This window comes from Sorangiineae bacterium MSr11954 (assembly GCA_037157815.1).
GTDB lineage: Bacteria > Myxococcota_A > Polyangia > Polyangiales > Polyangiaceae > Pendulispora > Pendulispora albinea.
Genome location: CP089984.1, coordinates 10597233 through 10654778 on the forward strand (window position 1 = coordinate 10597233; position 57546 = coordinate 10654778).

Annotated in this window: 50 protein-coding genes (2 of these 50 running past the window's edge); 28 read left to right on the forward strand and 22 right to left on the reverse strand. The window is 67.5% G+C overall.

From position 1 onward, the window contains the following. Positions 1–595 carry the 3' portion of a DUF72 domain-containing protein gene (locus LZC94_41475; GenBank protein ID WXB14284.1) on the forward strand. It extends 398 nt beyond the left edge of the window, so 595 of the gene's 993 nt are visible here — the last part of the coding sequence; the start codon falls outside the window, past its left edge; it ends in the stop codon at positions 593–595. Here LZC94_41475 and LZC94_41480 read toward each other — a convergent pair. Beyond that, positions 575–1264: a glutathione S-transferase family protein gene (locus LZC94_41480; GenBank protein WXB14285.1), complete on the reverse strand. Its 690-nt coding sequence runs from the start codon at positions 1262–1264 to the stop codon at positions 575–577. The genes LZC94_41475 and LZC94_41480 overlap by 21 nt on opposite strands. A gap of 121 nt (positions 1265–1385) precedes the next feature. On the opposite strand from LZC94_41480, the gene LZC94_41485 reads away from it, so the two are divergent. Further along, positions 1386–2159, forward strand: a complete 774-nt coding sequence (locus LZC94_41485; GenBank protein ID WXB14286.1) for a hypothetical protein — start codon at positions 1386–1388, stop codon at positions 2157–2159. Between the two features lie 10 nt (positions 2160–2169). Here LZC94_41485 and LZC94_41490 read toward each other — a convergent pair whose 3' ends face one another. Then, the gene (locus LZC94_41490; protein ID WXB14287.1) at positions 2170–2649 is read right to left on the reverse strand and encodes a VOC family protein; all 480 of its coding nucleotides are present in this window, start codon (positions 2647–2649) and stop codon (positions 2170–2172) included. 208 nt (positions 2650–2857) lie between these two features. Here LZC94_41490 and LZC94_41495 point away from each other — a divergent pair, with 208 nt between their 5' ends. The 3 genes from LZC94_41495 (at position 2858) to LZC94_41505 (ending at position 8180) form a co-directional block, all read left to right on the forward strand. Next, a complete protein-coding gene (locus LZC94_41495; protein ID WXB14288.1) occupies positions 2858–4438 on the forward strand; it encodes a DUF255 domain-containing protein in 1581 nt (526 codons plus the stop codon). Between the two features lie 14 nt (positions 4439–4452). Further along, positions 4453–6765, forward strand: coding sequence for a hypothetical protein (locus LZC94_41500; GenBank protein ID WXB14289.1), 2313 nt, complete (start codon positions 4453–4455; stop codon positions 6763–6765). 353 nt (positions 6766–7118) lie between these two features. Next, positions 7119–8180, forward strand: coding sequence for a Gfo/Idh/MocA family oxidoreductase (locus LZC94_41505; protein WXB14290.1), 1062 nt, complete (start codon positions 7119–7121; stop codon positions 8178–8180). Here the strand turns inward: LZC94_41505 and kduD are convergent. Together kduD and kduI are read right to left on the reverse strand one after the other, a co-directional pair. Continuing rightward, on the reverse strand, positions 8129–8887 hold the full coding sequence (gene kduD / locus LZC94_41510; protein WXB14291.1) for a 2-dehydro-3-deoxy-D-gluconate 5-dehydrogenase KduD: 759 nt from the start codon (positions 8885–8887) through the stop codon (positions 8129–8131). The two genes, LZC94_41505 and kduD, sit on opposite strands and share 52 nt — an antisense overlap. 60 nt (positions 8888–8947) lie before the next feature. Then, complete coding sequence (gene kduI, locus LZC94_41515; protein ID WXB14292.1) at positions 8948–9760, reverse strand: 5-dehydro-4-deoxy-D-glucuronate isomerase; 813 nt, start codon at positions 9758–9760, stop codon at positions 8948–8950. Between the two features lie 61 nt (positions 9761–9821). Here kduI and LZC94_41520 point away from each other — a divergent pair, with 61 nt between their 5' ends. Continuing rightward, the gene (locus tag LZC94_41520) at positions 9822–11447 is read left to right on the forward strand and encodes an L-lactate permease (protein ID WXB14293.1); all 1626 of its coding nucleotides are present in this window, start codon (positions 9822–9824) and stop codon (positions 11445–11447) included. A 198-nt stretch (positions 11448–11645) separates the two neighbouring features. Then, positions 11646–12413, forward strand: coding sequence for an ATP-binding protein (locus LZC94_41525; protein WXB14294.1), 768 nt, complete (start codon positions 11646–11648; stop codon positions 12411–12413). On the opposite strand, the gene LZC94_41530 is transcribed toward LZC94_41525, so the two are convergent. Beyond that, positions 12373–12555 (reverse strand): DUF2188 domain-containing protein, encoded by a 183-nt coding sequence (locus LZC94_41530; protein ID WXB14295.1) that lies wholly within the window; start codon positions 12553–12555, stop codon positions 12373–12375. The genes LZC94_41525 and LZC94_41530 overlap by 41 nt on opposite strands. Positions 12556–12809: 254 nt before the next feature. Between LZC94_41530 and LZC94_41535 the strand changes: the two genes are divergently transcribed. Beyond that, positions 12810–13319: a hypothetical protein gene (locus LZC94_41535; GenBank protein ID WXB14296.1), complete on the forward strand. Its 510-nt coding sequence runs from the start codon at positions 12810–12812 to the stop codon at positions 13317–13319. Positions 13320–13430: 111 nt separating this feature from the next. Here the strand turns inward: LZC94_41535 and LZC94_41540 are convergent, their stop codons facing one another. The 5 genes from LZC94_41540 to LZC94_41560 form a co-directional block, all read right to left on the reverse strand. After that, on the reverse strand, positions 13431–14975 hold the full coding sequence (locus tag LZC94_41540) for an ABC transporter ATP-binding protein (GenBank protein WXB14297.1): 1545 nt from the start codon (positions 14973–14975) through the stop codon (positions 13431–13433). Next, positions 14972–16054 (reverse strand): ABC transporter permease, encoded by a 1083-nt coding sequence (locus tag LZC94_41545; GenBank protein WXB14298.1) that lies wholly within the window; start codon positions 16052–16054, stop codon positions 14972–14974. Before LZC94_41545 ends, LZC94_41540 begins: the two co-directional genes overlap by 4 nt. Positions 16055–16057: 3 nt before the next feature. Beyond that, entirely contained in the window at positions 16058–17182 is a 1125-nt protein-coding gene (locus LZC94_41550) for an ABC transporter permease (protein WXB14299.1), read from the reverse strand. A gap of 7 nt (positions 17183–17189) precedes the next feature. Further along, positions 17190–18227: a BMP family ABC transporter substrate-binding protein gene (locus LZC94_41555; protein WXB14300.1), complete on the reverse strand. Its 1038-nt coding sequence runs from the start codon at positions 18225–18227 to the stop codon at positions 17190–17192. A gap of 235 nt (positions 18228–18462) precedes the next feature. Beyond that, complete coding sequence (locus tag LZC94_41560; protein WXB14301.1) at positions 18463–19326, reverse strand: NmrA/HSCARG family protein; 864 nt, start codon at positions 19324–19326, stop codon at positions 18463–18465. Between the two features lie 88 nt (positions 19327–19414). Here LZC94_41560 and LZC94_41565 point away from each other — a divergent pair, with 88 nt between their 5' ends. The 3 genes from LZC94_41565 to LZC94_41575 all read left to right on the forward strand — a co-directional run bounded on the left by LZC94_41565 (position 19415) and on the right by LZC94_41575 (position 23036). Beyond that, positions 19415–19951: a MarR family transcriptional regulator gene (locus tag LZC94_41565; protein ID WXB14302.1), complete on the forward strand. Its 537-nt coding sequence runs from the start codon at positions 19415–19417 to the stop codon at positions 19949–19951. A 106-nt stretch (positions 19952–20057) separates the two neighbouring features. Further along, a complete protein-coding gene (locus tag LZC94_41570; GenBank protein WXB14303.1) occupies positions 20058–21326 on the forward strand; it encodes a class A beta-lactamase-related serine hydrolase in 1269 nt (422 codons plus the stop codon). A gap of 81 nt (positions 21327–21407) precedes the next feature. Continuing rightward, positions 21408–23036, forward strand: a complete 1629-nt coding sequence (locus tag LZC94_41575) for a hypothetical protein (GenBank protein WXB14304.1) — start codon at positions 21408–21410, stop codon at positions 23034–23036. 37 nt (positions 23037–23073) lie between these two features. Here LZC94_41575 and LZC94_41580 read toward each other — a convergent pair whose 3' ends face one another. Both LZC94_41580 and LZC94_41585 read right to left on the reverse strand, forming a co-directional pair. Further along, positions 23074–24108: an AraC family transcriptional regulator ligand-binding domain-containing protein gene (locus LZC94_41580; protein WXB14305.1), complete on the reverse strand. Its 1035-nt coding sequence runs from the start codon at positions 24106–24108 to the stop codon at positions 23074–23076. A gap of 35 nt (positions 24109–24143) precedes the next feature. Then, entirely contained in the window at positions 24144–26261 is a 2118-nt protein-coding gene (locus LZC94_41585; protein WXB14306.1) for an acyclic terpene utilization AtuA family protein, read from the reverse strand. 64 nt (positions 26262–26325) lie between these two features. On the opposite strand from LZC94_41585, the gene LZC94_41590 reads away from it, so the two are divergent. From LZC94_41590 to LZC94_41615, 6 genes are all read left to right on the forward strand, one after another. Beyond that, positions 26326–27042 carry a TetR/AcrR family transcriptional regulator gene (locus tag LZC94_41590; GenBank protein WXB14307.1) on the forward strand — a complete coding sequence of 239 codons (717 nt, stop codon included), beginning with the start codon at positions 26326–26328 and terminating at the stop codon, positions 27040–27042. Beyond that, complete coding sequence (locus LZC94_41595) at positions 27039–28664, forward strand: acyl-CoA carboxylase subunit beta (GenBank protein ID WXB14308.1); 1626 nt, start codon at positions 27039–27041, stop codon at positions 28662–28664. The genes LZC94_41590 and LZC94_41595 overlap by 4 nt, the downstream gene beginning before the upstream one ends. Positions 28665–28681: 17 nt before the next feature. Continuing rightward, complete coding sequence (locus tag LZC94_41600; GenBank protein WXB14309.1) at positions 28682–30712, forward strand: biotin/lipoyl-binding protein; 2031 nt, start codon at positions 28682–28684, stop codon at positions 30710–30712. Between the two features lie 51 nt (positions 30713–30763). Further along, positions 30764–32194: a hypothetical protein gene (locus LZC94_41605; protein ID WXB14310.1), complete on the forward strand. Its 1431-nt coding sequence runs from the start codon at positions 30764–30766 to the stop codon at positions 32192–32194. Positions 32195–32262: 68 nt separating this feature from the next. Further along, positions 32263–32877 carry an RNA polymerase sigma factor gene (locus tag LZC94_41610; protein ID WXB14311.1) on the forward strand — a complete coding sequence of 205 codons (615 nt, stop codon included), beginning with the start codon at positions 32263–32265 and terminating at the stop codon, positions 32875–32877. Continuing rightward, the gene (locus tag LZC94_41615) at positions 32874–33935 is read left to right on the forward strand and encodes a hypothetical protein (protein WXB14312.1); all 1062 of its coding nucleotides are present in this window, start codon (positions 32874–32876) and stop codon (positions 33933–33935) included. Before LZC94_41610 ends, LZC94_41615 begins: the two co-directional genes overlap by 4 nt. On the opposite strand, the gene LZC94_41620 is transcribed toward LZC94_41615, so the two are convergent. Beyond that, positions 33881–35605: an ATP-binding protein gene (locus LZC94_41620; GenBank protein WXB14313.1), complete on the reverse strand. Its 1725-nt coding sequence runs from the start codon at positions 35603–35605 to the stop codon at positions 33881–33883. The two genes, LZC94_41615 and LZC94_41620, sit on opposite strands and share 55 nt — an antisense overlap. Positions 35606–35939: 334 nt before the next feature. Here LZC94_41620 and LZC94_41625 point away from each other — a divergent pair, with 334 nt between their 5' ends. Genes LZC94_41625 through LZC94_41635 form a run of 3 tightly spaced genes read left to right on the forward strand, consistent with a single transcriptional unit; the run spans position 35940 to position 39303 of the window. Next, on the forward strand, positions 35940–37139 hold the full coding sequence (locus LZC94_41625; protein ID WXB14314.1) for a hypothetical protein: 1200 nt from the start codon (positions 35940–35942) through the stop codon (positions 37137–37139). A gap of 17 nt (positions 37140–37156) precedes the next feature. Then, entirely contained in the window at positions 37157–38521 is a 1365-nt protein-coding gene (locus LZC94_41630) for an MHS family MFS transporter (protein ID WXB14315.1), read from the forward strand. After that, the gene (locus LZC94_41635) at positions 38521–39303 is read left to right on the forward strand and encodes a 3-hydroxybutyrate dehydrogenase (GenBank protein WXB20316.1); all 783 of its coding nucleotides are present in this window, start codon (positions 38521–38523) and stop codon (positions 39301–39303) included. Before LZC94_41630 ends, LZC94_41635 begins: the two co-directional genes overlap by 1 nt. Before the next feature lie 12 nt (positions 39304–39315). On the opposite strand, the gene LZC94_41640 is transcribed toward LZC94_41635, so the two are convergent. After that, positions 39316–42144, reverse strand: a complete 2829-nt coding sequence (locus tag LZC94_41640; GenBank protein WXB14316.1) for a protein kinase — start codon at positions 42142–42144, stop codon at positions 39316–39318. Between the two features lie 289 nt (positions 42145–42433). Here LZC94_41640 and LZC94_41645 point away from each other — a divergent pair, with 289 nt between their 5' ends. Beyond that, a complete protein-coding gene (locus LZC94_41645; GenBank protein WXB14317.1) occupies positions 42434–43078 on the forward strand; it encodes a helix-turn-helix transcriptional regulator in 645 nt (214 codons plus the stop codon). A gap of 17 nt (positions 43079–43095) precedes the next feature. Here LZC94_41645 and LZC94_41650 read toward each other — a convergent pair whose 3' ends face one another. After that, positions 43096–43449 carry a DUF2325 domain-containing protein gene (locus LZC94_41650; protein WXB14318.1) on the reverse strand — a complete coding sequence of 118 codons (354 nt, stop codon included), beginning with the start codon at positions 43447–43449 and terminating at the stop codon, positions 43096–43098. A 356-nt stretch (positions 43450–43805) separates the two neighbouring features. Between LZC94_41650 and LZC94_41655 the strand changes: the two genes are divergently transcribed. Then, complete coding sequence (locus LZC94_41655) at positions 43806–44756, forward strand: hypothetical protein (GenBank protein WXB14319.1); 951 nt, start codon at positions 43806–43808, stop codon at positions 44754–44756. Positions 44757–44780: 24 nt separating this feature from the next. On the opposite strand, the gene LZC94_41660 is transcribed toward LZC94_41655, so the two are convergent. Then, positions 44781–46481, reverse strand: a complete 1701-nt coding sequence (locus LZC94_41660) for a protein kinase (GenBank protein WXB14320.1) — start codon at positions 46479–46481, stop codon at positions 44781–44783. Between the two features lie 76 nt (positions 46482–46557). Here LZC94_41660 and LZC94_41665 point away from each other — a divergent pair, with 76 nt between their 5' ends. Both LZC94_41665 and LZC94_41670 read left to right on the forward strand, forming a co-directional pair. Next, positions 46558–47385: a sigma-70 family RNA polymerase sigma factor gene (locus tag LZC94_41665; protein WXB14321.1), complete on the forward strand. Its 828-nt coding sequence runs from the start codon at positions 46558–46560 to the stop codon at positions 47383–47385. Positions 47386–47472: 87 nt separating this feature from the next. Next, positions 47473–47664, forward strand: coding sequence for a hypothetical protein (locus LZC94_41670; protein WXB14322.1), 192 nt, complete (start codon positions 47473–47475; stop codon positions 47662–47664). Here the strand turns inward: LZC94_41670 and LZC94_41675 are convergent. After that, positions 47651–49741 carry a metallophosphoesterase gene (locus tag LZC94_41675; GenBank protein ID WXB14323.1) on the reverse strand — a complete coding sequence of 697 codons (2091 nt, stop codon included), beginning with the start codon at positions 49739–49741 and terminating at the stop codon, positions 47651–47653. The genes LZC94_41670 and LZC94_41675 overlap by 14 nt on opposite strands. Before the next feature lie 175 nt (positions 49742–49916). Between LZC94_41675 and LZC94_41680 the strand changes: the two genes are divergently transcribed. From LZC94_41680 to LZC94_41695, 4 genes are all read left to right on the forward strand, one after another. Further along, positions 49917–50285, forward strand: coding sequence for a hypothetical protein (locus tag LZC94_41680; protein ID WXB14324.1), 369 nt, complete (start codon positions 49917–49919; stop codon positions 50283–50285). Positions 50286–50579: 294 nt separating this feature from the next. Then, positions 50580–51209 (forward strand): hypothetical protein, encoded by a 630-nt coding sequence (locus tag LZC94_41685; GenBank protein ID WXB14325.1) that lies wholly within the window; start codon positions 50580–50582, stop codon positions 51207–51209. After that, positions 51196–52140: an NAD(P)/FAD-dependent oxidoreductase gene (locus LZC94_41690; GenBank protein WXB14326.1), complete on the forward strand. Its 945-nt coding sequence runs from the start codon at positions 51196–51198 to the stop codon at positions 52138–52140. Before LZC94_41685 ends, LZC94_41690 begins: the two co-directional genes overlap by 14 nt. 9 nt (positions 52141–52149) lie before the next feature. Beyond that, positions 52150–52950, forward strand: coding sequence for an AraC family transcriptional regulator (locus LZC94_41695; GenBank protein WXB14327.1), 801 nt, complete (start codon positions 52150–52152; stop codon positions 52948–52950). Between the two features lie 139 nt (positions 52951–53089). On the opposite strand, the gene LZC94_41700 is transcribed toward LZC94_41695, so the two are convergent. The 5 genes from LZC94_41700 to LZC94_41720 all read right to left on the reverse strand — a co-directional run. Continuing rightward, positions 53090–53755 (reverse strand): hypothetical protein, encoded by a 666-nt coding sequence (locus tag LZC94_41700; protein ID WXB14328.1) that lies wholly within the window; start codon positions 53753–53755, stop codon positions 53090–53092. A gap of 26 nt (positions 53756–53781) precedes the next feature. Further along, positions 53782–55110, reverse strand: coding sequence for an ATP-binding protein (locus tag LZC94_41705; GenBank protein WXB14329.1), 1329 nt, complete (start codon positions 55108–55110; stop codon positions 53782–53784). Further along, positions 55091–56566, reverse strand: coding sequence for a sigma-54 dependent transcriptional regulator (locus LZC94_41710; protein ID WXB14330.1), 1476 nt, complete (start codon positions 56564–56566; stop codon positions 55091–55093). The genes LZC94_41705 and LZC94_41710 overlap by 20 nt, the downstream gene beginning before the upstream one ends. A 12-nt stretch (positions 56567–56578) precedes the next feature. Then, a complete protein-coding gene (locus LZC94_41715; GenBank protein ID WXB14331.1) occupies positions 56579–57316 on the reverse strand; it encodes an ABC transporter ATP-binding protein in 738 nt (245 codons plus the stop codon). Positions 57317–57381: 65 nt separating this feature from the next. Continuing rightward, positions 57382–57546: the final stretch of an HlyD family efflux transporter periplasmic adaptor subunit gene (locus LZC94_41720; protein ID WXB14332.1), read on the reverse strand. It continues 1188 nt past the right edge of the window; 165 of the gene's 1353 nt are visible here — the last part of the coding sequence; its start codon lies beyond the right edge, outside the window — the gene reads right to left on this strand; its stop codon occupies positions 57382–57384.

The following is a 57546-nucleotide window of genomic DNA, read 5'->3' on the forward strand; positions in this document are numbered from 1 at the left end:
CGGCGCGTCGAACCCGCGTTTCCTCGACCCGAGCTATGCAACGGACGCGGTCGTGGGGCCGCTGGTGGAGGGTCTGGGCCCGAAGTTGGGCGGACTGCTCTTTCAATTTCCGCCGCAAGACGTGGGCGATCCCTATGGCTTCGCGGCGCAGCTGCACGACTTCCTGCGGAGGCTCCCGAAGGGCGTCCCCTACGCCGTGGAGCTTCGCAACGCGGAGCTCCTCACATCGGAGTACGGCGCCGCGCTCGAGGACACCGGCGCGGTGCATTGCCACAACGCCTGGACGAAGATGCCGCTCATCCCCGCGCAAGCCAGGCAAATCCCGCCCGGCGCGCGGCGGCCGCTCGTCATTCGATGGCTCCTCCGCCAAGGCGACAAATACGAAGAAGCCCGAACACGCTATGCGCCGTTCAATCGTATCGTGTCCGAAGATCCATCGAGCCGCGATGCCATCGCGAAGCTGGTCGCCAAAGCGCATAGGCACGGGGTGCCGGCGTTCGTGTTCGTCGACAACAAAGCCGAAGGATGCGCGCCCGAGAGCATCGGGCTGCTCGGACGCGCCATCGTGCGCGAGCTAGCCCGCCTTCGCCCGTAGATCCTCGAACACCGTGGCCATCTTTTCGAGCGCGCTCTCCTGCGACGGCGGGCGCGCTGTCTCCCGAAGCGCGTCCGCGTACCAGCTTTGCATCGACGGAAGCGCGAGCAGCCGCGCCGCATAGGCGGCCGCGGTGTCATCGAGGGTCAAGCCGTACGTCTGGATGCGGTAGGCGACGGGGCCGAAGAATGCATCGACGGCGGTGAAGGCTTTTCCGGCGAGGAACGGCCCCCCGAAGCGCGACAGGCCATCGTTCCAGAGGCCGGCGAGGCGTGTGATGTCCTTGGTGAGCTCCGGCGGGACCTCGTGGAGTCGGGCGCGAACGCCGCAGTTCATGGTACAGCGCGAGCGCAAGTTGCCGAAGCCCGCGTGCATCTCGGCCGCGGCACAACGGGCCCAGTCGCGGGCGGCGGGATCGGAGGGCCATACGTTGGGGTGGCGCTCGGCCAGGTATTCGACGATGGCGCTCGATTCCCAGATCTTCGTGCCGTTGTCGTCGAGACAGGGGACTTTGCCCGACGGTGAAATTTTTCGAAGCTCGACCCAGCGCGGCTCTTCGTCGAAGGGCACCATATGCTCGTTGAAAGGGATCCCCAGCTCGCGCAGAACCAACCAAGGGCGAAGTGACCAGGACGAATAGTTTTTATTGGCGATATAGAGGTCGTACATTGTCGATGAGCTCCCGAGGACGCACCCTACCTCTCCTTGGTGGAGGCCGCGAGTCGTGGTAGCGTCCCCGCCTCGAATGTTGCGATCGCTTGGCTCGATACTCATCGCAGGGGCGGTTTTCATGGGCTCCGCAGGATCGGTCGCTTTGGCCGCGCCCGGAAAATCGGCAGAGTCCGATGAGCCCTGGTGCGAAGCGCAAACCGAGACCTTGCCGGACGATGTTTGCTATTTCGATGGCGGCGCTGGCAAATCGGGCGCCGCGGGCAAGTCGGGGCAGCGCCGCACCTTGGTCGTATTTCTTCATGGGGTCATCCCGCCCAATACGACGTGGCAATGGACGCAGCATCGCGCGCTGGTGCGCGAGGCCAAGCAGCTCGGCTTTGCCGTGCTCATGCCGCGCGCGCCGCGACGAAGCTATGGCCGCAAAGGTGAGCTCTACTCCTGGCCCACGGCGGTGGCGGCGCAGCGGGTGGAGGAGGACGGCCTGGTCGAATCGTGGTCGCGCGCGCAGAAGCTCGTCGAGTCGCGCGATGGTCGCTTCGACGAAGTGTTCGTGATCGGGTTCTCGAGCGGGGCCTACTACGCCTCGTCGCTGGCCCTGCGCGGGCGGCTCGACGTCGATGGCTATGCGTTCCTCGCGGGCGGCACCTCCGGGCGGGCCACCGCGACCGCGCGAAAGCCCATTTACGTGGGCGTATCGGCGCGCGACAAGCAAACGGCCCCCGATGCGCGCGGGCTCGGCGGCGCGCTCACCCGATGGGGCTGGCCGCATCGGGTGCGCGAGGAGGCCGTGGGCCATACGGTCGCGGACGTGCATATGGCCCATGCGCTCGGCTATCTGCGCAGCCAGCCGCACGCCGACCATGCGGGCATCGACCGAAAGAACACCGACTGAGCGAGCGCGCTCAGCCCTTGGTGGTACCGCTATCGTCGGGCGTCCAGGCGTCGACCCTTCGTTGAATCTCTTCGTTGGAGAGATCTTCGATCTGCTGCGTGATGATCCAGAGGTGCCCGAAGGGATCCACCAGCCGTCCTTGCCTGGCGCCATAAAATTGATCCTCGATGGGGTAAACCACGGTCGCGCCCGCGTGGACCATGCGCTCACCCACCGCGCGGGCGTCTTCGACCTGCACGGTGAGGATGACCGGCGAGCCGCCGAGCGACGCGGGCGCATCGTTTTTCCAGTCGCGGGCCTCCTCGGAGAGCGAAAAGGTCGTCTCGCCAATCGTGAGCTCGGCGTGCACGATGTGGCCGTTCATTTTCGTGTCGGCGAACCGTGAAACCTCTTTTGCGCCGAGCGTCTCGACGTAAAAATCGATCGCGCGCGCGGCCCCTTTGACGATGAGGTGCGGGTAAATTCGTGGGAGTGATTTCTTCGTGGCCATGGGACAATCTTGGCACGGATCCGTTTGCGCCGTCCGCCCGTAGATGCGTCGATCGTCCATGTTGCGCACGACACGATTTCATCCCATGCCATGGTGCATCAAATCCGCATTCCTTACGCTGGCGCCAATCCTCGCGTCTCTCTTCGTTCACGGATGCGCCGCTGCGCCGGCACCTGCGGCCGCGGCCGTAAATCGCCAGAGCGCCGGCGTGAATGGTGCGGGCGCGTATGGTCCGGATGCATCTCCGAAGGAGCCGCTCGCCTGGGCGCCCTTCGGCCCGGAGGCCTTCGGACGCGCGAAGAAAGAGCGAAAGTTCATCGTGTTGGATGGCGCCGCCGAGTGGTGCCATTGGTGCCATGTGATGGAGTCGACGACGTACCACGATGGCGCCGTGGCGGCGCTTTTGCAGCAACACTTCGTCGCGACCAAGGTCGATATCGATTCCCGGCCCGATATCGAAGAACGCTACCGGGCGTGGGGGTGGCCCGCCACCGTCATCTTTTCGCCCGACGGTGAGGAGCTCGGAAAATACCGCGGGTACATCGCGCCCGATGCATTTGCCGCCATCTTGAAGGCCGTGGTGGCGAGCCAAGGATCGGGCCCGAGCGATGGCGCGCGCCCAGGCATCGCAGGAGCGCCCGTGAGGGTCCCCGATGCGCCGCTCCCGCGGGAGATGCTCGCGTGGGCGGCGCGGTGGGCGGCCCTCGAGCTGGAAGACCATTGGGACCCCAACGAGGGTGGCTGGGGCGTTCAGCCCAAGGTGCCTATCCACGGCAACACGGAATTTGCGTTGCGGCGCGCGGCGCGTGGGGATTCCACCTTGCGGGAGCACGCGCTCACCGTGCTCGACAAGCAGCGGAGCATCATCGATCCGGTGTGGGGCGGTATTTATCAATATTCGGTGGCGCCGGATTGGGTGCATCCCCACTTCGAAAAATTGATGGAATACAATGCCGGAGCGCTCGCCGATTACGCGACGGCGTACGTGCTCACCAAGGACGAGCGCTGGCTCCGCGCGGCGCGCGACATCGACCGCTATTTGCGCGCGTTCCTGATCGCGCCGAGCGGGGCGTTCTACGGCACGCAAGACGCCGATGTGAATGCCCATGAGCGCGGAAAGCGCTTCGTGGACGGCCATGACTATTACCGGCTCGGCGACGTCGAGCGCCGCAAGTTGGGTATTCCGCGCGTCGACACCAACGAGTACGCGAAGGACAGCGGCTTGGCCATCGAGGCGTATGTCACCTTGTACGAGGCGACCGGCGATCGCTCCGCCCTGGCCATCGCACGGCGTGCGCGCACCGCCGTTCTGCGCGCGCACACCGTGCGGAGCGGCGCGGTCGCGCATGCGGCGTCGGCGGGCGAGCCCAAGTCGGGGGACGCGGCCAAGTCGGGGGACGACACCACGGTCCTTCACCTGGCGGACAACGCCGCCTTCGGGTACGCGCTGGTGCGGCTCTACAAGGTCGACCGCGACGCGAGCACCCTGGAGGCGGCCAAGCGCATCGCCAGCTTTGCCGTAACCGAGCTGCTCGATCGGAACGAGGGAGGGTTCTTTGCGCACACGGAGGATCCGGCCGCCGTCGGCGTGTTTCGGCTTCGGCGAAAGCCGTTTAGCGAAAATGTGCTCATGCTCCGCTTTTTGCACGAGCTTACGAAGCTGGCCCCGGATCCTGCGCACACCAGGGCCCTCGACAAAAGCGTCCGGTACCTGACCGAGCCCGAGCGGATCAAGGACGCCGGGCGATTCATCGGCGACTACCTCTCCCTGTTGGACGCCGTCTTGTAGGGTATCTTGGTCGCATGGAGAGCGAGCGGGAGCCGATGTTCGGGCGCGAGGCCGAATGCGACACCGTCGTGGCTTGCCTTGCGCGCGGCGAGCGGCTGGTCACATTGGCGGGGCCAGGCGGCATCGGCAAGAGCCGGCTCGCCGAGGAAATTGCGCTGCGAACGCGCGACACATGGTCGTCGGGCGTGGTCGTGGTGGGGCTGTCGGCCGCACGAGAGGTGCCGCGGGCGATCGCGCGCGCCGCGGGGCTCAAGTGGCAGCGCGCCGCGCGCGCCGACAAAGATGCGGCGCACCTCGCCCCGATCGCGGCGCTGGTCGATGCGCTGGGCGAAGGAGACGCGCGCCTCCTCGTGCTCGACGACGCCGACGCCGTGCTGGAGCAAGTGGCCATGTTTGCGCGGCTATGCCTCGAGCGCGCGCCCAACGTGCGGCTCCTGACGACCACGCGCGAGCCTTTGGGCATCGCGCACGAGCGCGTTTTCCCGCTGGGGCCGCTCGCGCTGGAGGCCGCGCTGCAGATGTTCGAAGCGCGGGCCGCCGGTGCATCGGACGACGACGCGCGGCCGCTGGTGGAGAGGCTCGACGGGATCCCGCTGGCCATCGAGCTGGCGGCGAGCCGGGTGCGCGTCATGAGCCCGCGCGAGCTGCTCGTCCGGCTGGAGGAGCGGTTCCGCATCTTGAAGACGGACCGGCGCGATCTCCACGAGCGCCATCTGACGTTGGCCGGCACCCTCGAGTGGTCGTGGGAGCTATCGGGACCGGACGAGCGGCGCGCGTTTGCGTGTCTCGGGGCGTTCACCGGTCCGCTCACCTTGGAGGCCTTCGAGGCCATCGTGGGGCCCGAAATCGAGAGCGATCCCATCGACATGGCGTCGGCGCTGCTACGAAAATCGCTGGTCACGCGCCTCGACGTGCGCGGGCCCGCGCGGCTGTCGATGCTCGAAACCCTGCGCGCCTTCGCGCGCTCGAAGCTCGCCTCGCAAGGCACGCGCGACGCCATCGAGCGCCGTCACGCGCTCTTTTACCTGGATCGCGCCGAGCAGATGGCGGCCCGCACCTACGGCGCCGGCGCGGTGCACGCGCTCGACGAGCTCGAGGCGGATCTGCCGAACCTGCTGGCGATCTTCGATCGCGAGCTCGCACGCACCCCGCGGCTCGCCGCCCGCATCGGCGTGGCGCTGGCCGATCTCGCCCTCTTTCGCAACGCCATCGATCTGCGAAGCACGTCGTTCTCGCTCACGCGCCGCGCGGCCGACGAAGCGGGCGATCCCCTTTTGCGCACGCGCGCTCGGCTCCTCGAGGCGCGCGTGGCGCTGGAGCTCGGGCATCCGGAGGCGGCCGAGGGCGCGCTGGGCGAGGCGCTTTCGTTGGCGGGACAAGGGCCGCTGCGCGCGGAGGTGCTGCGCAGCTTGGGGTGGGCGCGCTTGGCGCTGGGCCGCATCGACGAGGCGGAAAAATCGCTGGAGGAGGCGTTCGCGCACCACCACGCGGCGAGCGACGGCCGCGGCGAGGCAGACGCGCTGGCCGCGCAAGGAATCGCTCGCGCGCTGCGCGGCGAGATCGAGCGCGCGCACGACTTTCTGTCGGCCGCGCACGCGCTTCACGTTCGCGCGGGCGATTCGATCCGGCGGCGCAAGGTGGAGGAGATGGCGGACCTGGTGGGCCTCGTCCTCGACGGCGAGGCGCAGTCGGTCGCCCGGTCCATGGCCGATCTTCGCGCCTCCGCCGAAGCGCATCGCGCCGGGGGCCGGCTATGGCGCGCGGCGCTCGATTGGGTGCGGGTCGCGGAGCTCGCGTCGGCGGGCGGAGCCCACGACGATGCGCACCTCGCGCTGCAAACGGCGCGGCGCCACGCCGATGAAGCGTCGGTTCCCGCATTTCTTTGCGACGTCGTCTTGCGCGCGGCGCGCCTCTCCACGGGCCGCGACGACGCGCCGAACGAAGCTGCGTTCGCGCGCGCGGGTGCCGCGGGAGACAAACCGACGATCCGCGCGCCCGCCACCGTATGGCGCATCGGCCCCGACGCACGATGGATGGCAACCCCCGACGGTACGCGCACCGACTTGATGCGCCACGGCCCCGTCCGGCGTCTTCTGCACGCGCTCGCCGAGCTGCACGCGGCCGAGCGCGACCGCGCCCTCTCCGCCGTGGAGCTCCTGGAGGCAGGCTGGCCCGGCGAGCGCGTCCGCCACGAAGCGGGAATGCTCCGCGTGTACACGGCCATTCGCCGTCTGCGCAAGCTCGGGCTCGAACCGATCCTGGTCACCCGCGACGACGGCTACTTGCTCGATCCAAACGCGTCGGTCGTTCGAGAGGACTCTGCGTAGTTGCGCGGGCGCGCGGGCGCGGTCTCCGATGGCGAAGAGCTCGGCGGCGGACGTGGCCACCAGCGCTTGATCGAACCATCGTTCGAGAAGGGCAAGGTCGGTGCACCCCAGGATGCGGCCCTGCTCTTCCGCAGATAGGCGGACGCCTCGTTTGTCCACGATACGGAGAATCGCTGCAAAGCGGCGCAAGCTCGCGGAGCGTAGTCCACGCGCCTGCCGCGCGCCCCCGTCAGCTCGCTACGCCGTGCGCGGCCCCGAGATGGCGCCGACCGCTCGCGGCTCTACGACCCGTGTCATTTGATGTCAGGCGATTCCCCTGGGCACGAGCCAAGGCGTGATGCACGCTCCGATGCATGTCGAATCGGTCCTCGGGGGGAGCGCTCATCGTCGGTGCAGGCGCAGCGGGGCTTTTGCACGCGCTCTCGTTTCGCGCGCACGGCGTGCCGATAGCCGCCGTTTACGATCCGAATCGACGACGGGCGGAGCGCCTCGCCAGTCTCGTCGGCAGCCCGCGCGTGCTCGACTCTTCGTCATCGCTTGCACAATGCAACAATTTCACCTACGTAAGCATTTGCAGCCCCCCGCGCGCCCACGTCGAGCAAGCCGAGATGTTCGCCGATGACGCGCGGCTCGTGTTCGTGGAGAAGCCCGTCGCCATCGCGCGCGACGAGATGGCGCGGCTCGAGCGCCTTCGCTATGCCGTGCCCATCGTGCAATGGCGCGCGGGTCGGGCGATTCGGGCGGTGCGGCGCGCCATCGCGGAGGGATTTTTCGGCGGGGCCCTCAGCGTCGCCATCGATCTGGCGTGGCATCGCGACGTGCGCTACTTCGCGGAGGGCCGGGCGCGCCGCGATCAGTGGGGGTGCGGTGCGCTGCTATCCATCGGCATCCATGCGCTCGACGCCGTTTGCTTCGCCTTGGACCGGCCCATCTCCGACGTGCACGGCGCGCTCGGATACACCCCGGGCATCGACGTCGAGACGCGCGCCGCCCTCGCCATTTCCTTCCGGGGCGGCACGATCGCGAGCCTTCGAATCGCCTTGGACGCAGGGGCCGACGATACGCGCATCACCTTTTGCGGCGATGGCGTCACGGCCACCATTCACGGCGGCGAAGCGGATCCCACCGCCAGCGCCGTCGCATGGACGGCCCGTGACACTGCACGCGAACAAGCTCTCCGCGCCCTGGAGCAGACCACCGACGGACAGCCCTCGGGCCCGCTCATCGTTCCCTTCATGGGCCGCGCCATCGAAGCCTACCGCCAGGGGCTCGTCCCCGGCGCCTCGCCGCATTTCCCCTCGGTGCGCGACGTGGCCATCGCCCATGCCGCCATTTTTCGCGTCTACGAAGGCGATGCGCGCGCTCAGCGTGCCATCCAACCGCCATCGACGGCCAGCACATGGCCATTGACGTAGTCGGAGGCGGCCGAGGCTAGGAACACCACCGCGCCGACCAAATCCTCCGGCGTCCCCCAGCGCCCGGCCGGGATCCGCGCTCGTATCGCCGGCTCGCGCTCGGGATCGGCTTGCAGCGCCGCGGTGTTGTTCGTTCGAATGTACCCGGGGGCAATCGCGTTGACGCAAACGCCGCGCGAGCCCCACTCGTTGGCGAGCGCCTTGGTCAACCCCGCGACCGCGTGCTTGCTCGCGGCATACGCCGGAACCCGAATACCGCCTTGAAAGCTCAGGAGCGAGGCAATGTTGATAATCTTGCCCATACCGCGCTCGAGCATTTGCCGGCCCACGATTTGACACAACGCAAAGGTGGCGTCGAGGTTCACGGTCAGCACCCTTTGCCAATCGGCAAAGCCGTGCACCTCGGCATCCGCACGGTGGATGATCCCCGCATTGTTCACGAGCACATCGATCCGCCGGCGCGCCAACACGTCCGACAGCGCAGGCGCGATGGACCCCGGATCGGTCAAGTCCACGACCAGCTGCTCGGCCTTGCCCCCCACCGATTCGACCTCCGCCACCGCCTCGTCGAGGTTGCGCGTCCGCCCCAAGAGCACCACCTCGGCCCCGGCCTTGGCCAACCCAACGGCCAACGCCCGGCCGATCCCCGTTCGAGCCCCGGTGACCAAGGCCGTGCGCCCCCCCAGCGAGAAGAGATTCCGATCCATACGTTCAGTTATGACACCGGTTTCCTCTCGCGAAAAGAGGAAAGCGCTAACGCAAATCCGTCACGGCCACCGGATCCATATCGTCGAAGGCCTGGTTCTCCCCGGCCATGGCCCACACGAACGAATACGCGTGCGTTCCCGCGCCGCTATGGATGGACCAGCTCGGTAAATCACCGCCTGCTCGTTGGCGACGATCAAGCTCCGCGTCTCCTTTGGCTGCCCCAAAAGATGGATCACCCGCTCCTCCGGCGGCAAATCGAAGTACAGGTAGCACTCCGTACGCCGATCGTGGGTGTGCGGCGGAATGGTATTCCACACGCTCCCCTCGGCCAAGGTGGTCACACCGAGCACGAGCTGGCTCGAGCGAATGCCGCCGGCGTGCACGTACTTGCGAATCTCCCGCACATTCGCGCGCGCCGCCGAGCCGATGCGCACTGCGTCCGCCTCGGCATAACGGGCGACCGCGTTTGGAAAGCTCCCGTGCGAGGGCGTCGAAAAGAGATAAAAGTGCGTTCGCTCCTGCTCCGCGCTGAACGCGATACGCACCGCGCCCCGCCCGATGTAGAGGCAATCGCGATGCCCGAGCGCATAGTCCTCGCGATCGACCGAGACGCGGCCTTTGCCGCTCACCACCACCACCGCGAGCTCGCGCCGCTCGCAAAAGGCCGCGGCGCGCAAAGGATCGGCCGTCTCGAGGACGAGCGACCGACCGGGTAGCGGAGCGGCGCCGCCGAGCACCGCGCGATCGGAGTGGCTGTAAATGGTTCGGATTTCCCCGGGGCGAAAGAGATCGTCGACGAGGTAGTGCGCACGAAGCTGCGTGGTGTCGAACGCCGCGAGCTGCGTGGGATGCGTCGTATGTCGGACTTCCATGTTTCCATGGAACTACGTTTCGCTCGACATCGTAAAGAAATTTTCTTAACAAATAGAAACCGTGTATACGCAAAACCTGAATCCCACGGGGACCCTCACGGTGTCGGCGTTGCTGGCGCTCGTGCCTTTGTTGGCCGTGTTGGTGCTGCTCGGCGGCCTTCGCTGGAAAGCGCATTGGGCGGGGCTGGTCGCGCTCGCGCTTGCGTGGGTCGTCGCGATCGCCGGTTATGGGATGCCGGTGAGCGCGGCGATTCACGCGGGGTTGTTCGGCGTCGCGCAGAGCGTGCTGCTGGTGCTGTGGATCACGTTCAACGCGATTTGGATCTACAACCTGACGGTGCACAGCGGTCACTTCGCGGTGCTGCGGCGCGCGTTCAGCTCCGTGAGCGATGACGCGCGCGTGCAGGGCATCGCCATTGCGTTTTGCTTCGGCGCGCTGCTCGAGGCGCTGGCGGGTGGCGGCGGTCCGGTGGCCATTTGCTCCGTCATGCTGATCGCGCTCGGCGTCGCTCCCATGAAGGCCGCCGCCCTCTCGCTGGTGGCCGACACGGCGCCGGTGGCGTTCGGGGGCTTGGGAAATCCGGTCACGGCGCTGGGGATCATCACGGGCCTTCCGGTCGACGACTTCGGCAAGATGGCCGGCCGCCAAGTCTCGCTGCTCGCCGCCTTGGTCCCGTTCGTGCTGGTCTACATCGCCGATGGCCGGCGCGGGCTGCGTGAAGCGTGGCCGGCGGCGCTGGTGGCCGGTGTCAGCTTCGGGGTGACGCAGTTCCTCGTATCGAATTACCTGTCGTACAAATTGTGCGACATCATCGCCGCCATCGTGTCGGCGGGCGTGCTGCTCGTGTTTCTCCAAGTATGGAAAGGAGGCGGCTCGACGCGGCGCGCGCATGCGAGCGGCGCGCATCGTCCGAGCCCGAGCCCGAGCCCGAGCGGCGACGAGGTCGACAGCCGCGGCGCGATCCTGGCGGCGTTTGCGCCGTACGGCATCGTGGTGGTCGTATTTTCGCTCGCGCAGCTGGAGGCGGTGAAGGCGGTCCTCAAGAGGGCGTCGTGGTCGATGGCTTGGCCCGGGTTGTCTATTTTTGGCGCCAATGGGAAACCGGTGTCAACGACCTATGTGTTCGGCATCGGGTCGGCCACCGGGACCTTGTTGATGCTCGCCGGCATCGTGTCGCTCTTCGTGCTTCGGGTGCATCCGGTCACGGCCATTCGCATTTATGGACGAACGATTCGGCAATTCGGTTGGGCCATTCTGGCGATCGTGGCGGTGTTCGGGCTCTCGTATGTGATGAACCTATCGGGCCAAATTGCGACCCTCGGCTCATGGCTCGCGGGCGCGGGACCGTTCTTTGCGTTTTTATCGCCGTTGGTCGGGTGGTTCGGGGTCACGATCACCGGCACCGACGTGGGCTCGAACACCTTGCTCGGCGGCTCGCAAATGGCGGCGGCGCATCAGCTCGGGGCGTCGCCCATTTTGTTTGGCGCGGCCAATGGTTCGGGCGGTGTGATGGCCAAGATGATCTCGCCGCAGAACCTCGCGGTGGGCACGGCAGCCGTGGGGCTCGTGGGCAAAGAAGGCGAGCTGTTTCGCCGGGTGTTCGGCTGGAGCATGCTGCTGCTCTTCTTCATGTGCGTGCTGGTGTATCTGCAGTCCACGCCCATCCTGGGGTGGATGGTGCCATGAATCGGGCGCGACGTTCTGGCGCTGAATCATCGGCCCGGCGAGGTAGCGCAATTGCGCTTTCATCTCCCGCTGAAATGGAGCAATCGCCGGTTCTCGGCATCGGAGCGGGGCGGCGGGCGCATTAAGGAAATACTAAGGAGCACGCCGGCGCGCGATCGGGCCTTGCGGGAAGGCGGTGGCGGATGAAGCTTCCCGCGCATGAAATACGAGCGGTGGCTCATCGTTCTTCGTCCCGATGGCATCATCATGAGCGTCTCTGGGGGCGCTCCCCTGGCGTTCGTCGGGGCGACGGTGGAGGCGTGCGACGTGGCTGCGCCGGTGAAGGAGGCTGCGGCCAAGTTGCTGTCCTCGGCGACGGCGCACGCGTGGATCGAGCGCGAGATCGTGGAGGCGGACGGGCGCGAGATCGAGCTTTTGCGCACGGAGGCCATGCCGCTCCGGCGCAGCATGACGCCTTTGTTCGACCTGCTCGCGCGCACGACGGAGACGCTCATGGCGCAGGCGCATTCGACCTCGGTGTCGCTGCGGCTGGTGGTCGGGCACGACCTTCCGCAGGCGGCCCTGCTCGATGGGGAGAAGATCGCGTGGGGCATTGCGTCGCTGGTGGGGAGCGCGCTGCGGTACGTGAGCGGCAAGGCGGCGCAGGGCTCGGCCGAGGAGCGCAAGATTCAAGTGGTGGCCAGCGTCGGCGAGCACGAGGGAGAAATCGTGCTCGCCGTGATCGACAATGGCCCGGGCATCGAACCGCAGCGGCTCGAAGCGATGCTGCGGCGCGATCCCACGACGAAGCGGGCGGGCGGGCTCGCCCTCGTTCTACTGGATGACGTGGTGGCCGCCCACGGAGGTCGCATGGTGATCGAGAGCTCGACCTCGGCCCTCGATCACGGAACGACGGTCAAGCTGATTCTCCCCGTTTCGCTCTCGCCTAATGGCGCTCGCGCACGGTCCCGGCGTCCAGCTCGATGACCGTGGAGGAGCCGGGCGCGCCGCGCGATTCGCTTCGCGCGAACTCCAGCGCGGCGTCGGCCGTAGCAAAGATGCCCGCGACCATGCCGCTCTCCTCCGAGAGGCGCCATGCGCCCGCGTAGGGGCGAAGATGAAAATGCATCGGCGGGTTGGCGACGCGTATGATGGAAACAGAAACGGGATGTGGGTAGGGTTCGATGGACATGCTCATTGCGCGGGTCAATCTGCGAGCGGCCGCATAAAAGGGCCGTCAAGATTGGGCGCCGCGGCAAAAATCCGGGGCGCGCGACCAACCGGCCCGACCGACCCGCGAGACGCACCAGAAAGATGACGCAAGGGGTAAAGATCCAAACGGAATCTTTATCCGGCATCGCGCACGTTGAGGGCAGGAGAAACATGATGCCGCCACCCCCAGGCTTCAACGACACCGTCGCCGCCATCGAGGACCTCCTCGTGTCCGAAGAGGAGTCGATTTTCGCCTATAAGATCGCGGTGTTGCGAGCGAACGCAACCTCGGATATCCGCCGCTTCGGCGAGTTTCTACGCGCCCGCCAGGGCGCCGCGCGCGATTTGAGCCGCGTGCGCGCCCGCCTCCTGGCCAAGCAAGGCACGTGGGGGCAGCCGTGGGAGACGCGCAGACTTCCCCCCGGCACCGCACAGCAGATCGGCGCCCTCCCGAACGAAGAAGGGATGTTCGATGTGCTGGCATCGGCGGAGGACCGGCACGCGAGCAAGCTCGTAACGTTGCTCGTCTGCGCCGACGGCGAGCTCCCGCGCGATGTGTGCACCTTGCTGGAACGCATTCTCACCGAAACGGAACAACGCCGCGCTTGGTTGCACGAGCGCGGCGCCTGCGTGGTTTCGTCGGCGGCGAACGACGCGCGCAAGGTGGCCTCGCGCGGGTAGCGCACGGGCTCCCGTACCGCGCGGGTAGCGCCGCCGACGGCTCCCGTACCCGCGCGGGTAGCGGCGCGGACGGCCGTCTGCGCAAAGGCGCCCGTCCGCGCATCGAAGACGCTACGCCGTGGCCTCCAGCGGCTGCACCTCGGGCGTGCCCCGAGAGCCGGCCATCCAGGACCCGAGCTCGGCCCGCGTCACCTTTCCGGCTGGAACGACGGTGACGATGGCGCCGCGGTACATCACGGCGATGCGATCCGACAGGGCCAGAATTTCGTCGAGCTCCGCCGAGACCAGGAGCACCGCGGTGCCCTTGTCGCGCACGGTCACCAGCTCGCGGTGAATGCGCTCGATCGATCCGACGTCGACCCCGCGCGTCGGCTGGTTGACGACCAATAGCTTCACCATGCGACCGAGCTCGCGCGCGATGATCACCTTTTGCTGGTTGCCGCCGGAGAGCGCGCCCGCCGCGGTCTTCGTGCTCGGCGTGCGCACGTCGAAGTCGCGCACGCAGGAGCGCGCGTACGCATCGATGGCGTCGTCGTGGCGAAGGCCCTTGGTGCCGAACGGCGGCTGGTCGTACGTGCAGAGGACGAGGTTGTCCTCGATCGAATACGAGAGCACCAGCCCGTGGCGGTGCCGGTCCTCCGGTACGTGCGAGACGCCTTGCTCGATGAGCGACCGCGAGGCCGCCCCCGTGATGTCGCGCCCCAGCAGGGTCACCTGCCCGTGGCGCGGACGCCGCAGCCCCGTGATGGCCTCGATGAGCTCCGTTTGACCGTTGCCCTGAACGCCTGCGATCCCCAGGATCTCGCCGGCGCGCACGGAGAACGAGACATTGCGCACCTCGTCCATGCCCGCGTGGCGGCCCTCGACCGAGAGATCCTTCACCTCGAGGACGGTCGCCGCGGGCGTCGCCTCGCCCTTCTCGACCGTGAGGGTCACGTCGCGGCCGACCATCAAGGCCGCCAGCGAGTGCTCGTCCGACTCCTCGGGCTTTGCGCTCGCCACCACCCGACCGCCGCGCATGATCGTGATGCGATCGGCGACCTCGAGCACCTCGCGCAGCTTGTGCGTGATGAAGAGCACCGAGACGCCCTTCTTCACCAGCCCTTTGAGCACCACCAAGAGCTCGTCCACCTCTTGCGGCGTGAGCACGGCGGTTGGCTCGTCCAAGATGAGCACCTGCGCGTTGCGGTAGAGCGCCTTGATGATCTCCACCCGCTGCTGCGCGCCGACCGGCAGATCCTCGACCCGCGCCTCCGGATCCACATCCAGCCCGTACTCGCGCGAGAGCTCCCGCACGCGCGCGCTCACCTTCCGGCGATCGAGCACCATCCCGCGAACCTCCTCGGCCCCGAGCATGATGTTCTCGGTCACCGTGAAGACGGGGATGAGCATGAAGTGCTGGTGCACCATGCCGATGCCCAACGCGATGGCGTCCTTGGGCGAGCGCATCGCGATGGCCTTGCCGCGCAGGCGGATCTCGCCCGAGTCGGGCGCGGACATGCCGTAGACGATGTTCATCAACGTGGATTTGCCCGCCCCGTTCTCACCGAGCAGACAGTGGATCTCGCCCTCGCGCAGATCGAGATCGACCCCGTCGTTCGCCACCACACCGGGATACTTCTTGGTGATCCCGCGAACCTCGAGCACGACCGTCATGTGCGCCTCTCCGGATCGTACGCCACTCCGTCGGCCGCAGGAGGCGTGGTCTTGCCGATGATGCCCGTGAGGATCAACAGCGTGAGCAGATATGGGATCATCCCGACCACCGACGACTGCTGCAAGAAATTGAACTTCGGTGGAATGGACTCGCGAAACAGCTGCAAGTTGATCTGGAACGCCTGCGCCGCGCCGAACACCAGGGCGGCCGAGAGCGCGCCCACCGGCTTCCAGTTGCCGAAGATCATCGCGGCCAAGGCGATGAACCCGCGCCCGTTGGTCATGAGCGGCTCGAACGAAGGCACCGACTCCAACGTGAAGTACGCGCCCCCCAGCCCCGCGATGGCGCCGCCGATCACGATGTTCACGTAGCGCACGCGCAAGACGTCGATGCCCGCGGCGGCGGCCGCGCGCGGGTGCTCGCCCACCGAGCGCGTGCGCAGACCCCAGCGCGTGTAGAAGAGGACGAAGTGCGCGAGGGCGACCAGCACCAGGGCCGAGAGCGCGATGGGCTGCTGATCGAACACGCTGCCCACGAGCGGAATGTCGGCCAGCAGCGGGACGCGAACGCGCGGAAGAACGCCGGCCGCGCGCGGGATCTGCCCGCCGAACGCGCTGCCCTGCCCGAAGAAGAGCTGCCGGTTGAGGAAGCCCGTGAGCCCCGCCGCCAGGAGGTTCACCACCGTGCCGGCGATGATCTGGTCCACGGCGAACGAGACGGTGAGCGCCGCGTGCAGGAGCCCCACCAGCGCGCCGCTGGCGATGGCGATGAGCACCCCCACCAAAAGGCCCAGCATGGGCGAGGCATGGAGAACGGAGGTGATGTACAGGGCGCCGAACCAGCCGGTGAAGGCCGCCGTGAGCATCATCCCCTCGATGCCGATGTTGACCACGCCCGCGCGCTCGCAGAAGACGCCGCACAGCGCGCCGAGGGTGAGCGGGGTGGCCACGGCGATGGTGGTCCCGATCATGCTCGAGACGATGGCGGTGGGCGGGACTTGCGCCGCCCCGATGTTCGTGACGATCGCGATCAGGGTGATCACGATGGCCGCGATGAAGCCGTAACGTCGGTAATCCATGTGTCAGCTCCCCCACCCGCGGGTGATGACGATCCGCTCACCATCGCCACGCAGACGGTACAGACGGCGGACCATGACGTCGGCGGCGACGAAGAGGAGGATCAGCGCTTGAATGACCGAGATCACGTCGGTCGGGATCTGGGTGAGGAACTGCATCCGTGGGGCTCCGCTGCGCATCATGCCGAACAGGAGCGCGGCCGGCACCACCCCAGCGGGCTTGGTCTTGCCGAGCAGCGCGATGGCGATGGCGTCGAAGCCATAGCCCTGCGAGAAACCGAGCTCGTGCCGGTGGTTCAAGGCGCTGACCTCGATGGCCCCCGCCAGCCCGGCGAGCGCGCCCGAGAGCGCCATGCTCACCACGATGGTGCGCCCGACCTTCATGCCCGCGTAGCGCGCCGCGTCCGGGTTGGCGCCCACGGTGCGGATCTCGAAGCCGAGCGTGGTGCGGCGGAGCACCCACGCCACCAGCGCCGCGACGGCGAGCGCGATGGGAAAGCCCCAATGCAGACGGAACCCCGACAGGATCGGCGAGAGGCGCGCCGTCTCGTCGATGAGCGGCGTGCGCGCGAGCACGTTGCCCGGCGCGGGATCTTTCATGGGCCCGGCGAGCAGGAACGTGACGGCGTTGAGCGCCACGTAGTTGAGCATGATGGTGCTGATGACCTCGTGCCCTCCCGTTTTCGCCTTGAGCCACCCCGGCACTGCGCCCCATAGACCTCCGGCCACCGCCCCCGCGAGGATGGTCAGCGGCACGTGAATCACGGCCGGCAGGTGCAGCGAATAGCCGACGAGCGCCGCCGTGAGCGCGCCGAGGGCGAGCTGCCCTTCGGCGCCGATGTTGAACAACCCTCCCTGAAATGCGAACGCGACCGAGAGCCCGGTGAGAATGTACGGCGTGCTCCAGAGGAGCGTCTCGGACACCGCGCGCGGCGAGCCGAGCGAGCCGTCGAGCATGCCGAGGTAGGCCGCCAGAGGATCACCGCCGGCCACGACGATCAGGATGGCTCCCACCGCCATGGCCGTGAGCACCGCCAGCGCCGGCACCGTCCACGGCGCGAGCAGCTTGCGGAGCTTGTCCCCAGTCTTCGGTGCGTTCGTATTCGTTTCGTTCGTAGTCAGATTCGGCACGGGGCGATCACGACTTCGTGGGCGGAACGTTGGTCTTGATGGCGCCGTCGCGGAGCTGCTTTTGCAGCTCGTCGATCTTCGCCTTGACCGGAGCGGGAACCTTGTCGTCGAGATCGTGATACGGGGCGTGGCCCGCCTTGCCGGTCACGTTGCCGCTCGGGAGCTTGCCCTCTTTCGCCTGCTTGAGCAGATCGTAGACGCCTTCGTCGAGGAGCTTCATGGCGCTGGAGAGCAGCACCTTCTGCGCCTCCGGCACGGTGAAATATTGATCGGTGTCCACGCCCACCGCGTAGACGTTCTTGGCCGCCGCGCCGATGAGCGCACCGTTGCCCGTCTTGCCGCCGCCGCCGAACACGATGTCCACGCCTTTGTCGATCATCGACACGGCGGTGGTCTTGCCCCACTCGGGATCGGAGAACGTCTTATCGAACCCCACGTCGCTATGGTAGACGACGTTCAGATCGATGTCCGGCTTGACGTGCTTCGCGCCGGCGCGGAACCCCTCGCCGAAGCGCCACACGGGCGGGACCGCGTCGGTGGCCAGCACGGCGCCGATCTTTCCCGATTTGCTCATCAGCGCGGAGAGCGCGCCCACGAGGAAGCCCGCTTGATCCTCGGGGAAGACCAGGGCCGTCATGTTCTTCTTCTCCGTGCCCGGCGGCTGGAACTGATCGACGCCGATGAAGCGCGTATCGGGGAACTTCGCGGCCGACTCGCGCGTGGTCTCGCCGAGCGCGAAGCCGACGGTGATCACCACGTCGTACTTCTCCTCGGCGAAGGTGGCGATGTTCTTGGAGTAGTCTTTGGGATCGGTGGTCTCGATGTATTGCGTGGTCGCGCCAAGCTCCTTCTTGGCTTTCGTAACCCCCTCCCACGTGGACTGGTTGAACGATTTATCGTCCACCTTGCCGACATCGGTCACGACGCCTACGCAAAAGACTTCGGGGCTCGAACAGTCGGGTTTGTCTTTGGACTTGTTGCACGCGCTCACCGAAGCCGCCGCAACCATCATGAACAGAGCGGCGTGCCGCCGAATGTCGGACATGTGACTCCCTCCGAGGACCTACGGCGACAACGGTCGCCGGAGTTTGCAAATGTGGTCCACATTAACAAGAAGTCGGTGCCGATTGGAATAGCTGTTCAGTTGGTTTCGACCACCGACCATGCGACGCGGGTCGGCGCAGGATACAGCTTTTCTTCAAAATGTATCACTCGGACGGAATGCACCAGGCTTTGGCGCACCTCGCTCCATGCCGAGCCCCCGGCGGCGGGCGGTTGACTCACGGCTTCCACCCGGTATCGCGCAGCCACGTTTCCAAGGTGGTGAGCCCCGGATACAGCCCGCGCAAGGCCGGAATATCCGCAGCATAGCCTTTCGCGTCAAACCACTCGAACATCGACGCGAGCTCCTCGCTGAACGCCCGCAGCTGGGCGGTCGGCTGCGATTCGAACCGGGTCGGGATCCCCGTGGCCCGCTGAAACGTGGACGCGAGCTCGGTCATGGTCAACGCATCGCCGGCCAGCTCGATGGCGCGCCCGAGGTAAAAGTCCGGCTGCTCGAACGCGTTGGCCGCAAATACGGCGATGTCGCGCACGGCGACCACTTGCAATCGGGTTTCGGGGCGAAGCGCCATGCGCAGCACCAAGCTTCCATCGACGAGGGCGGGCCCGTTGAACGAGGCGAAGTTCTCCATGAAGAACACCGGCCGCAGCACGGTGAGCGGCACGCCCAGCCCGCGCAAATGCTCCTCGATCCGCCACTTGCTGTCGAAGTGCGCGATGCCCGTGCTCCGCTCGGCGCCCCCGACCGAGGAGTACACGACGTGGGCGATGCCCGTCTCCTTGGCAAGGTCGGCCACGTGAATCCCCTGGCGCACTTCGAGCGATGCATCGGTTTGCGAGAACGCCTGCACGCTGAAGACGCCGTGCGCGCCGCGCATGGCCTCGCGGAGTGAAGCGGGCGCTTCCAAATCCCCGCGAACCAGCGCGGCACCCCGATCGCGGAGGGCGCGCGCCTCGGCCTTGTCCGGATCGCGCACCAGCGCGCGAACGTCGAAGCCGCGGGCCAAGAGCTCGCGGGCCGTCGCCCCGCCCTGCTGTCCCGTTGCACCGAGCACGAGAATGGTTCGATTCCGTTTCGTCATGGGAGCCTCGCTTGGTTGGTAGACCAACTAATTTGTTGGTAGGCCAACGATAGTGTCCTTGGTTGGCCCGCCAAGTACCTTTCGGCCGATGAGCCGCCCCCGATCCCCGCGCACCCGGCGAACGCCGCCACCTCCGGCCGAAGTCCGCCCCACGCCCCCCGCGCAGCCGGCGACGCCCAAGAAGACGTTCCTTCGCATCGAGGTGGCGAACGCACCGCTCGGCTCGAAGCTGCTGCAGCTGACCCGGAGGCACTATCTACTCGCGACGGATCTTCTCAAGGAGATCGGACTCGTGCCCCCGCAGGAGCTGGTCCTCATGCACCTGTGGGAGCGAGGTCAGTGTTCCCACGGTGAGATCGTGCGCTTCTTCAACCGCGACCGTTCGACGGTGACCAAGACCTTGCAGGCCATGGAGCGCGCCGGGATCGTCGAGAGGCGCCCGTCGGAGACGGACGGACGCGCCATCGTCATTTCGCTCACCGAGCGCGGAAAGGCGCTTCACCCCGAGGTGATCGCCATTTGGGCCGAGCTCGAACGGCGCACGACCCGTGGCCTGGGCGATCACCGGCTCGGGACCGTGCTGCGCGCATTGGACGTCATGTTGGGGAATCTGTCGGACTCCTGAATACGAGAACGCGCATTTCACGGTGACGCATTCACAGTGACGAAGTTGGGTATCTGATCGTGAATCGCATCGCGCGCCGATCGACAATGGAGGTATCGTCGCCCGCATGAGAGTGATTTTCGGCGGCTCGGTTGTCGTGTTGCTCGGTTCTCTCGCGCTCGTGGCTTGCTCGTCTTCCGGCTCGGAAGAGGATTCGAGCGGCGCGGGTGGCGTGATTTCGCCGCTGTCTCTGGAGACGCTGGAGAGCTCCACCGGCGCGGATCGCGGCGGGCGCTGTCCCAGCGGGATTGGCGATCATTGGGTGTGCAGCGGAAAGGCGCGCGTTCGATGCGTCGATGGCGCCATTCAACGGGAGCACTGTTCCAGCGGCTGCAACGATCCCGCCGGCGAGGTGACCGAGGCGGTCTGCACCTGTCCCGCGCCCGCCGGGACCCGCTGGGCGTGCAGCGAAGACGGCAATCTCCATAGCTGCAACGGTGGCGGGTGGATGACCCAGGAGTGCCATTGCGACGGGTGCACCGGCTCCCCGGCCAACGTGAGCGCCTCGTGCAACGCGCGCTCGGGGGCGCTGCAGGCGGTCCTCGACAAATTGGGCCCGCAGTGCGGCCAATATTCGCCCGGCACCTACTGCAGCCTCTCGGTCCGCGATCTGGTGACCGGCGAGACGGCCAGCTACCGCGGAAATGCCTTCGAGGCGCCGGCCAGCACCGTCAAGGCGCTGTGGGTCGCGGCGGCGCTGCTCGACGTGGGCATCGAGAAGGTCAAGCCGCTCGCGGAGCCCGTCTTCATCGATTCCGACAACTCGGCCGCGGGCCAGGTGATCGATTTGCTCGTCTCGCCCGACCGGGTCAACACGTTTGCGTGGCACGACATCGGGGTCGCCGACATCGGATTCTGTCGTTGGAATTACGATAAAGTGCGCGAAGCTGGCAATTGCGACCGCGGGCCGCGCGGCGGTTCGAATTTCATCACCACCGACGACGCCGTTCGCTTCTTGACCGCCGTATGGAACCGGCGCCTGCTCGGCAAAGAGCGCAGCCGGCAGCTGCTCGACTGGATGAAGCTCTCACCGCGCCAGGGCTATGGCGGCTGGCTCGGGACCCAGCTGCCGCCGGCGGCGCGTGCCACGATGCATCATAAGGCGGGCTGGCTGCCGCCGGCCGAGGTACCCGGTAATTCCAATTCGAACGAAATTGGGATCGTCGAAGTCCCCAATGGCCATCCTTATGCGGTCGCGCTCCTGCTCAACGGCGCGCCTTCGCAAGAGGCCTACGACCAGGTGCAATTGCCGACGCTCGAATACGCTTCATGCGTCATCTACCATGCAGCTGCAAAGGATCACGCCGATCCCTTCGCGGCGTGCGTGCACCCCTGATTGCAGCATCGCGTGCCAACCCCTTGCTTTTCGGATCGTAGCTCCTAGGGGAGCTACGATCCCGTCACCATGGAGTTCCCGATGGAAAAGACATCCGCCCCGGTGTGGCTTGCGCTCCTTACGTTGACCGTCTATCCCGCTTGCGCCGCGAACGAGACGGCCGCGCCGGCTCCGGCGGCGCCTGCCGCAGCACGCACACCGGCCGCGCCTACCTCCGCCGCGGCGGTGGCGGAGCCGGCTCCGGCGCCGGACAAGGCGGCGCCCACGGCGCTGATCGAGCACATTGGCGCGGGGCGCTCGAAGCTCTATCCGGTGGATCGCAAGGGGTACGAGACGGCGGACTATTCGCGCCTGCCCATTGGCGTCTTCGATTCGGGCATCGGGGGGCTCACCGTCTTCAATGCCATTTTGCAGCTGGACGAGTTCAACAACAAAACGCATCAGCCGGGCGCCGACGGCATTCCTGATTTTCGGGACGAGCGCTTCATCTATTACGGCGATCAAGCCAACATGCCGTACGGGCGTTATGCGTCCGTGGGGAAAGAAAACTTCCTGCGCGAGCTGGTCATCGAGGACGCGGCGTTCCTGCTCGGCAATCGCTATTGGCCGAGCGCGCAAGCCACCGCCCCGCTGAGCGACAAGCCGATGGTGAAGGCGGTGGTGGTCGCGTGCAACACCGCCACGGCGTATGGGATCAACGATCTTCGCGCGGCCTTCGAGGCGTGGAAGATCCCGATGATCCTCGTGGGCGTGGTGGAGGCCGGCTCCGAGGGCGCGGTCTCCTCGATGAAGCAGCGCGGCGATCAGGGCGCGGTGGCCGTGATGGCCACGGTGGGCACGTGCCAGAGCAACGCGTACCCCAAGACGATCGAGCGCTTCTCCAAGACCAACGGCGTGCAGGCGCCCAAGATCGTGCAGCAGGGGAGCGTGGGGCTCGCGGGCGCCATCGAGGGCGATCCGGCGTTCGTGCGCTCCAGCGCGGCCACATCGGCGGCGGCGAGCGCCACCAAGTACCAAGGGCCTGCCGTGGGCAATACGTCGGCGAGCATCGATCCGGAGCTGAAGTCGGCCTACGGCTTCGAGGCTTCGGGGCTCGCGGGCGATCCCAACCAGGTCGGGACATGGCGCCTCAACTCGGTGGAGAACTACGTCCGTTACGATGTCACCACCTTGGTGGAAGCGCACCGCAAGCAGGGTGCCTCCGCGCCCATCAGCACGGTGGTCCTGGGCTGTACGCACTTCCCCTTTCAGCGCGAGCAAATCGCCGCCCAGTTCGAGCGGCTGCGCAACTACCGCGATGCCAGCGGCGCCCAGCCGTATCAGAAGGTGGTGAGCTCGCACATCGAGCTGGTCGATCCGGCGAAGCTCACCGCCAAACAGCTCTATGTGGCGCTGGCGTCGAAGGCGCGCTTCCGTGAGAACGGCAAAGCGCCGGTGCTCGAGCAGAACGCGTTCTTCATCTCGAGGCCCAACGCGAGCCTCCCCGAGGTGAAGCTCACCGCCGATGGCACCCTCGAGGCGAGCTACAAGTACGGCCGCATGGCCGGCACGTACGATACGGAGACGGTGAAGCGCGTGCCGATGCGGTCGGAGGATTTGACCCCCGAGCTCCGCGCCCTCGTCCAAAAGGCGATGCCCGCCGTTTGGGAGAGCTTCCAGACCTTTCAAACGTCGCGCTGGGTGACGGGGGCGAAGACCGCGGCGCGCTGAGGCGCGCGGCGCGCGGCGACGCGTTCATGCTGCGCCGCTACGCGTTCACGCCGCGCCGGCCGGTGCGGGCGGTGCGGAGCTCCGAGGGGCTCACGCCGACCCACCTGCGGAAGGCGCGGCGGAACGCGCGGGCCTCGGTGAAGCCGACGCGCTCGGCGATGATCTCGAACGGCATGTCCGTCTCGGCGACCAGGGGGAGCGCGGTGGCGTGGCGGGCTTCGTCGAGGAGCGTGCGGTACTCGAGGTCGTGCTTCGCGAGGAGGCGCTGCAGGTGCCTCGGGCCGATGCCCAGGCGACGGGCGACGACCGTCAGGTGCGCGCGGCCCTCGTGGACCCCCGCGCGAACGGCGGCGCGGATGGATTCGAGGCTCGATTCGTCGGGCGCGGCGGACGGCGCGTTGGCGAGCAGCAGGGACGCTTGCTCCTCGAGGTAGGTGGCCACATCGGCTTGTGCGCTCAAGAGCGGGAGGGCCGCCACATCGCGATCGAAGGCGATGGCGTTGCACGGGTGGTCGAAGTGCATGGGGCAGCGAAACCACCGCTCGTAGGCGCCGGTGCGCGCGGGGCGCGGGTGCTGGAAGTAGACCTCGCGCGCCGGAAAGTCGTGGCCCGACCAGCGGCGCAGAAAAAGAAGATACGCGAGGAGCGAACAGTCGGCGACCGAGCGCGGGGAGCCCTCTTGCGTCTCGATCTCCACCACGATGTACCGATCGGTAAAATACGCGCGCGAGCGGATATCGGGCTTGAGGATGCGGCTGTAGGTGGTGGCGCGGTGAACGCTCTCGCCGACGGTGGCGCTGGTCATCGAGAGCAAGCCAACGACCCCGAGCGACGCCGGTTGCATGATCGTCTCGGCGTGGTTCACGCCGAAGTCCGGATCGTCGAACAGGATCTCCAGGCTGCGCCAGAGATGCACGTGCGCATCGCGCGGGATGCGCGAATGGTTTCCATCGAGCGCGCTGCGATCGATGGGCACGGTGCGCAGGAGCTCGTCTTCGGCGATGCCGTGCTCACTCGCCCAACGGAGCACGCCGCGCGCCATCGACGCCAGGTTGGTGGGCGCCTTGCTCATGACCCTCATGAGCATACGCCTCGTACTGCGGAGTTCTATGGCGATTGCTTCGATTCGGTGCGGTGCATGGGCACGAGGGACGCGGGGACGTCCACGACGCGCGCGCGCAAGAACTCACCGAGCGACTTGGCCTGGCGATCGAGGCGCGTGGTGGCCGTCGCGCCGCCGCGGAGCAGACCGCGCACGACGAAGTTCAGCGCCCGCAAATGGGGAAGCTCGTAGCGCTCGACGGTAAGATCGCGCGCCTCGGGGAGGAGCTCGCGAAAACGCTCCACCGTGAGCATGGCACGAAGCCACGCAAATGCAGCATCGGAATGAACCCAGATACCAACATTGGCGTCGCTCCCTTTGTCGCCGGAGCGCGCGTCGGCGACCGTTCCAAGCGGAACACGGCACGACGAGGGCGCGGGCGCGGAATTCGCGCTGTTTCGAGCCGGGTGCGCATCCTCCGTCGCGCGTGCACCGTCCGCGGTGTGCGCATCTTCCGCGGTGTGCGCATCTTCCGCGGTGTGCGCATCTTCCGCGGTGCGCGCATCGTCCGTGGTGCCCGCATCGTCCGTGGTGCCCGCATCGTCCGCGGCGCGTGCATCGTCCGCGGTGCGTCCATCGTCCGTGGTGCGCGCATCTTCCGTGGTGCGCGCATCGTCCGTGGTGCCCGCATCGTCCGTGGTGCGCACATCGTCCGTGGTGCCCGCATCGTCCACGGCACGTGCATCGTCCGGCGTTCGCACATCGTCCGCGACGGGCGCCGCGCGTTCGCCCGCCCCGGGCCGATTCATGACGGGCGGCAGCGCGATGGCCTCCACGCTTCCATCGGGGAGGGTCACCTTGTGCTCGAGCCGCGACTGCGGAACCTTGGCGGGCCAGTAGCCGCCCGTCTCCGACGCAGGACCGGGCGCCGCCAACATGAAGAGCCCCGGATAGCTCGAGAGCCCCAGTTCGACCAACGCGCCCGAGAAGGCGCGCCCCACGGCGGCTTCATCGTCCGACGACGCGACCACGCGCAAAAAGGCCGTGGCTTCGTCTTGTGACCTCGCATCGGGCTTCGCCGATCCGATGCGCTGGAACAGGACGGTGGCCGAGGTCTTGGCGAGGACCGCCCGCGCGGCGCGCTCGAAGAGATCGAACTTCGCGTCCACGTCGAGGCCCACCGCGCCCAGGATCATCTCGTTGCGGAAGGTGCCGCGCGTGGTGATGGCGACCTTGGTGGTGTCGGGCGGCGGCGATCCGCGTACGCCGCGCAGCGCGATGCGATCGGGCCCCGCCTCTTCGAGCCGAATCGTGTCGAGGTGCGTGATCACATCGGGGTTCGGATAACGCGGCGACTCCACCTCGTACACGAGCTGCGCGGTCACGGTGCCCACCGTCACCCGACCGCCCGTGCCGGGGTGCTTCGTGATCACGCTGCTCCCGTCGGCGTCGATCTCGGCCAGCGGAAAGCCCGGGTGCAGAGGCCCATCTTCGAGGGCGCGAAAGGACGAATAGTTTCCGCCCGTCGCCTGCGTGCCGCACTCGATCACATGGCCCGCGGCGACGGCGCCCGCCAGCGCGTCCCAGTCGTCCCTTTGCCAGCCGTGCCAGAACGCCGCCGCGCCCACCACCAGCGACGCATCGGTCACGCGCGGACAAAGGACGATGTCGGCGTCCGCCTGGAGCGCGCGCACGATGCCCCACGCGCCGAGGTACGCGTTGGCGGTGCGCACGAACGAGGGATCCTGCGGCAAGGGCTGGCCCGTTTCGAGGTTGGCGAACGCTTCGCCTTCGGCCATCAACGCCGCGAGGCGCCCGCGCAGATCGTCGCCGTGCACGGTGGCGATGCGCGGCGAGACGCCGATGCGTTGCGCGAGCGCGTGCACGGCGTTGGCGAGGCCCGTGGGGTGGAGCCCGCCCGCGTTGACCACGATTTTGACGCCCTTCGCGAGCACCGTCTTCAGCGCGGGCCCCAGGTGCGCAAGGAACGCCGCGGCATAGCCGGCCGATGGATCCTTCGCCTGCTGCTTGCCCAGGATGAGCATCGTGACCTCGGCCAGGTAATCGCCGGTGATGACGTCGACCGGGCCGCCCTCGACCATTTCGCGAAGAGCGCTGGCGCGATCGCCAAGAAAACCCGAGGCGTTCGCGATTCGAATCGGACGCTTGCCCTGCGTGGCCATGTACGTTGCTCCTTTTTATTTCGCATGCTAAACATTTTTTGAATTTGAATTCAAATTCAAAACGATGCCCCCGACCACGCCCCCAAAGCCGGATCCCCTCTCACGGCGCGCCGAGCGCACGCGAAGAAAGCTCGTGGCCGCGGCCCGGAGCGTCTTCGAGGCGCGCGGGGTCCTCGAGGCGCGCATCGTCGACATCGCCAACGAGGCGGGTGTCGCCGTGGGCTCGTTCTATACGTACTTCGACTCGAAGGAGGAGCTCCTGCGCGAGGTGGCCGGCGCGCTCTTCCACGAGCTCATCCCCCCGCTGCCGCCCGACGTGGGCGCCGATCCGCGGGCGCGCATCGAGGCCGGCAACCGCGCGTACGTGCATGCGTACCAGAAGAACGCGCGCATCCTGGCGCTCGTGCAACATCAGACCCTCTCCGACCCCACGTTGCGCGCCATGTACGAGGAGGCGCGCGCCACGTTCATCGCGCGGGTCGAGCGATCCATCCGCAGGCTGCAGCGCGCAGGGCTCACCCCCAACGACGTATCTGCCGCGCTCTCCGCGAACATCCTCGCCGGGATGGTGCACGAGTTCTGTTATTTCGCGTTCGGTCTCGACCAACCGAAGGTGCGCCGCCCGCGGCGGCAGGCTTTTCATGAAGAGGAGGCGATCGTGGCACTGACAACGCTCTGGATCCGAGCGCTCGAGCTCGGGGCAGCACCCAAAGCCCCGCGCCGTGTACCAAGCGCGCGGGGTGCGCGAAACCCGAAAACTACGCCGAGGAGCAGGTCATGACGGTCCTCTGCTCCACCGTGGACACCCGCGGCGCGGCCTTCGCCAAGAACCGCGAGGACATGCTGGGCCTCGTCGCCGAGCTTCGCGCCATCGAGGCCAAGGGCCGCGCGGAAGAGGAGAGCAAGCGCAAGAACTACGTCAAGCGCGGACAGCTCCTGCCGCGCGAGCGCATCATGCGCCTGCTCGATCGGCGCAGCCCTTGGCTCGAGCTCTCCACCCTCGCCGGCTACAAGATGCACGACGACCGCGACGGCGCGCTCGCCGGCGGCAACATGATCATCGGCATCGGCTATGTCTCGGGCGTACGCTGCATCGTGACCGCGAGCAACTCGGCCATCAAGGGCGGCACCATCGCGCCCATGGGCCTCCACAAAGCGCTGCGGGCGCAGGAGATCGCCCTCGAGCAGAAGCTCCCGGCCGTCTCCCTCGTGGAGTCGGGCGGCGCCAACTTGCTCTACCAGTCGGAGATCTTCATCCCCGGCGGGCGCACGTTCGCGAACCAGGCCAGGGCGTCGGCGGCCGGCATCCCGCAGATCACGGTGGTGCATGGATCGTCGACCGCGGGCGGCGCGTACATGCCGGGGCTCTCGGACTACGTCATCATGGTGCGCGGGCGCGCCAAGGTGTTCCTCGCCGGCCCGCCGCTCCTCCTGGCCGCCACCGGCGAGGTCGCGCTCGACGAAGATCTGGGCGGCGCCGAGATGCACACGCGGATCGCGGGCACCGGCGAGTTTCTGGCCGAGGACGACGCCGACGCCCTGCGCATCGCGCGCGACGTGATGCGCGGCATCGGCTGGAACGACGGGCTCCCCCCTCGCCCCCCGCGCGCCGTGAAGGCCCCGCTCTACGACCCCGACGAGCTGTGCGGGGTGGTCCCGGTGGACTACCGAAAGCCGGTCGACTGCCGCGAGATCATCGCGCGCGTGGTCGACGCGAGCGAGTTCGTCGAGTTCAAGGGAGAATACGATCGGCAGACCATCTGCGGGCACGCGACCATCGCCGGCGTGCGCGTGGGGGTGGTCGGCAACAACGGGCCCATCACGGTGCAGGGGTCCACCAAGACGGGCCAGTTCATCCAGCTCTGTTGCCAGAGCAACTTGCCCATCGTGTACTTGATGAACACCACCGGTTACATGGTGGGCTCGGCCTCCGAGCGCGGCGGCATCGTGAAGCACGGCTCCAAGATGATTCAGGCCGTGGCCAACGCGCACGTGCCGCAGATCACCATCGTGGTGGGCGGCAGCTTCGGCGCGGGGAACTATGGCATGTGCGGGCGCGGCTTCGGGCCGGCGTTCATCTTCTCGTGGCCCAACGCGCGCACGGCGGTCATGGGGGGCGAGCAGGCGGCCAAGGTGATGAGCATCGTCACCCGGGAGAAGTGGAAGCGCGCGGGGAAAGTGTTCGACGAGTCGGACGAGGGGATGCTCTCGGCCATCGAGAGCACCATCGTGTCGCAGTTCGAGACGGAGTCGCACGCGTTCGTCACCAGCGCGCGCCTGTTCGACGATGGCATCATCGATCCGCGCGACACGCGCAAAGTGCTCGCCTACGTGCTCTCGATCTGCGACGAGGCGCGGGCGCGAACGCTCCAACCCACGAGCTACGGCGTCGCGCGGCTCTGAAAGCGAGGAGAAGAACCATGACGAAGCGGTTTCGTAGGATCCTCGTCGCCAACCGCGGCGAAATTGCCGTGCGCGTGCTCCGCGGCGCGCGCGCCCTCGGCTACGAGACGGTCGCCGTCTACAGCGACGCCGACCGCCACTCGCTCCACGTGCGCGAGGCGCATCGCGCCGTGCGCATCGGCCCGCCGCCCGCCGCCGAGTCGTACTTGTCCATTCCGCGGCTGCTCGATGCGGCGAAGGGAGCCGAGGCCGACGCCGTGCACCCGGGGTACGGTTTTCTCTCCGAGCGCGCCGAGTTTGCGCGCGCCGTGGTGGACGCGGGCCTGACCTTCATCGGCCCCGACCCGAGCTCCATCGAGGCGATGGGAAACAAGAGCGCGGCCAAGGCGCGCATGATCGAGGCGGGCGTGCCGTGCATCCCCGGCTACCAAGGCGCGGACGCCTCCGACGCGTCGCTGCTCGATGCCGCGACGTCGATCGGATTTCCCATCATGGTCAAGGCGGCCGCCGGCGGCGGAGGTCGCGGCATGCGGCTCGTGCACGATGCGTCGTCGCTCGCCGAGAGCCTGCGGGCGGCGCGCTCGGAGGCGGAGAGCGCCTTCGGCAGCGGTGAGCTCTTGCTCGAGAAGGCCATCGTGGGCGCGCGGCACGTGGAGATTCAGGTCTTCGGCGATCGGCACGGCCATGTGGTGCACCTCGGGGAGCGCGACTGCTCCATCCAGCGGCGGAACCAAAAGGTGGTCGAGGAGGCCCCCAGCCCGGCCGTCGACGAGCCCCTGCGCGCGGCCATGGGCGCGGCGGCCGTTCGCGCGGCCAAGGCGGTGAATTACGTGGGCGCCGGCACGGTGGAGTTTCTGCTCGACCGCGACGGGCGCTTCTACTTCCTGGAGATGAACACGCGGCTGCAGGTGGAGCACCCGGTCACGGAGCTCGTCTACGGCGTCGACTTGGTGGCGTGGCAGCTCTTGATCGCGCGCGGCGAGCCGCTGCCCCTCGATCAAGACGCCATCCTGGCGCGCCGGCGCGGGCACGCCATCGAGGTGCGCCTCTGCACCGAGGATCCCGCCAAGGGCTACCTTCCGCAGACGGGCACCGTGCTCCGCTGGCGCGCCCCCGAGGGCGAAGGCGTCCGCGTGGACACGCACCTGGAGACGGGCGCGGTCATCGGGCCCTTCTACGACTCCATGCAGGCCAAAATCGTTGCCCACGCAACGGATCGCACGGGCGCGCGCGATCGCTTGCTCCGGGCCCTCGCCGACACGACCTTGTTCGGCGTCGCCACCAACCGCGATTTCCTGGCGCGCATCGTGGGCTCGGAGCCGTTCGCCGAAGGTCGCGCGGCCACCGATTTCCTCGGGCAGCACCCCGAGATGACGGCCGCCGCCGTGCCCGCGGTGCATGCGGCGCTCGCGGCGGTGGTGATCGTGGTGGACGATGGCCTTCGCCTCACCGAGGGCCGCGAGCTCGAGGCGGCGTCGCTGCTCGGCTGGCAGAGCACCTTGCCGATGGCCACGGCGCTCACCCTCGGGTGCCAAGGGCAGGACACGGCCCTCACCTTGACCCCGCTCGGACCCGAGAGCTACCGCGTGACCGTGCGCGACGCGGCGCCGGTGGAGGTGCACGCCGTGCGCGCCGATGGAAGCTCGCTGCGCTATGCCGTGGGCGCCGTGCAGAAGGTCGCCCGTTATGCGTGGCATGGAGATGCGCTCTGGCTCGACGCCGAAGGCGTGACCGAGACGTACGCCGACCGCACCTACCGCCCGGCGGAGGCCGCCGCCCCGGGCGCGGATGGGATCGTCCGCGCGCATATGGATGGCAAGATCGTGCGGGTCGGGATCGCGCCAGGGGACGAGGTCGAGAAGGGCCATGTGCTGGTGGTGGTGGAGGCGATGAAGCTCGAGCTGGAGTTCGCCGCGCCCATCGCGGGCACCGTGCACGAGGTGAACGTGCGCGCGGGCGATCAAGTCGCGACAGGCCAGGTGCTCGTCCGGCTCGGTTCGGCGACGGCGACGGCGACGGCGACGGCGACGGCGCAAAAAGAATCGTGACCGATCGCGTACGGAGCGTGAACGAAGTCGGACGAGCGGGCACCTCAAGGCATGTCGTTCGCTCGTGCTCTTCTCCTCGCGCTTCTTCTGATTTCGTTTTCGACTCCCGTCTTTGCAGCGCCGCCGAGCGGCAACGACGCACCGATCGCCCTGCAAGTCCAAGGTGACGAGGCGCCCGAGCGCGTTCGCGCCGCGCTGAGCGAAAAGGTTCGAACGACCTTGGTGGCGCCCGGCGCTGCAAGCGATCCGCATCGCCCGGAGCTGGTGGTGCGGATCAAGGACACCCTCGTCACCATCAATTACCGCGATGGAAAGGGGCGCGACGTGGAGCGCACGGTGCAAGCGGCCAACAAGGCCGCGGTGCTCGATACCGCGTCGCTCTTGGCCGAAAACTTGGTCACCAACCAGACCGACGCGCTGCTCACCTTGACCGCCCCGCCCCCCGCGGCGGCGCAAGATGCGCAAAACGCCGAGGGCGCGCAAAAAGAAGGCGCGAAGCCGGCGATGGATCGGCCTTTCCACCCCTTGGTGGTGTCGCTCGTGTACCCGATCGCCACCAACTTCGGCAGGCCCGACGTGCGCACCCCCTTCGCGATGGATGCACTTTACGGCCGCATCGGCGAGCTCGATGGCCTGCAGATGAGCGGCATCCTGGGGCAGGTCGATGGATCGGTGAACGGCCTCCAAATGGGCGGCATCGCGGCGTACGGCGGCGAAGAGCTCCGCGGCGTGCAGATGGGCGGCATCGGCGCGTACGCCGGCAAGGGCGGCGTGGGCGGCGCGCAGATGGGCGGCATCGGAACTTACAGCGGTGAGGACGTGAGCGGCGCGCAGCTCGCGGGCATTTTCGCGTACACGAAGCGCAAGCTGTACGGCGCGCAGCTCGCGGGCATCACGGCCATCGCACCGGACGGGGTGGAGGGCATGCAAATGGCGCCGGTGAACATCGCGGGCGACGTTCGCGGCACGCAGTTCGGCGTGGTGAACATCGGCGGCCAGGTCAAAGGCCTGCAGTTCGGCGTGGTGAACATCGCCGACGACGTGGACGGCGCGCAGGTCGGCATCTTCAACTATTCGCGCACCGGTCGCATCGGCGCCATCGCCTGGTCGAGCAACCACGGCCTGGCGAACGTGGGCATCAAGTACGCGACCAAGTACACGTACGCGGTGGTGCGCGGCACGTATGCGCACGAGCGGGGCACGGATTTCATGGGGCCCGGCGTCAACCTCGGCCTGCACCTGCCGGTGCTCCAGCCCGTCTACTTCGACATCGACCTCGGCTCGGCCAACATGTACCGCATCTCCGAAAAGAAGACGGAGAACTTCAACGACTACCAGGCCCGCCTGATCGCCGGGATCGAGCTCGCCAACCACCTGGGCCTGTTCGCCGGCGGCGGTCTGGACGTTCAGGTCGACAACAAAGGTGACAATGATGTACGTTTCCGCCCCGTGTTCAGCGGTGGCGCTCAGTTGATGTACTAAATCGACGGACCGCCATGAACGTCCTAGCCGTTGCGGGCACTAGCCCTCGAGGACATTCGAACGTTGGCATGATGCGCGTCGGCACCTATCAATCCGCCCAAGTCGATTTGTCGTTGGCCACCCACCAGGACCGACCTGAAGATCCCGATGCGGCCGATGTAGCCCGGCTCAAGCGAGGCGAGCCTTCGGCCCTCGCCGACGTCTACATGCGCTACCACGCGCGGCTGCGCGCCTTCGCCTACCGCTTCTTGGGCGATGATTCGGTGGCGGAAGATCTGGTTCACGATGTGTTCGTCGCCCTGCCCGCCTCCATCGCCCGCTTCCGCGGCGAAGGATCGCTCGAGGGGCTCCTCTTTTCGATCGCCGTCAATTGCTCCCGACACCATGTGCGCTCCGCCATCCGGCGCCGGAGCGCCATGTCGAAGCTCGCGGTCATCCCGCAGAAAGACTCGGACGATCCGGAGCGCGACACATCCCGTCGCGAGCTCGCCAGCATTCTCCAGCATGCGCTCGACCAACTCAGCCACGATCATCGGGCCACCTTCGTCCTCAGCGAAGTCGAAGGCCGCCCCGCCGCCGAAGTCGCGACCATCCTCGGCACCGCCGAGGCCACGGTGCGCACGCGCGTCTTCTACGCCAAACGAAAGCTTCGCGAGCTCTTGAGCGCAGGGGGCCACACATGATTCACGAAGAAGAAGAGGCAGACGATCTGCTCCTGCGAGCGACCCGCGCCATGCGCGAAGAGCTGCCCGCGCCGCCCGCGGATCCGATGGTGACCCTCCGGCGCATCCAGTGGAGCGTCGCCAAGGAGAAACGGAGGTCGTTTCGAACGCGCGCCTTTCTCCTCCCCATCGCCGCCACCCTCGCCACCTCCACGGCCTTCGCGGCCGCGTCGGGGAAACTGACGCCCATCTTCCACGCCGTCGTCGAAGTGCTGCACCCCGCGCCCGCCGCACCGGCGCCCGAGCACGCGCCGCATGGAAATCCGCGCCCGGCCAAGGTCGCAGCGCCTGCCGCGGAGCGAGCGCCCGCGCCGGAGGACGCGCCTGGGCTCCCCGTGGCGACCGAGGCGCCTGCGCCCGCCGATGCGCCGAAGCTTCAACCCCAAACGGCGCCGGCGGTCAATCCTCCGCCCGTGCCCGCGCACATGACCGACAAGGTCGATCCGGCTCCGCAGGCTCGCCTGGCAACGGCTCCATCGCGGCCCACCGCGGGGCACCGCGCGTCGGCGTCGACCGCCTCGTCCGGCGGCGCCATCGCCGCATCGCAGTCGGCCGCATCGCAGTCGGCGGCCGCCGCGGCGCTCCCGATGCCGCCCGCCGTCAGCACGCTCCCCGAGCCGGCAGCCCCACGAGCCAACCCCGCGGCGAAGGTGAACCCGATGGCGGAGCCCGCGTCCGCCCCGAACGCGAACGCCGCCGTTCCGGCGGGCAACGCAGCGCCCGATCTGCCCCCCGATCCCGCTGATGCGCTGTACCGACGCGCCCATGCGCTGCACTTCGGCCCCGCGAGCCCCGCATCGCTGGCCGCAACCTTGAGCTCGTGGGACGCGTACTTGAACGCCTCCCCCAATGGCCGCTTCGCCCCCGAGGCCCGCTTCAATCGCGCCATCGTTCTCATCAAGCTGGGCCGGCGCGCCGAGGCCGCGACCGCGCTCGCGCCGTTCGCCGACGGAACGTACGGTTCCTACCGACGCGACGAGGCGCGCGCGCTGCTCGAGGCCATCCACGCGCGCCGCTGAACCGAGGGAGGCGGCTCCACCCGGGTGAGACGGTAAACGATTTCCAACAGTCTCTCGGGCAGGACCGGCTTGGACAGCACGGCGTCGAAGCCCGCGGCGGCGATGCGCTCGCGATCGAGCGGGCTCGCCATGGCGGTCACCGCGCACATGGCAGGCGACCTTCCATTCGACCCATCGACGCTCTTCAGCCTTCGCACCAACTCGAAACCATCCGCTTGCGGCATGGCGATGTCACTCAAGATGGCATCGAGGCGATGGCGATGGGCTAGATCGATCGCCTCCGCCACCGACGACGCCAGCACCACATTCGCGCCGTGGTCGCTTAAGATCTGGGCGATCAGCTCCCGAATGTCCGGCTCGTCGTCGACCACCAGCACGTGCATATCGTCGAGCCGCTGGCCGAGCACCTGCGGCCCCTTGGACGCACGGGCCACCCGGCGCATCGACGAGACCGGGCCGATGGGAAGTCGCACGCAAAGCTTGGCCCCACGACCCATGCCATCGCTCTCGGCGCGCACGCTACCGCCGTGGAGCGCCACCAGCTGATCGACGATGGCGAGCCCCAGGCCCAGGCCGCGATGCACGCGGGTGGCCGAGGTATCCGCTTGCTGAAACCGCTCGAACAGGCGCGGTAGGAACTCGGGCTTGATGCCCTGCCCCGTGTCCGTGACCTCGATGGACAGCTCGGTGTCGCCGCTTCGAAAGGCACGAACGTGCACATGCCCGCCGGCCGGCGTGAATTTCAGTGCATTCTGCACCAAGTTCCAAATGACCTGTTGGAGCCGGTTGGCGTCCGCCAAAATGAAGGGCAGCTCCGGCTCGATCTCGACCCACAAGTCGACCTTCTTCTCGCGGTACGAGGGTCGCAAGGAGTCGGCGGCCGCGTGCACGACGTCGGCCACCGGCACCGAGCTCACGTCCAGTACGAGCTTGCCGGCGATGATGCGCGACACGTCGAGGATGTCGTCGATGAGCCGCGCCTGCAGCTGCGCGTTGCGCTCGATGGTCGCCAGCGCGCGCTCGCGCATCTCGGGCGAAACGGGGCCGGCTCGAAGCAGCTTGGCCCAGCCCAAGATCGCCGTGAGCGGCGTGCGCAGCTCGTGCGAGACCACCGCCAAGAATTGGTCCTTCGCCGCATTGGCCGACTCCGCCTCGCGGCGCGCGCATTGCTCGGCCGCGAGCAAACAATCGCGCTCCGCCTCGGCCCGCTTGCGTTCGCTGATATCGAGCACCCAGCAAACGCCACCTTCCTTGCTTCCCTCCCAAAAGGCCGAGCCAATTTGAATGGGCACGATGCGGCCGTCTTTGGCCCGGTAAGCCTTTTCATACGGTCTGCAATAACCGCGTTCGTTCATCTCGATGAATGCCTGAACATCGGTCCCCGCGAATTCGTGCGGCGTGAGCTTGCGCCAGTCGAGCCCGTCTCTTTCGAACTCCTCGCGTGTATATCCAAGCATGTCGAGATAAGCATCATTCGAATACGTGATGGCGCCGTCGCTTCTCCAATAGAGAACTCCAATGATTCCCGTTTCTTGAAAGCGGCGGGAGGCGTGCTGCATGGCCTCGGCCTCGGCGCGCGCGAGCGCAAGACGCTCCTCGGCGCGCCGCAGCCGATTTTCCAGCCCGTTGATTCGAGCGCACCGCTTGAGCCTCGCACGCGACGGCAGCACGCTTTCCTTTCGTGGTCGCCCACTCACACCCACCCTGGCACCACCTTCATTTCAGATAGCAGAGAAGATCCGCGTCGCAATGACGTCGCCTCGAAGGAAAGATGCACGATCGAAGCACCACGGGAGCCCGTGTCGCAATGAGTCCTCTACTTTGACGCAAAGGGTCCTCGACCGCACCCGCGCTTCTGCCTAACCCATTATCTTTAGCATGAACGAGCGACGGCGCCTGCGCTTCCCACCGCTCGCTGCATTCCTTGCGATTGCGGCAGCAACGAGTTGCCATTCGAGTGCGACCTCCCACGTCGATGAATTCGACGAGGAACGCACCACCGCCATGTCGGCGGAAGTCGGTGGTCTGCCGGTGTTGAACATGGAACCTACGGGCGGATCCGTCTCCGGGCTTTCGTCCGGCGCCTTCATGGCGGTTCAATTCCACGTGGCCTACTCGTCCATCCTCCGAGGCGCCGCGGCGTTCGCCGGAGGACCTTACGACTGCGCCGAGGGATCGCTCTCCACCGCGCTCGGCGCGTGCATGAGCGGCTCGCCCTCCCCGCCCGATCCGGCGCGCGCCATCGCCGCGACCGAGCGCTTCGCCCGCGCGGGCGCCATCGACGATCCCGCGCATTTGGCGGCGCAGCGCGTGTTTTTGTTCGGCGGCGCGAACGACACCACCGTCGTTCCATCGGTGATGGATGCTCTCGAAAGCTATTATCGTCATTGGATCACCAGCGGCGGCGTGCGCTACGAGAATCGCCGCCCGGGCACCGCGCATACGATGCCCACCACCGACTACGGCGGCAACTGTAGCACTACCGCCGATCCGTGGATTGGCAAATGCAATTACGACGGCGCCGGTACGGCCCTGACACAGATTTACGGCACGCTCGCGCCGCGCGCGGCCACCGTGAGCGGCCGGTTCGTCTCCATCGCGCAGGGTACTTTTTTGCCCAATCCAACTTCGCACAGTATCGCGAATACGGGCTACGCGTACATTCCAAAGTCGTGCGACGACGGCACACGGTGCCGCGTCCACGTCGCCTTTCACGGATGTAAGCAATACGCGACGGGGACGGTCGGAGACCAATTCTACAAGCATGCAGGATACAACGAATGGGCCGACACGAACCGAATCGTCGTGCTCTATCCGCAGACGATCCCGACCAGCGGCACCAACCCCAACGGGTGCTGGGACTGGTGGGGCTACGATAGCCCCGACTACGCCAAGCGCGCGGGCCCGCAAATGGCCATGGTCCGCCGCATGATCGACGCGCTCTCGGGCGGCGCGGGCGACGCGGGTGCCGGAGACGCCGCCGCGGGCGATTCGGGCCGCGACGCCGGCTCGCCCGATTCGGGCTCCGGGGCCTGCTCGGTCGCGAACAACTACGAGCACGTGATCGCCGGGCGCGCGTACGTCGCGTGGGGTTTTGCGTTCGCGAAGGGGTCGAATCAGAATATGGGGCTCTTCTCCGTCGGAGTGGTCACGTCGCTCCGGCAGGTGAGCCCCGGCTATTACGTCATTGGGACTTGTCCGTAAGCGAGGGGAAATCGCCCATGTCCAACTCCAGAGACTCGCGCGAGCCCGTGGCCGCCCGAGAGGCCATCTCGAAGGTGGCCATCGCCAGCTTCGTGGGGACCGCCATCGAGTGGTACGACTTCTTTCTCTACGGCACCGCCGCGGCGCTCGTGTTCAACAAGCTGTTCTTCCCCAAATACGATCCGTTGATGGGGACCCTCTTGGCCTTCGCCACCTTCGCCGTGGGCTTCGTGGCGCGGCCCGTGGGCGGCATCGTCTTCGGGCACTACGGCGATCGCATCGGGCGCAAGGCGATGCTCAGCATGACCCTCCTCATCATGGGGGTCGCCACCTTCGCCGTGGGCCTCTTGCCGACGTACGACCGCATCGGCGTCGCCGCGCCCATCATCCTGGTGGGCCTGCGGCTCCTGCAGGGCTTCGGGCTCGGCGGCGAGTGGGGCGGCGCGGTCCTCATGGCCGTGGAACACGCGCCCAAGAACAAGCGCGGGTTCTACGGCAGCTGGCCGCAGACGGGGGCGCCGGCGGGTTTGCTCTTGTCGACGGGCGCATTTTCCCTGGTCTCGAAGATGCCAGAGGCGGATTTCCTCGCCTGGGGATGGCGCGTTCCGTTCCTGTTCAGCATCCTTTTGGTCGGCGTGGGGGCGTTCATTCGCTTTCAGATCGTGGAGAGCCCGGCCTTCGCGCGCATCAAAGAGGAGAAGCTCGAGGCGAAGCTGCCCATCTTGGAGGTGCTCTCCAAGTACAAACGCAGCGTGCTGCTCGCCATGGGCGCGCGCCTCGCCGAAAATGCGTTCTTTTATATCTATACGACCTTCGTGCTGGCCTATGCCACCGAGCACGTGAAGCTCGATCGGCAGACGGTGCTCACGGGGGTGCTGCTCGCGTCGGCGCTGGATCTGGCGGCGATTCCGCTCTTTGGGATGCTCTCGGACCGGTTCGGTCGAAGGCCCGTTTACATGTTCGGCGCCGCGTTCTCGTTCCTCTTCGCCTGTCCGTTCTTCTTCTTGGTCGACACCGCGCGGCCCGAGCTCCTCTGGTGCGCCATCGTGCTCGGCGTCTCCGTGGGGCACGCCGCCATGTACGGGCCGCAGGCGAGCTTCTTCTCCGAGCTGTTCGGCGCGCGGGTGCGCTACAGCGGAGCGTCGCTCGGCTACCAGCTGGCGTCGGTGCTGGCCGGCGGGCTCTCGCCGATGATCGCGGCGAGCTTGCTGCGCGCGGCGGGCGGCGCATGGTGGGGTGTCGCCGTGTACATGATGATCCTGGCCGCCATCACCGTGGTCGCCGTCTATCTGGCGTCGGAGACGGCCACCCTCGATCCGCCCCCGGATGCGCCTTCGGACGCGCCTCGCATCGTTCCCCAAGCCTCCGTGGAGCAGCCGTGATGCCCGCCGCCCAGCGCCTATCTTCGTTGCATCGCCGGCGCGTCCTCGTCACGGGGGCGGCGTCGGGCATCGGTCTCGCCGTGGCCCGCGAGCTCGCGGCCCGCGGGGCCGTGCTGCTCCTCTGCGATCTGCCGGGCGAGGCGCTGACCCGCGCCGCGGCCGAGATCCCGAACGCCTGCGCGCTCCCGGCCGACTTGAGCCGCCGCGAGCAGGTCTTCGAGCTGGCGCGGGAGGCGGGCGAGGTCGACGTGCTGGTGAACAGCGCCGGCATCCAGCGCGTCGCCCCCGTCGAGCGGTTCGATCCGGCCGCGTGGGATTTGATCCAGGCGGTGATGCTGACCGCGCCCTTCCTCCTGATCCGCGCGCTGGTATCGGGCATGTACGAGCGCTCCTGGGGGCGCATCATCAACGTGAGCTCCGTGCACGGCCTCATCGCATCGCCGTACAAATCGGCGTACGTGGCGGCGAAGCACGGGCTCATGGGGCTCACCAAGACGGTGGCGCTCGAAGCGGGAGGGCGGGCCACCAATGTGACCGTCAACGCCGTGTGTCCGTCGTACGTTCGAACGCCGCTGGTCGATCGGCAGATCGCCGATCAGGCGCGGCTGGCGAACATCACGGAGGAGGCGGTGCTCGAGCAGGTGCTGCTCGTGCGCAACGCCGTCAAGCGCCTCATCGAGCCGGAGGACGTGGCGGCTGCCGTCGCGTTCCTTTGCAGCGAGGAGGCGTGGTCGATCACCGGCGCGGCCTTCACCATGGACGGCGGCTGGCTCGCCCACTGACGTCTCGGTCGCTCAGCGCGCGCAGCCGAGCGCCCTTTGGCGGCGCTTGGCTTCCTCGGCGGTGGACGAGCGCGGCTTGGCATCGCCCCATCGCTTCACCACATCGGCATAAGCCGCACACGCGCCGGCCCTGTCCCCCAGGCCTTCGCGCGCGCGGCCGAGCCAGAGATGGCCGCGGGTGCTGGCGAACGGCTCCTCGAGATCGTCGCAGCTCTTGGTCGCCGGCTCCAGGAGCTGGATGGCCTGCGCATACTCCCCCGCCATGAGCGCGGCGTGCCCCTCCAAGATGTCCGAGAGGCTGCGCAGCGACATGGGCTGCTCGAGCGAGCCGGCGGCGGGGCCTGGCGGCGGGCGCGTCTTCCACGCGTCGACGGCCACCGCACGGGACCACTCCACGGAACCCCAGCGCAGGCCCCACGTTCGGCTCAAGAAGGGGGCCGCGCGCTTTTCCCAGGCCGAGGTGAGCTCGCTCCAGCGCTCGCGCGAAATGGTGCCGCCCTCCACCAAGGTCGCGAGCACGATGGGCTCCAGGGCGGTCGAGCTCCAGAAGCCTTCGGTCCACGCGTCGCGCCGGCGGAAGAACTGCTCGGCGATGGGGACCGCGCGGGCGCGCCTCCCCGTCTCGTTCAGAATGTCGATCAAGGCCATCGACGCGCGCACGTGATCGTACGCGCTGACCGAGTCCTGCCAGAGCGCGCCCAGTTGGTCGTTGAACTTCTCGGCCTCCACGAAGTTGCCGTTCAAGGCCTCCAAGCGCGAACGGTGGTAGAGATAATTGGCCTCGCGCGTCTCGGAGGGCGAGTGGTTTCGGAACTGCTCCAGCGCGACCTGCACGGTCTCGGAGGGCGCCCCCTCGGAGGCGAGCGCGTTGGCCAAGTGCCGGTACGCGCTGTAGCTGCTCGGCACGTTGACCAGCCATCGGCGCGCGGCCGCGCTGGCCTCCGCACACTGGCCGCGCAAGCGCAAGATGCGGATGCGATCCTCCAAGCAATCGCCGGAGCCGGGCGCCACCTCGAGGCACTTGTCGAGGGCGGCCATGCCCTCGTCGAGCCGCCCGAGCCGCGCCAGCGCGACGGCCATCTGCTGCCATCCATCGGCGTCCCTGGGATCGATCTCCGTCGCGCGCCGGCCGAGCTCGTAGCACTGCTCGACGGCGTGCGCGTCGTGCGCCGCGAAGGAGGCGAACACGGAGGCGACCGTGAGCATCTGCGCGTCGAGCGGGTAGCGCGCGGTGGCGGCCACCAAGCGGCGCGCGGCCTCCTCGCGATCGGCCGGCTCGGCGGCGACCAGCGGCGCGAAGGCGTCGAGCAGGACGCGATCGCGTTCGCCGAGGGCGTCGCGCATCGAGTTCACCCTTCGGAACTGCTCGCGCTCCTTGGTGATGCTGTAGCGGAAATAACCCGCGATGAGCCGCTGCAGCTGCGGCTCGGGGCACGCGGGATCGGCCGACGCCGCCCGCTCGAACGCCGGCAGCGCGAGCTCCCACGTCGCCTCGCGCATGGCGGTGAGGCCCTCGCGAAACGGCGCGTCGGCGGCGCGGCTGCACGTGGGCGAGAGGCGCAGCGCCACCACCGGCGTGATGGGCGACTCCGGGGGCGTGGGGTGGGGCGGAGGCTGCGCGCTCGTACTCTCCGCCCCTGAGCCGTGGTTCGAGGTGGAGCGAACGACGAAGAACCCCGTTACGGCCGCCGCCACCACCACAAGCCCGAGGGCGATGGCGCGCGACGCGCGAGAGAAGCCACGCGGTTTGCTCTTGGGCCCCGTCGGCACCTCCCGCTGAACGAGGAGGGGGTCGACGACCTGAGCCTCGCCCGTGGCCGCCGCCAACAGGTTGCTCACGTCGCCGGCGAAGGGCGGCCCGATGCCCTGCGGCGTGCGCGCGCCGCACGCGGCCACCAGCTCGTGCATCGACGGGAACCGATCCTGCGCCTTCTTTTCGAGCGCGCGCTGGATGACGCGCCAGACATAGACCGGCACGTTGGCCAGCGGCACGGGCTCGTCGGAGAGCACCGACGTCATGACGTAAAAGGGACCGCGGTCCGAGGGCCACGGCAGCTGCCCGCCGAACAGCTCGTAGGCCATCACGCCCCACGCAAATTGATCCGCGCGGCCGTCGCACGCGTCGCCCCGAATTTGCTCGGGCGCCATGTACCCGGGGGTGCCGAGCACGCGCGGCACATCGCTCGTCCCGCGCTCGCCCGACTCGTTCAAGAGCGACTGCGTGCGCAGCTCCTGGGCGCTATCGGGGGTCGGGTGGTAATAGCGCGCGATGCCGAAGTCGAGCACCTTGACCATGCCGTCGTCGCGGATCATCACGTTGTCCGGCTTGACGTCGCGGTGCACCAGCCCGCGATCGTGCGCCGCCGCCAGCGCGCGGGCCACGTCGATCACCCACTCCAGCCGCGTCTCGTAGGAAGGGACCGGCGCGCCCACGAAGGCGCGCAGCGATTTGCCTTTGACGTACTCCATCGCGATGAACGGCACGCCATCGCGCTCGCCGACGTCGTGAATGGCCACCACGTTGGAGTGGTTGAGCGCCGCCGCCGCACGCGCCTCGCGCAAGATGCGAGCAGAGGGCTCGGAGAGCGTCGTTCCACCCTGTCCGGTCCCCGCGCTGCCATCGCGACGGAGCACCTTGAGCGCCACGCGCCGCTGCAGGCGCGTATCGAAGGCGCGAAAGAGCTCACCCATGCCGCCCGAGCCGACCCGCTCCTCCAGGTGATACCGATCGGCGAACGTCTCACCCGGGCGCAAGGTCGGCGCGGTCGGCTCCCCGGATTCGCCTTCCGTCTCACCTGAGACGGTCGTCTGCCGCCGATCGTTGGGCGCGTCGTTCTGCATCCGGGGACCCTGAATGATACACCATCGTTTGAGCTATCCCGCTTTTGGCAGGCAATACCCTCGACCTAGAGGGGTGTCGGCCTCACGTTTGCCTCGTACCTTTTCGCACAGCAAGAAGACCGTGTACCGCGAGTATCTGCCCACCCCTACACTTGAGCCTTATGTAGACCGATTCTGGACGAAAATCGCGCGCGCAGCTGAAATACCCGCGCAGCGTGTCCTACCGGACGGGTGCGTTGATATTCTCTTTTATCTCCACGACGCGCCTTTGGCGCTAATTGTCGGAACGATGACCCGCGCCATCGTGGTCGCGAGCGCCGAGCCCCAACACATCGTGGCCGTTCGCTTCCGTCCGGGCGGAGCATTCGCATTTCTCGGTACACCGCTCGACGAGCTCACCGATCGCCACGTCGAGCTCGACGAGGTGTTGCCCGGCATGCGCGGCGTCGAGGAGCGCCTCGCCTCGCTCAAAACGCAGCGCCCCGAGGCCGCCGTGGCGGAGCTCGAGCGCGCGCTCCTTCGGCGCATGGCGCACGTCGTACCACGCCACCCGCTGGTGCTCGGTGGCGTCGATCGCATCCTGCGGACCGACACGCCATTGCGCGTTGGCGAGCTCGCCGATGCGTTGGGCGTGACCCGTCAGCACCTGACGCGGCAATTCAAAGTGCACGTTGGCATCGGGCCGAAGGAGCTCGATCGCGTGATTCGGATGACGCGGCTGACCCGATGGCTCGATGGAGTCGATGGCAAAGGCGGCGACGGTGATGCCGTTTCGAGGTCGGGCCGCGTGCCGCGGGGCGCGCAAAAAGCACCGAGCGCGGCGCAGGTGGCGTACGAGCTGGGCTACTACGATCAGTCGCACATGATTCACGAGTTCAAGTCGCTCACGGGGATCACCCCACGCGAATATGCGTCGCGTGAGCGGGGCGCGTAGCGGAGAGGTCGCTCACCTCACGAATCCAGGGTCGCGACCACATTGCGCAAGGCCGAGACGGACGGAGAGCGCAAGTACACGACGGGTGCGTTGTCGGCCACGAGCGACTTGGCCTGATCGCGGAGGGCGTGCGAGACCATGCTCACCATGACGATGACGGCGGCCACGCGTCCGATGGTGCGGCGCGTTCCGTTGGGGACGCGGTTCTCGAAGTGCCGCAGCTCGAGCCCGCGCTCTTCGACGACCTCACGGTAACGATCCGAGAGGCCGCCGCTCCCGCCGACGACGATGACCGCGCCTCCCTTCCCCGCCGCCGTGGTCGTTTTGGTTCCTTGGCCTCGCCCGGGTCCTTCGTTGGTGTTGCGTGCCATGATCCGGTAATCAGCAAAAGCAAGGCCAATCGCCCGCACCGTGCATTTTGCCGTAGATCCTCGCCGAACCCCTGTATTCCCGCAAAGTTGGCAATGCGGAAGCGCGCATAAAGTGCGGTCCTGACAAAGTGTCGCCCCGTTCTTCGTGCGCCGCCGTTCCATGAAACGCAACAATTGCCGGCTTCGAAATGGGCGGCTCTGCGGGCCGATGAAACTGGCCCCACGTCGAACGGTCGGTGCCGTCGCGACGATTTCGACGCAAAAACGGCCGACCCGATCCGTCTCCAGACGAACGCGCGAAACGCGAACGCGAAGAACGCGCAAAACGCGAACGCGAAGAACACGGAGGAGGACGGATGATGAATGGGATGATTTGGGGAACGGTTGCCGGCGCGGCCCTTCTCGTCGCAGTGGCCGCAGGGTGCGATTCGAGCGGCGCGCTGCCGACGACCCATGAGCCCCCACCGGTGAACGATGCGACCGAGCAGGCCAAAAAGGGCTACTGGGAGGCCTTGCGAGCGGGCAACGTACCCGCGGTGCTCGACGCCCACCGCCGGATGATCGCGGTGTTCGAGGCGCGGCCTACGGATCACGAGCTCGCGCGGCTCATCGGATTCAACAACATCTTCTTGGTCGCCTACGACGCCGTCGAACCCCGCGAGGAGCCCGCGCTTCGGACGGACGCGCTCGAGTACACCGAGCTTGCCGTGCGCCTTCCAAACGATCCTTACATGCAACTCTACAACAGCGCCTTTTGGGGCGGCACGTTGTACACCACCGGCGCTCGCCGCAACGACCCGGCGGCGGCGCAGCAGGGACGCGATCTCCTGGAGGCGGTCGTGCAGAAGATCCCGGCATTTGGGCTGCTGACACGCTCGGTGGTCATGCGGCAAGCGGCGCGCGGCAGCCAAGATTGGGCCATCTCCTTGGAGTCGATCTTTCGCTTTTACGAACGGTGCACGGGGCAGCGGATCGACCGGGCGCACCCCGATCTGACCCCGGTGCTCGCGCGCCCCTTTGCCGATCCCGATTCCACGTGTGGCAATTGGGAGCACGCGCCGCACAACATCCAAGGTTCGCTGCTTCACCTCGGCGATTCTTTGGTGAAGAACGATCAGCCGGACGCCGCCCGCCCCGTTTATGAGCTCATCGAGCGAACCGAAGGCTACCAGGGTTGGGCGTTCGCGAGCCTGGTCGAGGAGCGCCTCGCCTCGGACCTCGCCAAGCGCGCAAGGCTGTACGATCAGGGCGAACCATTCGAGCAGCCGGAGGTCGGCGCGGACTGCTTGTCCTGCCATCAACGGTGACGGTCGGTGACCTTCGAAGGTGGATCACGAGCTTCGCCGCTGGAGCGCCGATTCGACCGAGCGCGCCAGGAGCGTTCCGCCATAGGGATACGGTGCGCCCGCGCCACCCATGGCAAGAAGACGTGCGCGGACCTGGCTCGCGAGGGGCGGGCGCTCCTCGGGTGCCTGGGCGAGGAGCTCCATCACGAGCGCATCGAGCGCCGGAGGAATATCGCTGCGCACGGTCGATGGGGAGGGCACCGCGTCACCCCGTTTGGGGTGCCGGCGCGTGAGCGCTTCGTAAAGTGTCAAGCCCAACGCAAAGAGATCCGCGCGACCGTCCATCGGGCGACCTTGGATTTGCTCGGGCGCGGCGTAGGCCACTTTTCCCGCAAAGCGAACCTCGTCGTCCGCACCTGCCCCGCCCGCGCGGGCCACGCCGGCGCGGGCCACGCCGGCGCGAGCCACGCCGAAATCGGCCAGCTTCACCTCACCGATGCGCGACAACAACACATTGGGCGGATTGAGATCGCAATGCACGAGCCCCAGCGGCTCGCCGTCGCTCGATCGTTTGCCGTGCAAGTACTCGAGGGCGGCCGCGAGCTCCGCGCCGAGGTACGTCACCGCCGAAAGAGGCAATGGCTCCAAATGCCGCTCGAGCACGGCCGCGAGCGATGCGCCATCGACGAACTCCATGGCGACCATGAACCCACCGCGGAACCGACCGCAGTCGAGCATCTGCACGATGTTCGGGTGAACCAACGTGGAGCCGAGCTGCGCTTCCTTGCGAAAGGACTCCATGAACTTCGGGCTCTGCGACAGCTCGGGCCGCAGGCTCTTCACCGCCACCGTGCGAACGAACCCACCCTCCGGGCAATACGTGGCGCGAAAGACCTCCCCCATTCCACCTCGCCCCAATCGTTCGTGGACGAGGTATTTGCCAAACAGATCCTGCTCGCGGATCTCGCGGAGGGCCGCCTCGGCGCGGGCGATCATATCCCTCGCCAGCGACATCCCGGCAAAGCCGCCCACCAGGCAAAACACCGCCCGAATGACGTGGACTCCGAGCATGGGCCCTGGCGCCGATGGAATTCGTGGCCCGAGCAGGCCGATGATGAACACCTCGATGGCCGCGGCTCCCCCCACGACCAAGCACAGGTTCGGATCCGCGCGTTGCGCAGAAAAGGCGATCAGCACACCGAGCAGAATCGCACCAGGAAATGCCAAATAAGAGAAGCCGCCCAAGGTCGACGCAATGACGACTTGGACGGCGAGAAAAATGGACACCTCCACGAGGCTGCTGACGAGCGGCAAGCGCGGGTGGAACCAACCGCGACGTAGCCCGTGGATGCACAGGAGCTCGTACCCGAGCAAAGCCGCCATGACCCCGACCACCCCCAACGAGAACCGAAGCCGGTGGCCCAAAAGCGCTCGGAGGAGCACGAACGAGATGAGCACCACCATCGACCACGCCACGAAGCGGGCGGCCCTGAGCTCGCGCGCCGGGGCCTCCCTCTTCGAATATTCGCGTAAGAGCTCCGCCGGCAAAAGCCGCCGCTCCGGCGCAACACCTCGCGGGGTGTCCGCGCTCTCGGACACCGAGCCGGCGCGGGCAAGCTCGGCCAACACCGCACGGCACTCGCCGCAGGCATCGACGTGACGCATGATGCGCGCGCGTCGCGATGCGGGGAGGAGGCCGTCGGCGAGCTCCATCAGTTCGTTCTCGTCGCTGCAAGCATCGGCCATCGGGCGAGGCAAATGCTATCATGCGCCCGTGCGATACGATGACTTCTTGCCCCATGTCTCCAAGGACGGAGCGGGCGTGAGCCCTCGTGATCGAAGGGCGCTCGAAGCCGAGCTCGCGCAGCGTCTACTGCGTGCGCGCGAAGCGCACCGCGGGGTGGCGCTCGAGACCGAGACCTTCGTGGCCTTCATCGCGCGCAAAGTCCCCGCCGGCAAGCCGGCGCTCGAAGGATTGCGCGACCTCCATATCGAATCCCTTTATCTCGCGTACGGCTGCTCGATTGGAAACGCCGCCGCCATGAGCATCATCGAACGCGAATACCTCCCCAAGCTCGATCCCGCGTTGGCGAGGGTGGGGGCCGACACCGATCGCATCTCCGAGATAAAACAGCGGTTGCGCGAGCGCCTCTTCACGGGGACCGAAGCTCGATCGCCGCGCATCACGGAGTACAGCGGCCGCGGCGATCTGGTGCGCTGGCTCCGCGCCGTCGCCGTCCGAATCGCCATCGATCTCGCGCGCGGAACCTCCGGCCCCAGCGACCGCGACGTCGACGAGCTGGTGCTCCAAGCCGACGATCCCGAGCTCGCCCACCTCAAACGGCTCTATCGCGCCGAAGTCGCCGAAGCCACGCGCGCAGCCCTCACGAACCTCGACACCGACCATCGCAACGATCTCCGCCTCTACTACCTCGACGGCCTCCGACTCAAGGAGCTCGCCACCCTCCGCGGCATCGGCATCTCCACCATGAGCCGGCGGCTCCAAACCGCGCGCCGCGCCCTCCTCGACGACACCCGCCGCCGCCTTCGCGCAAAGCTCGACATCGGCGATGGCGATCTCGATAGCATCCTTCGATTGCTCGGCAGCCGGCTGGATTTCAGCCGGCGATGGCTGGATACGAAGGGTTGATCGAAGAGGGAGTCGGGCGGGGCGCCCGCGGGAGCGTCATATCGAAAGGCCTCGTCACCTCGTCGCCGCGACGAGGAATGACGCGGCGTGACCCTCGCGCCGTTCGATGTGGGGGTCGAGCTCGCGCAGCTCGCGATCGTGGGCTCGCTGCGGGCGGTCGCGCACCTTGCGCGCGCCCGGGTGAGCGACGCGCGCAAGGCGCTGGCCACCCGATCGATGTCCTACGTTCTGGGCGCCTTGGTGCGTATTGGTTGGTCGACCGAGCTTACTTGGTCTTGAATCGGTAAACGGGGCTCGTCACGGTGTGCGCGCAGTCGGTGACCGTCGCGTACCACTCGTAGGTCTGCCCCGGGGCCAGGCCCTCGAGCGCCGCCTCGACATGGGACGCGTCCGCGGGGTCGGCGGTGGCCAAGGTCTTGAACGCGGCGTTGCCTGCGCCCGAGAGATCGACCTTCAACGTGAATTGGCTATTGGCGTCGGTCTCGAACTTGTTTTCGGTCGGCGAGTAGCTGCGCACCGTGAGCTCGTTGTTGCGCGGCGAGAACTCCCAGATGCGGAGGTAACCCCCGCCCCCGTTGGCGCGCGATTGGTAGTCGGCGAGCATCGAGTGGATGGTTCGACCGTTGAAAACGTCGCTGCGCTTGTTCTCGGCGCTGATATGGCCGCAGGTGAGAAGCTGCACGTTGGGGACGGTCTTCACGGCGTCGTAGATGGATTTGCCGGCCGCGCTGAAGGCCGCGTCGGCGTTGAGGATGTGGTGCGAGTTCACGATGCCGAAGGCGTCCGGGTGCTGGTTGAAAATGCCCTTGGTCCAGTTGAGCACCGCGGCCGGGCGCGCCGTCGCGCTGTATTGCAGGTCGACCAGCACGATGTCGAGCCCGCCGGCCGAGAAGGTGACCCAATTTTCATCGGCCTCGTTGGCGGCGTACGTTCCACCGAAATAGGGGCGCCCGCGGAACCGGGCCGGACCGAAGTATTGATTGTACTTGGCCGTACCGCCCGGGGTGCCGAAGGGATCCTGATCGTGGTTGCCGGCGCCGGTGCCGTAGGGCATCCCGTGGGGAAAGCTCGTGGAGCTCGCCTCCAGGGTCTTCATCGCCTGGTCGGCCACCTTCCACTGCGCCTCGACATGGACCTGGTCGACGATGTCGCCATTGTGGATCACGCCTACGATGTTGTAGGCCTTGGCGTTGTTCATGATCCACTTCGTTTGGTCGTAATAGTATTTCGACCACTCGGGATACCGCGAATAATACTGCGTATCGGGGAGCACCACGATCGTGAAGTCCTCGCCGCCGGAGACCTGGCGCACGTGAAACGATGCCGTGAACTCGGCGCTATCCGGATCGTCCACATTCACGTGGAGCGTGGTGTTCCTGCCCGCCACCGTGCGCAGCGCGCTCGAGGATTCGCCGCGGAGCGCGGGCGGGCGGCCCACGTCCAAGATGGCGCCCCCGCCGGCGAGCGCCGCGCCGCCGGCCATCGTACCGTGGCTCGAACCGACGCTGTCGGGCGCCCCGCGGTCCTTCTTGTCGAAGGCCCAGCGCCCGGCCAAACCGGCGCCTCGCCCGACGCGGCGGTACATCGCGTCGGCGACCTCCCCCTCGCCGAGCGCGCGATTCCAAATGCGCACCTCGTCCACGCGCCCTTTCAAGAAGCCCGCCGGAACGCCGCGCGCGTCGAGCGAGCTGCCGACGGCGAAGGGTTGAACGCCGTCGGTGCGGGGCGTGGCGTTTTGGGTGGATGCGGCGTCGAGCTGGCCGTCGACGAACAGGCGCCAGGCGGCGCCGTCGTACGAGGCGGCCAGGTGGTGCCATTGGCCGAGCGGGATCTCCGTCTTGCCCGCGATGGGGTGGTGCGCGCCGGTCGCATCTTCGAAGTCGGCCGCGAGCACGTCGCCCGCGAAGCCAAGGGCGTAGTTGCCGCCGCCGCTGCTGCCGTCTGCGGCGTCGCGCCCTTTGCTCGCGATGGGGACGAGCGAGGGAGCGCCCTCGCCGTTGGCGAACGGCACGCCGAAGCCGTCGCGCCGTACCCATGCTTCCAGGGTGAAGCGCTCGAGCGCGAGCCCCGCCGCTTCGCCCATGGTCACATATCCATCTTCGCCATCGAGGGCGAGAGAGGTTGCGTCCACCTTGACCTTGCCGGCGGGACAGGCGACGGACTCCCGAGCCCGTGCGGACTCCTCGGCCACGTCGTTCGTATTGGAAATGTCGGTCGCAGCTCCTTCGCTCCCCGACGGAGGTGCGCCGTTCACGTCGCGTTCACCCGTGTCCGCGCTGCACGCGAGGAGCGAGAGCGAACACGCGGGGACGCTGAGTCGTGCGAGAACCAAACGGCCAAATCGATCGTGCGGCATGGCTGCGACGGTACGTCAGAGGCCCGGGTCGTACGGGCTCGTTCGCGTGACAAATGCCCGTCTGAGCCGGACACGAAATCGCGCGCGCAGCGACGCGGGGCTCGAGGTTCCATTTTTCCAATACAGGTGGCCCGCGCAGACGCAGAATCCCCGGCGTATGAAAGGACCGCGCACCATGAACATCGTCGCCAACCTGATCGTGAAGGAAATCGAACCCTGTTTGGAGTTCTGGATCACACGATTGGGCTTCGAGCAGACGCTCGAAGTCCCCGAGGGGAAAAAGCTCGGCTTCGTCATTCTGAAGAAGGGCAAGGCCGAGTTGATGCTGCAAAGCGTGGCCAGCGTCGCCAAAGACGTGCCGCCGATGGCAAAGGACGCGTACCGCTCGACCCTCTACATCACCGTGAACGATCTCGCGCCGGTTCGAAAAGCGCTCGACGGGATCCCGTACGTGGTCCCGGAGCGCCGCACCTTCTACGGGGCCGACGAGATCATCGTGCGCGATCCCGCAGGCAACCTCGTTTTCTTCTCGTGCCACGCGTAAATCGCAAACGCTGAACGGCGCGCAGAAATCACGCGCGACGAAGTTGCAAAAACGTCACACGAGGCAAAATGACCACGCGGAGCCCGGCATGCTGAATCACTTTTAAGAGAGGTGCGGGCTCGCGAAATAGCAAAAGAAAATCCGGACGAGACCGGTGCGCGGATCATCGAATGAGCGCGCGCGCCGTGCAAAGCGAAAAGGCACCCCTATGCTGTCGACGCGCCGAGGATGAATTTCTCGCCTTGGTGCGTTCACGGGGGACTCCATTCTTCGTTCCTTCGTCCGAGGCCCATTTTGAATCGGATCGTTCAGCCGGCGCTCGCCATCGTCTTCGTCATGTGTCTCTTCCTCGTTCACGCGGGCTTTCACCGCCACGACGCGAAGACCTCCGCCATCGCGGAGCAAGCCGCGTCCGACGGGTTGGACGTCGACAAACCGCTCTTCGCGCGCGACCGTCCGAACTTCGCCGCCTATTCCGTGCGCGCGCAGGGAGAAGGGCACACCGACGTGTTCGTTCATGCGCGCGGGGATATCCCCAATGTCGTGTACGTCGACCCCGAGCCCGGTGAGCTGCTCAGCATCAGCAACGATGGCGCACGTGGACTATTTCGCCGCTACATCGGCCCCGGGCAGTTCGAAGACGTTTCCATCGATCTCCGCAATCGCTCGTCGAAGGCGCCGAAGCTGAATCTTTCAATCTTCGGCTCGACTAGCGCATCGGGCCTGCGCGCTCCCGGTTGCGCCCTGGGCGGTGCGCCGTCCGTGTGGTTGGACCGAAGACTCGGCCGCGAACATGTCGGCCGCGCCATGGAGTGTGCTCTTCCGAGCGCGGTGGACCACCCGACGATGCGCCGATTTTATCGGACGATGCGCCCAGTCGGAGACGCATCGTGCGCCCTACGATGGGCGTATGAAATCGTATGATGTCGTCATCGTAGGAGGAGGACCCGGTGGGCTCAGCGCCGCGCTCGCCTTTGGTCGCGGGCGGGCCGAGGCGCTGCTGGTGGACGGAGGAACGCCGCGCAATGCGCGCGCGCACCAAGTTCACACCTTCCTCACGCGGGATGGGACGCCGCCGTCGGAGTTTCGCCGCATCGCCCGCGAAGAGCTCGCGATGTACGCGTCGGTCGAGGTTCGCGACGCGCTCGTCACGAGCATCGAGAAGCTGACGGCGCCCGACCTGGACGGTTGCGCCTTCGCGATCGCGTTGGGCGACGCGAAAGACGCCGCGGTGCGCGCGCGGCGCGTTTTGCTCGCCGTGGGAATGCGGGACGAGCTCCCTCCGATCGCGGGCCTCGCGGAGTTTTGGGGCACGTCGGTTTTTCAATGCCCTTATTGTCACGGCTGGGAGCTGCGCGATCGGCCTTGGGGCGCGGTCGTCACGTCGGACGCAATGGCCGGCTTCGCGCCGTTTCTCTCCAACTGGGCGAGCCATCTCACCCTCTTCACGAATGGCTCGGAGCTCTCGGAGGCTACGCTCCACACCCTGCGCCAAAGCGGCCTGACCTTGGAGACCGAGCCGATCGCACGCCTCGTCGGAGCGCGCGATCTCGAGTCGGTGGAGCTCCTCTCGGGGCGCACGGTACCGTGTTCCGCGTTGGTCATGCGACCGCCGCAGCGGCAGGTGGACCTCGTGATGGCCCTGGGGCTCTCGCTCGACGAGCAAGGTTTCGTTCGTGTGGACCCGCAGACGAAAGAGAGCTCGACCCCGGGAATTCACGTGATCGGCGACGCGACGACCATGCAGCAAGCCGCGATCATGGCGGCGGCCGCGGGCATGGGCGCCGCGGCGGCGATGAACCATGCGCTCGTCATGGAGCGTATGGCGCGGGCGGCGGCTTCGTCGTCGCGCTAGTATGGGCGCGTGCTCCAGGCGGAAATCATCGCACCTGCCACCCGACGCATGCTCTGTCCCACCCCGGCGGGGAGGGCGGCTGGACGGCATCCGTTCACCGTCCTTTCGTACCAGATCGCCGGCGAGCTGCACGTCGAGCAGAACGGGCCCCTGGAGCTCCGGGCCGGCGATTTTTACGTGATCCCCGCCGGCCACGCCCACCGGGTCACGCGCACCGTCGACGCCGAGCTCTGGAGCGTGCAGCTCCCGACCGCGCACCTCGACCCCGAGCGATTCGCTCCCGTGCTCGCACCGATCGAGAGCATGGCTCGAGGTGCGCTTCCGCGCGTCTCCGTCCCCGCGAACCGGCGGGACTTGGTCGCATCGCTCTTTTCCGAGCTCGCGAACGCACGCACCGGCGCTCCCCTTCGGATCGAGAGCCTCATGGCGCTCCTGCTCGGCGAGCTCGCGGAGCACGCCGCGTCGACCTCCGCGCTCGCGCCACGCCACACCGGCGATCTCGCGGCGCGCGCCGTATCGCTGATCGCGAGCCAGGCGCTCGGCCCTCTTTCGCTCGATGCGCTCGCAAAGAAGCTCGGGCGCAACCGATCGCACGTCGCCGAAGTCGTGCGACGGGCAACGGGGCAGACCGTGGGGGAGCTCGTCGCGGAGATCCGCCTCGGCGAAGCACGGCGCCGGCTCGAGCAGACCGACGAGCTCGTCGAGATCATCGGCGAGCGCGTGGGCTACCCCGATCCCACGCACTTTGCGCGTATGTTCAAGCGCCGCTATGGCCAATCGCCGCGCGCATGGCGCCGCGCCCATCCATGAGCCCCGCCGGCGGCGGGAGCGCGCGTGCACGCGGACGCCGTTGCAGCGCGATCACGCCGGACCTCGAGGTCTTCGTCGAGACGAGCGTGAGGTGAAGGACCTTCGAACCGGCTCCGTTTCGTCCGACGGGAGCGGCGGTTTAGCGCGATCGAAGACTGTCGACGAGCTTGTCGAAGTCGGAGCGCGCCGCTTTGACGGTCTTGTCGGGTCCGACCATTTTGAAGAAGGTGCTGTCCTGACCATCGGCGCTGGCGATGGCCGCCAGCATGGTGAAGTGCTCCTTGGGCCCCGAGGGGGCCGCCATACCGGGCCCGCTCATGCCGCCGCCGTACGTGCCTTTGATCTCGACCACCGTGACCTTGATGCCCGAGACCGTGCGCTCCTTCTTGTCCACGGCGGCGCCGGGTGAAAATTGTCCAATCCAGCGATCGACGTTGGCGGTGCTGGAGCCACCGGCCACCGTGACGGAGAGATCCGTATCGTCGGTGTCGCCGGCCGCCTTGGGGATGCGGTAGGTCGCCTTGCGCATGGCGTTCGTGTTCGCGCTCTTCGTCCACGACGCCGGCGCCTCCCAGGTGATCTCGTGCCCTGCGGCGCCCGCGCCGGGTGCGGGGGTGCCGGACGCCGCCGGGTCCTGCGCTTTTGCAGCTGGCTCCTGCAGCTTTGCAGCCGGTTCCTGTGCCTTTGCAGCAGGTTCTTCCGGCTTGGAAGCGGGCGGATTTTTCTCGGGCTCGGCGGGGCGCGAGCAACCGGAGGCGAGGAGCGTAAGGGCAGACGCGACGAGGGCCGACGTGAAGGCGTTCATGGCGCCCACGTGAGTACCACGAATCGTCAACCCGCCGGCAGACGCAGGCGCGCCACGCAGCCCGTTCGCTCGGTGCGCGCCTCCAGGGTCAGCGAGCCGCCGTGGCCTTCGGCGATTTGGCGGGCGAGCACCAGGCCGATGCCGGAGCCGCTCGGCTTCGTGGTGAAGAACGGGACGAAGAGGTTCTCCGTGCTGGCGATGCCGGGGCCCTCGTCGATCACGTGGACCTCGACGGCGCCCGCCAGGCGGGTCCACGTGAGCTCGACCTTGCCTTGCGTTTCGATCGCGGCCTCGGCGGCGTTGCGCACCAGGTTGATGAGCAGCTGATCGAGTTGATCCGGGTCGGCCGCGATGCGGGTGCTCGGCCCCGGAACGAGGCGCAGCGGCACGCGCGTTTCGAGGGCACAGACCCGTTCGAGCCAGGGCCCGACGTCGACCTCGGTGAGCTTCGGCGGCGGCAGGCGCGCGAGCTGCGCGTAGGCGCGGAGGAAGCGGCCCAACGATTCGGCGCGGCGGGCGATGACGGACAGGCCGCTGCGCATATCGTCTTCCCAGTCGGCGGGTCGCTCGCGTTCGACCACCAGCTCGTGCAGGTGCCCCGCGATCGATTGAATCGGCGCGAGCGAGTTGTTGATCTCGTGGCCGATGACCCGCACCAACCGCTGCCACGCGGCGCGCTCCTCTTCGCGAAGGGCGCGGTGCAAATCGGAGAGCACCACCAGCTCGTGCACCAGGCCGCGCTGGCGAAAGGTGGCGCGTTTGAGCTCCCAAGGGCCCTTGCCGCCGGCGAACGACATGGCGAATGTGCGCGGCGCCTCGCCTTCGAGGAGCGGTCCGAGCCCCAGCTCCTCGGCGGTCGCCCCCAGAAAGCCGCCGGGGCGCGGGCCGAGCAGGCGCTCGCCGGCGCGGTTCACCAGCCGCAGATGGCGGCCGGGGTCGAAGGCAAAGAGGGCCACGTCCACCGCCTCGATGACCTTTTCGAGCAGCGCCGAGGCCTCCATCGACTCCAGCCGCTGGTCGCGAAGCACACCGCTCAGCGCGTTGAGCTCGCCCAGCGCTTCGCCCAAGGCATCGTCGGCGCGCACCGAGCGGCCGCGCAGCGTATAGTCGCCCTCGCGCACCGCGGCCACCAGGTTGGCGACATTGCGGAGCGAGCGAACGACGTCGGCGCGCACGTAAGCTGCGAGCCCGAGCCAGAAGCCCACGGCGAGCAAGCCCAAGGTCCACACCGTCTTGTGCGCATGTTGGCCAAAGACGAGCAGCGACAGCGCGATGACGACGGCCGGCGCGCCACCGAGCAGCGCGTAGAGATAAAGCCGTGTTTCGTATCCGACTTTAGCCGACCTTGATCCCATGAGCCTGCAGCCGACGATAGAGAGCGCTGCGACTCAGTCCAAGCGCAACGGCAGCATCGTTGACGTTTCCCCCCGCGCGCGCGAGCGCCCTCTGAATCGCGTGGTACTCGATCTCCTCCAAGGTCATGTTCTCGCCGCCCGGCGCGCCGGCGTTGCCCGCATTTCCGGCGTTGCCCGCATTTCCGGCGTTGCCCGCGTGGGAAGCGGACACGCGCTCCGCACCGGCCGCGGCCCCCGTGCTTGCCGCACCCGCGACCGCCGCAGGCTTGCGAAAGCCGAGGTCCTCGGGGGCAATCGCATCACCGCGGGCCATGAGCACGGCGCGCTCCATCACGTGCTCGAGCTCGCGCACATTGCCGGGCCAGAGGTGCTCGAGCAGCGCGCGCATCGCGGCCGGGGAGAGGCTCCGCAAAGGCTTGCCGTAGCGCGCCGCTTGGCGCTCGAGGAAGTGCGCGGCCAAGCCGGCGATGTCCTCGCGCCGCTCGCGCAGAGGTGGCAGGTGCACCTCGACGGTGTTCAGACGGTACAGGAGATCCTCGCGAAAGCGACCCTCGGCCACCTCGCGCCCGATGTCGATGTTCGTGGCCGCGAGCACGCGAACATTGGCGCGGCGGGTGCGCGAGGAGCCCACGGGGTGAAACTCCCCGGTCTGGATCACGCGAAGGAGCTTGGCCTGCTGCGCGATGGGCAAGTTTCCGATCTCGTCGAGGAACAAGGTGCCGCCGTCGGCCAGCTCGAAGCACCCGACCCGATCGGCCTTGGCGTCCGTGAAGGCGCCGCGCACGTGGCCGAACAGCTCGCTCTCGAAGACGCCGGGCGACATGCCGCCCGCGTCAACGGCCACGAAGGCGCGCGACGCGCGGAGCGATGCGTCGTGCATCCGGCGCGCGATCACCTCTTTGCCCGTGCCGTGCTCGCCCAGAATGAGCACGTTGGCGTCCGACGGCGCCACGCGCTCGAGCAGATCGAGCACCGGCCGCATCGACGGGGCCTCGGCGATCATCTTCGGCAGCTGCTGCGCCCTCTGCCGCGACGACTCTTGCTCGAGCCTGCGCGAGCGCCGCAGCGCGCTCCCGAGCTCGATCTGCGTGCGCAAGGTGGCGAGGAGCCGGGCGGAGTCCCACGGCTTTTGCACGTAATCGCGCGCGCCGCGGCGGACGGCTTCGACCGCGCCCTCGATGCTCCCCCACGCGGTCATGACCACCACCGGCAAGGTGGTGTCGAGCTCGCGCAGCTTGTCGAGGAGCTCGAAGCCCTCTTTGCCGGAGGTGGTGTCGCGCGCGTAGTTCAAATCCATGAGCACGAGGTCGAGCTCCTCGCGGCCGGCGATTTCCAGCACCGCGGCGGGCGACGCCGCCGTGTGCACGACGAACTCGCGCTTGAGCAAAAGGCGTAGGGCTTCGACGATATCGGATTGGTCGTCGGCGACGAGAATGCGCGGGGATGCTGCGGGCACGTTCTTCCTCTCTCAGAAATTCGATACCACGCGTTCGCCAAGGTCGGAACCGGCTGCGGCCGCCTCCGCGGTTTGCCCGGGCCGGTGCTCGCGGACGATGCGGCCATCGAACAAATGAACCGTGCGCGTCGCCTGCTGCGCATATTCGGGGTTGTGCGTCACCATGCAAATGGTGGTTCCGGCCGCGTGCAGCTCACGAAGCAATCCCATCACCAAATCGCCATTGTGCGAGTCGAGGTTCCCGGTGGGCTCGTCGGCCAGCAGGATCAGCGGATCGCCCGCCACCGCCCGCGCCACCGCCACCCGCTGCTGCTGGCCGCCCGAGAGCTGCCCGGGCATATGCTTGGCGCGATGGGCCATGCCCACCCGCTCCAGCGCGGCCGAGACCCGCCGTTTGCGCTCGGCCGGGGCGATGTCGCGGTAGGTGAGCGGCAGCTCCACGTTCTCGTAGACCGAGAGATCGCCGATCAGGTTGAAGCTCTGGAAGACGAACCCAATCTGGCGATTGCGCACCCGCGCGGCCTCGAGCGGGGACAATCCATCGACCCGTTCGCCGCCGAGCAGGTAGGTGCCGGCGGTGGGCGCGTCGAGCAGCCCGAGCACCGAGAGCAAGGTGGTCTTCCCCGATCCGGACGGCCCCTCGATGGATACGAACTCGCCGCGCGCGATTTCCAGGTGCACCCCGGAGAGGGCGTGCGTCTCCACTTCGTCCGTCGTGAACACCCGGGTGATGCCTTCCATGCGAATCATCGTTTCCAACGTTACCTCCATGGTCCTGTCCAAGTGCGCGGCCAATCGCTTCTCGGAGCTCGCCGCTAGCGCAGCTCGAGGCGATCCACCGCGGCGTACGCCGTCATGTCCGAAAGAATCACCGCGTCGCCCGCGCGCAGGCCGCTCACGACCTCGACCGTCTTCACCGACGAGCGCCCGAGCTGGACGGGGACGCGCACCGCCTCGTTCCCCACCACCTTGAAGGCCGT

Bases quoted from the DNA above. Each gene is read 5' to 3' on its own strand.
- LZC94_41705 (WXB14329.1), bottom strand. From the start codon at position 55,110: ATGGGATCAAGGTCGGCTAAAGTCGGATACGAAACACGGCTTTATCTC.
- LZC94_41675 (WXB14323.1), bottom strand. From the start codon at position 49,741: ATGCCGCACGATCGATTTGGCCGTTTGGTTCTCGCACGACTCAGCGTC.
- LZC94_41570 (WXB14303.1), top strand. From the start codon at position 20,058: ATGAGAGTGATTTTCGGCGGCTCGGTTGTCGTGTTGCTCGGTTCTCTC.
- kduD (WXB14291.1), bottom strand. From the start codon at position 8,887: ATGGATCGGAATCTCTTCTCGCTGGGGGGGCGCACGGCCTTGGTCACC.
- LZC94_41485 (WXB14286.1), top strand. From the start codon at position 1,386: ATGGGCTCCGCAGGATCGGTCGCTTTGGCCGCGCCCGGAAAATCGGCA.
- LZC94_41555 (WXB14300.1), bottom strand. From the start codon at position 18,227: ATGTCCGACATTCGGCGGCACGCCGCTCTGTTCATGATGGTTGCGGCG.
- LZC94_41560 (WXB14301.1), bottom strand. From the start codon at position 19,326: ATGACGAAACGGAATCGAACCATTCTCGTGCTCGGTGCAACGGGACAG.
- LZC94_41660 (WXB14320.1), bottom strand. From the start codon at position 46,481: ATGGCCGATGCTTGCAGCGACGAGAACGAACTGATGGAGCTCGCCGAC.
- LZC94_41605 (WXB14310.1), top strand. From the start codon at position 30,764: ATGTCGTTCGCTCGTGCTCTTCTCCTCGCGCTTCTTCTGATTTCGTTT.
- LZC94_41650 (WXB14318.1), bottom strand. From the start codon at position 43,449: ATGGCACGCAACACCAACGAAGGACCCGGGCGAGGCCAAGGAACCAAA.
- LZC94_41540 (WXB14297.1), bottom strand. From the start codon at position 14,975: ATGACGGTCGTGCTCGAGGTTCGCGGGATCACCAAGAAGTATCCCGGT.
- LZC94_41580 (WXB14305.1), bottom strand. From the start codon at position 24,108: ATGAGCAAGGCGCCCACCAACCTGGCGTCGATGGCGCGCGGCGTGCTC.
- LZC94_41530 (WXB14295.1), bottom strand. From the start codon at position 12,555: ATGCATTTTCATCTTCGCCCCTACGCGGGCGCATGGCGCCTCTCGGAG.
- LZC94_41635 (WXB20316.1), top strand. From the start codon at position 38,521: ATGCCCGCCGCCCAGCGCCTATCTTCGTTGCATCGCCGGCGCGTCCTC.
- LZC94_41535 (WXB14296.1), top strand. From the start codon at position 12,810: ATGATGCCGCCACCCCCAGGCTTCAACGACACCGTCGCCGCCATCGAG.
- LZC94_41575 (WXB14304.1), top strand. From the start codon at position 21,408: ATGGAAAAGACATCCGCCCCGGTGTGGCTTGCGCTCCTTACGTTGACC.
- LZC94_41715 (WXB14331.1), bottom strand. From the start codon at position 57,316: ATGATTCGCATGGAAGGCATCACCCGGGTGTTCACGACGGACGAAGTG.
- LZC94_41690 (WXB14326.1), top strand. From the start codon at position 51,196: ATGAAATCGTATGATGTCGTCATCGTAGGAGGAGGACCCGGTGGGCTC.
- LZC94_41595 (WXB14308.1), top strand. From the start codon at position 27,039: ATGACGGTCCTCTGCTCCACCGTGGACACCCGCGGCGCGGCCTTCGCC.
- LZC94_41700 (WXB14328.1), bottom strand. From the start codon at position 53,755: ATGAACGCCTTCACGTCGGCCCTCGTCGCGTCTGCCCTTACGCTCCTC.
- LZC94_41625 (WXB14314.1), top strand. From the start codon at position 35,940: ATGTCGGCGGAAGTCGGTGGTCTGCCGGTGTTGAACATGGAACCTACG.
- LZC94_41525 (WXB14294.1), top strand. From the start codon at position 11,646: ATGAAATACGAGCGGTGGCTCATCGTTCTTCGTCCCGATGGCATCATC.
- LZC94_41500 (WXB14289.1), top strand. From the start codon at position 4,453: ATGGAGAGCGAGCGGGAGCCGATGTTCGGGCGCGAGGCCGAATGCGAC.
- LZC94_41590 (WXB14307.1), top strand. From the start codon at position 26,326: ATGCCCCCGACCACGCCCCCAAAGCCGGATCCCCTCTCACGGCGCGCC.
- LZC94_41655 (WXB14319.1), top strand. From the start codon at position 43,806: ATGATGAATGGGATGATTTGGGGAACGGTTGCCGGCGCGGCCCTTCTC.
- kduI (WXB14292.1), bottom strand. From the start codon at position 9,760: ATGGAAGTCCGACATACGACGCATCCCACGCAGCTCGCGGCGTTCGAC.
- LZC94_41615 (WXB14312.1), top strand. From the start codon at position 32,874: ATGATTCACGAAGAAGAAGAGGCAGACGATCTGCTCCTGCGAGCGACC.
- LZC94_41585 (WXB14306.1), bottom strand. From the start codon at position 26,261: ATGGCCACGCAGGGCAAGCGTCCGATTCGAATCGCGAACGCCTCGGGT.
- LZC94_41480 (WXB14285.1), bottom strand. From the start codon at position 1,264: ATGTACGACCTCTATATCGCCAATAAAAACTATTCGTCCTGGTCACTT.
- LZC94_41545 (WXB14298.1), bottom strand. From the start codon at position 16,054: ATGGATTACCGACGTTACGGCTTCATCGCGGCCATCGTGATCACCCTG.
- LZC94_41565 (WXB14302.1), top strand. From the start codon at position 19,415: ATGAGCCGCCCCCGATCCCCGCGCACCCGGCGAACGCCGCCACCTCCG.
- LZC94_41600 (WXB14309.1), top strand. From the start codon at position 28,682: ATGACGAAGCGGTTTCGTAGGATCCTCGTCGCCAACCGCGGCGAAATT.
- LZC94_41645 (WXB14317.1), top strand. From the start codon at position 42,434: ATGACCCGCGCCATCGTGGTCGCGAGCGCCGAGCCCCAACACATCGTG.
- LZC94_41505 (WXB14290.1), top strand. From the start codon at position 7,119: ATGTCGAATCGGTCCTCGGGGGGAGCGCTCATCGTCGGTGCAGGCGCA.
- LZC94_41640 (WXB14316.1), bottom strand. From the start codon at position 42,144: ATGCAGAACGACGCGCCCAACGATCGGCGGCAGACGACCGTCTCAGGT.
- LZC94_41630 (WXB14315.1), top strand. From the start codon at position 37,157: ATGTCCAACTCCAGAGACTCGCGCGAGCCCGTGGCCGCCCGAGAGGCC.
- LZC94_41610 (WXB14311.1), top strand. From the start codon at position 32,263: ATGATGCGCGTCGGCACCTATCAATCCGCCCAAGTCGATTTGTCGTTG.
- LZC94_41490 (WXB14287.1), bottom strand. From the start codon at position 2,649: ATGGCCACGAAGAAATCACTCCCACGAATTTACCCGCACCTCATCGTC.
- LZC94_41680 (WXB14324.1), top strand. From the start codon at position 49,917: ATGAACATCGTCGCCAACCTGATCGTGAAGGAAATCGAACCCTGTTTG.